This window comes from Mariniflexile sp. AS56 (assembly GCF_030552475.1).
Classification (GTDB): domain Bacteria; phylum Bacteroidota; class Bacteroidia; order Flavobacteriales; family Flavobacteriaceae; genus Mariniflexile.
On sequence record NZ_JAUPED010000003.1, the window covers coordinates 173,015 to 230,685 of the forward strand.

The window sequence follows — 57,671 nt, forward strand, 5'->3', positions numbered from 1 at the left end:
TCACACTGTTCGCATCAAATATCGATACCCTTGTGGTGTATAGTAACGCTATGCAAAAAGATATAAAGAATGTGGTTATAACTCCCAGTTCTTATAAAAAGAAAGGGGTTCCTTATTCTGTAGTATATCTGCTTCATGGGGCAGGAGGCGATCACAAAGCGTGGTTAGGGAAAGCGCCAGATATAAAAGCCTATGCAGACCAATACAATGTTATTGTAGTGTGTCCAGACGGCCATAAAACCAGTTGGTATTTTGATAGCCCTGTAGATGCAAACATGCAATATGAAACCTATGTTTCAAAAGAATTGGTCTCAGAAATAGATAAATCATTTAACACTAAAGCCGATAAAAAACACAGAGCCATTACAGGCTATAGCATGGGTGGTCATGGTGCTTTGTATTTGGCGTTTAGGCATACGGATATTTGGGGTGTTGCCGCAAGTATGAGCGGTGGACTAGATATTAGAGGCTTTCCTTTACAATGGGAAATAGCCAAAAGATTGGGTGTTTATGGTGAAAATCCTGAAACATGGGATCAGAATACCGTTATTAATTTAGTGCATTTACTTAATGGTAAAAATTTAAAATTTCTGTTTGATTGTGGTATCGATGATTTCTTTTACGATGCCAACGTGAGACTTCATAAAAAGCTTTTAGAGCAAAGAATTCCGCATGATTATATAGAACGTCCAGGGGCTCATACCAATACGTATTGGGCGAATTCTATAAAATATCACATGTTGTATTTTAATGATTTTTTTAATTCGGAAAATAAATAATTTATGAGTTTTAATATAATAAAAGGAATAGTACTTATCACCTGTTTATGTTGTTTTTCATGTAAAACTGAAATAAAAAAAACAACCGAAACGAATGCGAGTGTGCAAGCGTATCAACCTAATATTATCGTGCTTTTATGTGACGATTTAGGGTATGGCGATTTATCATCTTTTGGGCATCCTATTATAGAAACTCCACATCTAGATAAGCTAGCCTCAACTGGTATTAAATTAACTAACTTTTATTCAACAGCACCCGTATGTTCACCATCGCGTGTTGGTTTATTAACAGGAAGAAGTCCGAACAAAGCCGGTGTGTACGATTTTATTCCGGGGTATAAAAAAAGTCCTGACAATAGAGATTTAGTACATATGCAAGCACATGAAGTAACCATTCCAGCCTTGTTAAAAACGGTGGGGTATGAAACGTGTTTGGTAGGGAAATGGCATTGTAGTTCTAGATTTAATTCTAAGGAACAGCCACAGCCTAACGACTTTGGTTTCGACCATTGGTTTGCAACACATAATAATGCAGCTCCTAGTCATAAAAATCCAAAAAATTTTGTTAGAAATGGCGAAGATGTAGGTGAGATCGAAGGTTTCAGTAGTCAAATAATCGTTGATGAAGCCATTCAATGGTTGGATAAAAAAGAAGGAAATAAGCCCTTTTTCTTGGAAGTAGCTTTTCATGAACCGCATGAACCTATTGCATCACCAGAAGAGTTGGTGCAAAAATATTTACCAAAATCTGAAAATAGAGAACAGGCAGAGTATTTCGCCAATGTTGAAAATGTAGATTTGGCTGTGGGGCGGTTAATAGCGTATTTAGAATCTAAGAATATAGATAATACCTTAATAGTATTCACTTCTGATAATGGTCCAGAAACCTTTATGAGATATTCCAGGGCTAAGCATTCGTACGGCTCGCCAGGTGAATTAAAAGGGATGAAACTTTGGACCAACGAAGCAGGGTTTAGAGTACCATGTATCGTGAATTGGTTAGGGAAGGAAACCTTTACAGGTACCTCAGAACAAGTGGTTTCTGCACTCGACTTTTTACCAACATTTTCCGAATTAGCTGGTGTTAAATTACCAGAACGAACTTTGGATGGCGAATCGTTTGCTTCTTTTTTAAATTCAGGAGAATTTCAACGTAGTAAACCATTAATCTGGGCATTTTACGATGCTATTAATGACCGTCGTGTTGCAATGCGTGAGGGTGATTGGAAAATTATGGGACGCTTGGTTGCAGATAATGAAACCTTGCCAAACATTCATAACTTATATGATGGTAATGAGGATTTTGTGAAAAATGCAAAGCTTACCGATTTCGTGCTATTCAACTTGAAGCATGATATTAGTGAATCGGAAGACGTGTCTAAATCGAAACCGGAAGTTTTCAAAAAAATGAAAATAGAGTTTGAGGCACAGTATAAAAAACTATTGAACGAAAGCCATATTTGGGTTCGTAACGAATAATGATATTAAAAAAAATCTAATGCGATTTTTGAGCCATTTTAGTAGTATAAGTTTTATGAATATTTTGATTGTTTTCGTGCTATTTGCTTCGTGCAATTCAGCAGAAACGATTCAAGTAAAATCGCCTAACGGAAAAAATGTATTTAGTTTTTTACCAGAAAGTGGCATGGGGTTTTCAGTGGCTTATAATGGGCAAGAAGTTATTGCGCCTTCTTTAATAGAACTTATTTCAAACGATATCAGCTTTAATGGGAAGTTGTCCATATTAAAGGTTGAAAAGACCATGGTTGAAAACGAATGGAACTCTAATTTTAGCGAATTAAGTAACATCCCAGATCATTACAATCAACTAAAAGTGTATTTAAAAATAGACGATACTCAGGTTAGTGTAATTTGTAGAGCCTACGATGAAGGTGTTGCGTTTGCTTATGAAATTCCAAAGCAAAATAATATATCTAAGATTGGCTTGGATGAGAAAATACATTACAACTTCAAAGAAGATTATAACGTGTGGTCTACGCCAAAACGTGCCCCAAGAGTTTTAACGGCACAAGGGGAATACAGAAGAATCCCGATGACTCAGTTAGAAGCGGGGTGCGAACGCCCCTTGTTAATTGAAATTAATGATAGTGTAAAAATAGCCTTAGCGGAAGCGAAGTTAGTTGATTATGCTAGGTTGAGTTTTGATAAGGGTACATCATCCCAATACAGCATTTTATCCACATTAGATGGTAAAATGGGTGAACAAAAACAAGACACAGTGAGTGGAGCTATTATAGCAGAGCGAAAAGAATCAGGTGATAAGGTACACAAGAAACTACCGTTTCAATCACCATGGCGCGTGGTTATGATGGGAAAAAATGAAAGTGAATTATTAGCCAATAATTATATCATTCAAAACCTAAATGACCCCTCGGAAATAGACGATGAATCTTGGATTAAACCAGGGAAAGTATTGCGAGAAACCACATTAACAACACAAGGAGGTTTGGCAGCTATCGATTTTGTAGTAGACCATAACATGCAATATGTTTTGTTTGATGCCGGTTGGTATGGTAATGAAATGGATAACGCCTCAGACGCGACAACCATTACTCTAGATCCCAAACGCTCCAAAGGCCCTTTTGATATTGAAACCATTACCAAATACGCCAAAGAAAAAGGCATTGGGGTTATTTTATATGTAAACAGAAGAGCTTTAGAAAAGCAATTAGATGAAGTGTTGCCACTGTTTAAAAAATGGGGTGTTTCTGGAGTAAAATATGGTTTTGTAAGAGTGGGCGACCAAGATGCTACAGCTTGGATGCATGAAGCGGTTAAAAAAGCAGCCAAGTACGGCATGATAATAGATATTCATGATGAGTACAGACCTACTGGATTTTCAAGAACCTATCCAAATCTTTTAACTCAAGAAGGAATTCGTGGTGACGAAGAAACGGTGCCTAATGTTCATACATTAAAAACCATGTTTACACGTATGTTGGCTGGAGCAGCCGATAATACGGTGTGCTATTACAGTACACGAGTTAACCAAATGGGTTCGCATGCATCGCAATTAGCAAAAACAGTGTGCCTTTTCAGTCCGTTACAGTTTTTATACTGGTATGATAAACCTGCAGCTTCTCCTGAAAAATTGGATGGTTTATGGGGAGATACCAGACATATTGGTAACGAACCCGAGTTAGAGTTTTTTAACAAAGTACCTACTACCTGGGATGAAACGAAGGTGTTGCATGGAGAAATTGGCGAATTAGGTGTTATAGCACGTAGAAAAGGTGCTGATTGGTTTGTAGGTGGTATTATCGGAGATACCGAGCGTCAAGTTACTATCGATTTTTCATTTTTAAAAGAGAATGAGGTATACCAAGCAAAGGTTTATACCGATGATGACACAGTAAACACGCGTACCCATGTTCAAATTGAAGAAATAGAGTGTACTAAAAAATCAATATTAAAATTAAAAGTAAAAAGCAATAACGGATTTGCGATTCATATTGTGAAAATATAAGTATATAATAACACCAAAATAAAATCATGAATAAAAATTTAACTGTTTTAAAATTAGTGTCTGTATTTTTCTTAATGGGAATGATAGCTTGTAAATCAAGGGATGCTAAAGTTGTTAAAAAGGAGTTACCTAGTCAGCGACCTAATATTATTTTTATGATGTCCGATGATCATGCGTATCAAGCGATTAGTGCTTACAGCGATCATTTAATTCAAACACCTAATATTGACCGTATCGCAAATGAAGGTATCAAATTTACCAATGCCTGTGTTTCAAATTCTATTTGTGCACCATCAAGGGCTACTATTTTAACCGGTAAGCATTGTCATATACACGGAAAAGTGGATAACGTATTTCCTTTTGATGAATCGCAAGTAACGTTTCCGCAGTTAATGCAAGAAGCAGGATATCAAACAGCCATGTTTGGAAAGCTGCATTTTGGTAATAATCCGAAAGGCATAGACGAATTTAAAATTCTTCCAGGGCAAGGACAATATTACAATCCAGATTTCAATACGAATGAAGGAAAAATTACCGTTGAAGGTTATGTTACAGATATCATCATGGATATGACAATTGACTGGTTAGAAAATAGAAGACAAGAAGATAAGCCTTTTATGTTATTCTCGATGCAGAAAGCACCACACAGAGAATGGCTGCCAGCACCACGCCATTTTAAAGAATATACTAAGAAAACGTTCGTAGAACCTGAAACTTTGTTTGATGATTATGAAGGACGTGGTTCAGCTGCAAAAACAGCCGAAATGAATCTTTTAACACATATGAACTGGGCAGGAGATTCAAAACTGTATCCAGAAATGATGGCAGAATTAGGCATTGAAGATATGTCTGGTTGGGATTTGGAAGCTTTTGAGCGTGAAGTTGGTAGAATGAACCCAGAGCAACGTGCCGTTTGGGATTCTGTTTATAGACCTATGATGGAAGACTTTAAAGTGAAGTACCCAAAAATGAACGAAACAGAATTAATGAAATGGCGTTACCAACGTTACATGCAAGATTATTTGGGTTGTATCGCTTCTGTTGATGAAAATGTGGGGCGCTTGTTAGATTATTTAGAAGAAACGAAATTAGATGAAAACACCATCATTATTTACACTTCAGATCAAGGCTTTTATTTAGGGGAACATGGTTGGTTCGATAAACGTTTTGTTTACGATGAATCATTTAAAACACCTTTATTAATCAAATGGCCAAATGTTATTAAGCCAGGAACAACAAATACTGAAATGGTTCAAAATCTTGATTTTGCTCAAACCATTTTAGAAGCGGCGCATATAGTACCACCTTCAGATATGCAAGGTGAAAGTTTAATCCCGTTATTAATTGGTAATGATTCGGAATGGACGCGCGATGCTGTGTATTATCATTATTATGAATACCCAGGAATTCACATGGTTAAAAGGCATTATGCCATCATTACTCAAGATTATAAATTAGCTCATTTTTACTATGATGTAGATGAATGGGAACTTTACGATCGTAAAAATGACCCTCAAGAAATGAAGAACGTTGTTAATGATCCTGCGTATGCCGATGTGGTTGTAAAACTAAAAAAACAACTGGTAGAATTGCGAAAAGAATATGGAGACAGTTCACAGTTAGATCAAGAAATACTTAGAAAATATCTAGAGGCAAAAAATAATCCAGATATCGAAACGGTACCACTTCATTAATAAAAAATAAGTAAAAAATAACAGTGTAGAGTCCATGAGCTTTAAAAAAAGAATAACAGTATTAACCTTGATTTTAGTAGGCGTTTATAGTTATGCTCAAACCGCAGGACAGCATCCTCAGGTTTTTGCAGGTGCTAAAGATAGAGCTGAAATTTTAGCTAAAATTCAAACGGAAGATTGGGCAAATACCTCTTGGAATACGTTGTTAGAAAGCATCGATACCTATGTGAATCGTCATGTGGAAGATCCTGAGTGGATTGTGTCTCGATTAGCCATGTATTGGAAAGATGGAGCGCGTTTTACACAATGTTATATTAAAGATCAAAGATGGGATTATGGTAAAGGCAATGCGCCAGTACCAACAGTGCGTTTACCGGGTATGCGTACCTGGAACGATTACGTGAATGTCCCTTTAGAAGATAGGATTCCTTATAACGAATCTGGCGATTTGTTAGGAGTGAGCCGTTCAAGTGCCGATAAAACACCCGTTTTAATTCCCTATAAGGAAACGGGGCACATGATTCGTTCTAATAATACCGATATTTTAGCCTTGGCGGAAAAATCGGCTTTTGCCTATTACGTCACTCAAGATGAGAAATATGCGAAGTTTTCAGCGGATATTTTATGGACTTGGTTGTTGGGTACTTACTATATGCAACCACCTCTAGATCCAAAAGAATCTACAAAAGGTCCCGGAGGTTATGCTCCTGGTGGGATAATGGGATATTATGATTATGAAGTGATTCATGATGATAGACAAGATTACGCCGCAGCGACTTATGATTTTATTCATGATTATATGAATGAAAATCCACATAAGCATTTAAATACCATTGGTAAAAACACAACTGAAGTAGCAGGTGAAGTCTTTAAACGTTTTATTGAAATAGGTTTAGTACGTGGTAACAGTCGTGGTAATTGGAATGTAAACCGATACCGCCATATTATGAACAGTATTTTGGTATTAGAACCTAACACGTTTTATAAAGACGGAAAGGGGCGTGAATATTATATTCCGTTTTACACGGAAAAAACAACGAAATACCACGAGGCTTTACCAGATATCATGAAAAATTACAATTCGGAAACTGGTTTATGGCCAGAATCTCCAGGTTACGCATCTGGAATGATTCCGTTTGTTTTAAACATGGGCCTTAAATTATACAAAGCAGGTGTTAACACTTTAGGTGGAAACCCGATGATTTCAAAAGCGGCCATGGCCAATTTAGGTTGGTTGGATGCACGCGGAAACTTGGTGGTTTTTGGCGATATGCGTGGCGGCCCTTCAGATGTATCGTCGTTTGAGTCGTTGTTAACTTATGCGACTTGGGAAGGCGATATGGAAACTGCTAAAAAAATGGCCACAGTAGTTCGTAAAAACATAGCATCAGGGCATTATGATAGAAATGCTTCAGATTGGCAAGGTATTATTTTCAACCAACCATTACCAGGATCTGGAAGTGATTTACCGTTTCATATGGCAGCGTACTCGCCATTTCATAAACATCTGATTATGAAAAACGGAAATGATGAAAACAACGGATTAATGTTCACGCTATATGGTGGAAAAAGTAAATCACATTTATCTGAAAACGGATTGGCAATGCAGTTCTACGGAAAAGGCTGGGCTATGGCGCCAGATGCTTCTGCTTACGAATCGTATTGGTCTGCAGATGCACCTTACCACCGTGGCATTATGGGGTCGAATACCATTGTTCCAGGATATAGAGTTGGGGATATAACCGTTAATGCTATGGATCCATCAGTTGATACGAAGGCTGGATTATATAACAGCTTTGAAACGTCGAAGCATGTGTCATTTGCAGATGTTTCAGCAGATGAAAAACGGCGTTTAGTAGCGATGGTTCGCACCTCGGAAACTACGGGATATTATGTAGATGTTTTTAGATCAGACCAATCGAATAACGATTATATACATCACAATTTAGGAAATACTATGGTACTGAAAAGTGCTTCAAACACCCCATTAAGTTTAAATACGGTGAATGATTTGGGGGTAAAGTATGATAAAAATTATGCATTCTTCAAAAATAAAAGAAAAATAAACCATACAGAAGATTTTAATGCAACGTGGACCACAACTGCGGTAGCACCCGCATTAAACGTGAATATGTGGATGATGGGGCAAAACAACAGAGCGCTTTATGTGGTTGATGCACCGCCTACTACACTTCGTAATGATTTGACTCCTGGTGAAGTAAATAAAAGCCCAGAAACAACGCCTACCTTAATTGTTAGACAAAATGGAATTAACGGAGCAAAACACCCTTTTGTGTCTGTTTTTGAAACCTATGAAGACGGAAAAAAATCAATAAATGAAATATCTAATTTTGGAACTGGCCCAGAATTTGTATCCTTAAAGGTTATATCACAAAATAGTACGCAATACATATTTAATGCTACTAATGATTATGTATATCAAACTGTAAACAGATGGAAGTTTAATGGCAATTTTGCTGTTATTTCTGAAAAAAATAAGGCGTTTGAATACATGTATTTGGGCAAGGGAAAGCTCCTCCAAAAAGGAAACTATAAAATGGAAGCAGTTAATGGGACCATTTCAGCGGAGTTAAAATTTGAAGGAGGTAAATATTATTATTCCTCTGATAAACCCGTCTTAATTCAACTTGATAAAGGTCGTTCGAAGGAGTATCCTGCAGGTTACGGCATTGAAATTAAATAGTTAAAAAATAGAAATGAGATTGAAAATGACAATGAAATCTTTAGTTATATACATAATGGTTTTTATGTTTTTTGGTTCCACCTTAATGATGGCGCAAGAAACAGGGCATCCTAGAATTTACGCAACCAATGCGTCTAAAAGCGATTTTTTAGAAAGTATTAAAAAAGTAGCTTGGAAGCAGCGTTTGGTAGATGAAAAGGTTGAAAAGCTTGAAAAATATTTAAAGTATGTCGAAAATGACCCAACTTGGTTGGTGTCCAGATTACAAATGAACTGGAAAACGAAGCACGATAAAGTGTTTCTAAAAGGCGGAAACTTTCATCATTCTGAAGGAAACGCACCAGTGCCTACGGTTCGGTTTTCTGGAACTAGAGATTGGGCTACAGAATATTCAGCTCCTAAATTAGAAGATATTGAACCCTATTTTGACGACCCACGGGGTTATTATTTAGCAGATAAGAAAACGAAGGTTAAGGAATGGGTACACCCATCAAAAATCGGGCATGCTATTGAAGGTACCAATCGCCATATTATGAGTCTGGTTGAAGACGCCGCTTTTTTATATTGGGTAACCGGTGATAAAAAATATGCTGAGTTTGCAAAACCTGTGTATGATACCTATATAGAAGGTATGTATTATAGAGACGCACCTATCGATTTAGAAAATGGAAACCAACAACGTATTTCTGGACTGGCTACTTTTGAGGTGATTCATGAAAAAATCCTTATTAGTCTTATAACCACTTATGATTTTTTGCATGATTATTTTAAACAAGAAAAATTAAACCTAGATCATAGTGCTGCTGTATTTCAAAAATGGGGCGATCAAATAGTGAACAACGGGATACCAGATAATAACTGGAACTTGTTTCAAGCGCGATTTTTAACCTATGTTGCCTTGGTTTTAGAGCGTGATAACGCTTATAAAAACGGGAAAGGGCGTGAGTATTTTCTAGACCGTACGTTTGATACTTCAACAGAAAGACAATTATCCATCAACGAATCTTTATTGGTTTATGATCAAGAAACGGGTATGTGGCCCGAATGTGCATCGTATTCCGTGCATGTTATTACTACTTTACTTAATATTTTCACCTTATTAGATAACGCGACCAATAATAATGAACTTTCTAATTTTCCAATTATAGAAAAAGCTGCTCTGTCATCTTTTCAGTATTTGTTTCCTAGTGGGTACACCGTTGGTTTTGGTGATTCAAACCATAAACCGCTACCACCAGAAAACTTTGAATTGTTAATTTCAAATTACAGAAAGTATCAAAATGAAGAAAAAGAAGGCATCATTTCTGGGTTATTAGATCAAATGATTGCTAAAGGCGAGTATGAGCGAAAAGCAGACGATTTGTTTCAATTGTTTTTCTATGTGAATGAATTAAAAGCTTCAGAGAAAAATGAAAATGGTTTAGAAAAATTAACTTCACCCACATTTTATGCTTCTAACGTGAGTATGTTCAACCAAAGATTAGGTGCTGGAAACGATGCTATGATGGTATCTACAGCAGGTTCTTATGGAAATCATTCCCATGTAAATGGTATTTCTATGGAGTTATTTGCCAATAAGTATGTGTTAGGCCCAGATATGGGAAAAGGCTCTAGTTACTGGCATACAGACCACAGAGAGTATTATTCTAGATTCCCTGCGCACAATACAGTTGTGGTTGATGGTATTTCAGATTATAATGCCATGCGTGGTTACCACCCCTTTAAGCTAGAAAATTATTTCCCAGAAGTGAGTGTAACACCAACTTTTGATAAGTTAACCTATTCAAAAGTGTCTTTTTTCGAACCGAAAGCACAAGCAGACCAACAACGGTTTACTGCTATTATAAAAGGGAAAGCCTCTAAAGGGTATATTTTAGATGTGTTTAGATCTAAAAAGCAAGAAGCAGGAAAGCAGCGTCATGATTATTTTTACCATAATTTAGGACAGTCGCTTGACATTTTAGACTCCAATTCCAAAGCACTTCAGCTTACTGCTACCAACGATTTTGGTAGTAAACAAGGCGATTTAAAGGCATACGATTATTTAACTGATAAAAAGAAGGTTGAAACTTCTAAAGATGTTCAAGCACTTTTTAGACTAAGAAGTAAAGGTGAGCCAGATAATTTAATGAAAGTTTGGTTAAAAGGAAGTGAGAATCAAAGTATTTATACGGCTTTAGCTCCAAAAGCGAATGTACTTAAAAAGGGTGGCGGTACAGCACCTGCTGATGTAGTAGGTGACCCTATTCAAACTTTAATTGTAAAACGAAATGAATCAGCCTGGGAAAACCCTTTTGCTATGGTTTTTAATCCTTATTTTGTAGGAGAAGAAAACCCTATAAGCCATGTGGGATTTTCAAATTTTAAAGAAAACCCAAGTACTCAAGTTATTAATGTGACATTAAGTGATAACAGCATCGATCAAATTATTTTGAATACCACTGAAGAAGATGTGGTTGAAAAAGAAGGTTTATATCAAAAAGGATTGGTGTCCGTTACAAGAAAATCAAAAGGAATCGAGAATTTAGATTATTTCTTTATTTCTGGTATGTATAAATATATTCAAAATGGCTGGGAAGTATTTACATCTGGTGTGCCTGTAACATTATCTGTAGAACGCTTAGATAACACATTCGTTATAGAAAGTGATGGTGCTGTTGTAATACGTGCTCCTTTTTTAGACGGAAAAACATCGGCTGAATTAAGAGTCTATGAAAACAGTGAATTGGTAGCGACTAGACAAGGTCAAATAAATCGCTCGAACCCAGAACAGTTGGAATTCCGACTATCAAAAGCATACAGCAAAGTATTAATTGTATTTTAAATTGAATATAAAAATGATAAAGTATTTAACAATAACATGCCTCGCTTTTTTAACGATAACACAAGTATTTAGTCAGAATACAAGTGCTAAAAAAGAAACACCTCCAAAAGAAGTTGTTTATAAAGAGATTAATGGAACGAAATTAAAACTGAGTTTTTACTACCCAGAATCATTTAATAAAAATGAAAAGTATCCCACAATGATTTTCTTTTTTGGTGGTGGATGGAATGGAGGAACCACGGCCCAGTTTAACGATCAGGCAACCTATTTTGCGTCTCGTGGGCTTATTACCGTGTTAGCAGATTATAGGGTTAAAAATAAACATAAAACAACACCGTTTGATGCTGTAAGAGATGCCAAATCGGCCATGCGATTTTTAAGGATTCATGCGGATGAATTTTGTGTTGATTCCAATAAAATTATAGCATCAGGAGGTTCTGCAGGGGGGCATTTAGCAGCTGCAACCACGATGTTACCAGAATTAAATGAAGCTGGTGAAGACCTATCCATTAGTACAAAAGCTAATGCCTTGGTACTGTTCAATCCTGTTATTGATAATGGCGAAGGTGGTTATGGTTATGAACGCATTGGTGACCGTTATTTAGAAATTTCGCCTATGCACAACATAACAAAAGGGGCACCTCCAACTATTTTCTTTTTAGGAGATACTGATAAATACGTTCCTGCGGAAACAGGTCGTGTATTTAAAACCAAAATGGAGGCTGTTGGTAGCCGATGTGATTTGTTTATTTATAAAAATCAAGAACATGGTTTTTTTAATAAAGGAAAACAAAAAGGTAATACCTATTATTTAGAAACGCTATATGAAGCAGATGTATTTTTAGAATCTTTAGGATATTTAAAAGGAAAACCAACGATTAAATTAGACAAGAAATAGTATGAGAAAACTAAGCTTTTTATTAGTAATAGTGACTGTGTTTATGTCATGCGCTGCGATGACTAAAACCATCGATATTTATGTGTCGAAACAAGATGTAACAGACCCTGATGGGAGTAAAGAAAAACCTTTTTCAAGTGTAGAAGCGGCTATTAGTAAAGCAACCGAATTAAAAGTATTGGATGCAGACGCTCAAATTATAATAAATATTTTACCTGGCGACTACCATCTTTCAAAAGCCATTCAAATACCAAATTCTTTAAGTGGTCTCACTATAAAAGGAACTAGTGCATCTGAAGTTAGTATAAAAGGTTCAAAGTTATTAGTGACTGAATGGGAAAATTACAACGAGACTATTTTTGTTACCACAGTAGCTCAAGATTTAGATTTTGATCAATTACTCATAAACGGACAACCACAAATACTAGCGCGTTATCCTAATTATAATGAAGACGCTCAATATTGGCAGGGCTACGGAGCTGATGCTATTTCTAAAGAACGCATTGCGACATGGGAAAACCCGAAAGGTGCTTATTTTCATGCCTTGCACGGAGGGAAATGGGGTGGATTTCATTATGAAATCTCTGGAGTAAATGAAGATGGAACGGCTATTTTAATAGGTGGTCAGCAAAACAACCGAGGCTCAAAACCGCACGCGGAATATCGTATGGTAGAAAATGTGTTTGAAGAGTTAGACAGTCCGGGGGAATGGTTTTTAGATAAGAAGACTCATAAATTATATTATTGGCCAGCAAAAGGAATTACAGTTAGTGATGCTAAAGCAGAAGTATCTGTTCTTAAAGATTTAATTCAAGTGGTTGGTACTTTAGAGAATCCTGTAAAAAACATTAGCATAAGTAACATCAAGTTTGAGAATACCAAACGCACTTTTATGGACGATTTCGAACCTTTATTGCGAAGTGATTGGAATATATATCGTGGTAGTGTTGTCTTTTTTGAAGGTACAGAAAACTGTAAAGTAGAAGCTAATGAGTTTACCAATTTAGGAGGAAACGTGATCATGGCTAGTAAATACAATAAAGGTCTAGAAATTACGGGTAATTACATACATGATTGTGGTGCGAGCGCCATTTCTTTTGTGGGTGATGCATCAGCAGTGCGATCGCCTGCCTTTACCTATAAAGAATTTGTTCCTGTAGCAGAAATGGACACGGCTGCTGGACCTAAAAACGAATTGTACCCACGTGCATGTTTGGTTGATAATAACTTAATACACCGTATTGGGCGTGTTGAAAAGCAAACAGCAGGTGTGCAAATTTCGATGGCGATGGATATTACCGTAAGCCATAACAGTATTTATGATGTGCCAAGAGCAGGGATTAATATTGGCGATGGTACTTGGGGTGGCCATATTTTAGAGTTTAATGATGTTTTTAATACCGTACTAGAAACTAGCGACCATGGGTCGTTTAATTCTTGGGGTAGAGATCGCTTTTGGCATCCAAACCGTCGTATTATGGATAGCTTAACTACGGCAAACCCAGATATGCCTAAATGGGATGCTATAAAAACGACCATTATTAGAAACAATCGTTTTAGATGTGACCATGGTTGGGATATCGATTTAGATGATGGCTCATCAAACTACCATATTTATAATAATTTATTATTGAATAACGGACTGAAATTACGTGAAGGTTTTAATCGTGTGGCCGAAAATAATATTATGGTAAACAACTCCTTGCATCCACATGTTTGGTTTGAAAACAGTGAAGATGTTTTTAAACATAATATTGTACAAAAAGGCTATCAAGATGTAAGGTTGTTAGGTTGGGGTAAAGAGTTGGATTATAACTTATTTCCAAATGAAGTATCCATGATGCAATCTCAAATTTATGATAGAGATAATAATAGTGCGTATGGTGATCCATTATTCAAGGACCCTGCGCATTTAGATTTTTCTGTTGCTGAAAATTCACCTGCATTAAAAATAGGTTTCAAAAACTTCCCGATGGACCAATTTGGAGTGCAAAAGGAAAGTTTGAAAAAAATAGCCAAAACACCCGAGGTTCCTGTAATAAAAGAGGCTTCAGAAAATAAAAGCAGCCCCGAAGTAGCTTGGTTACGTAATAATATTAAAAGCATAGATTCAGAACAAGAACAATCGGCTTATGGTCTTAATACCCCAGAAGGCGTTATTGTATTAAAGGTTTGGGATGGAAGTCCAGCGGTTCAAAATAACGGTATTAAAAAAGGAGATGTTATTCTTCAAGCGGCAGGTAGAAAAGTTAAAAATGTTCAGGAGTTTTTCAAAGTAAATGTTGAAAATAAAACCGATAAATTAGACTTGGTTATCATGAGAAATCAATCAGAAAAGAAAATTACTATAAACACTAAATAAATGAAAATGAAATCTTTAAAAAAAATGCTATTATTTGCATTGGTAGTTATGCTTAATGCCAATCTTGGGTTTGCTCAAAGCAATCCTAAAGCAAAAAAACTGTCAGATAACGAGCGCATGGAGTGGTGGAGAGATTCCAAGTTTGGAATGTTTATTCACTGGGGAGCGTATTCCATAATTGGTGGTGAACGCGATACTAAAATTGCTGGAGGTGGTGCTGAATGGGCCATGGATAAATTAGATTATACCGTGGAGGACTATGAGAAGTTTCCTGAAATGTTTAATCCAACCATGTTTGATGCAGATGCATGGGTGACTATGGCTAAAAATGCAGGAATGAAGTATATTGTTATTACTTCTAAGCATCATGAAGGTTTTGGATTGTGGGATTCTAAAGTATCAGATTATGATGTGATGGATACGTCTCCATTCAAAAGAGACATTATTAAAGAATTATCGGAAGCTTGTAAAAAACAAGGTATTGTATTTTGTTTTTACTACTCTATCGTAGATTGGCATCATCCACAAGCACAAGGAAACTTGTATCCAAATTACAACATTGCTCAGCATGATGATCCATCAGTTGTAAATCCAGATTTCCCTAAGTATTATAAAAACTACATGAAGCCTCAAGTGAAGGAGTTATTAACAAACTATGGCGATGTAGGTGTGGTTTGGTTTGATGGCGATTGGATTTCAGATTATACAACTGAAATGGGTAAAGACCTTTATAAATTTATTCGTGAAATTCAACCAAATACAATTGTTAATAATAGAGTTGACAAAGGTAGAACAGGAATGGATGGAATGAACAATAAACCAGGACAGTTTGCTGGAGATTTTGGTACGCCAGAGCAAGAAATTCCAGATACAGGAATTGATTCTGATTGGGAAGCTTGTATGACTATGAACGGTTCTTGGGGATACAAACCATCTGATAACAACTGGAAAAGTAGTGAAGATTTAATTCAAAAATTAGTAGATATTGTTTCTAAAGGAGGTAACTTCTTGTTAAATATAGGACCTGATGGTTTTGGAAGATTTCCTTCAGAAAGTATTAGACGTTTAAATGCTATGGGCGAATGGACTAAGAAAAACGGAGAATCTATTTATGGTGCTTCTGCGAGTCCTTATGCAAAACCAAAATGGGGTCGTTATACTAAAAAAGATGGCGTATTGTACGCACATGTTTTTGAATGGCCAGAATCAGGAACTTTAAGTCTGCATAAAGATATTAAGGTTAAAAAAGCAACGGTATTAACAGATCCTAATACAGTATTGAACTCATTAGCAACATCAAGAGACGTGTTAATAGATGTGCCTATGTTGGCACCAGACGCTACTGTGTCTGTTATTAAAATTGAGTTAGCAAACTAACTCGAGTAAATTTAAATAGGAATGAGCAGGCAAACACCATTTGAGTTGTTTGCCTGTTTAAATCTAATACAGCTATAGTTACTCAATGGTATTGAATTAATGCGTAGTTGTTGTTAGATGAAATCATAATAATTAAAAGAAATAAACAGGATGGGTGTTTACAAGAAGCTAATAATAGCTGCAATTGCTATTTTTTTAAATATTGGTATTGGGTTTTCTCAAACAAGTCCTTATGAAAAACCAGAATGGGGTGGGTATACTGAAGAAGATGGGTTTTTATTCGCGCATGTTTTTAATTGGCCAGAAGATGGTAAGTTAGTAATAGATAGAGCTATTAAGCCGAGAGAAGCGCGGTTACTTTCTGAACCAGATAAGAAAATGAAAATAAAATTAATTGATGATAAATTAACAATTTTATTGCCTGAGGAAGCTCCTGAGGCTCAGGTTTCAGTAATAAAAATTCAATTAGTTCCTAATGATGATTGGGCAAATTTAAGGAGATATAGAAAAGCTAATAGTGAACTAAAAGCTCCAACTAAAAAAGAAAATAGAGTGGTGTTTATGGGGAATTCCATTACTGAAAGATGGGTGGATTTCGATCCAGATTTTTTCACTAAAAATAATTACGTAGGTCGTGGTATTAGTGGGCAAACATCATCACAAATGCTTTTAAGGTTTAAACAAGATGTTATTGAATTAAGACCTAAAGCAGTGGTTATCCATGCAGGAACGAATGATATTGCTGGAAACACCGGACCCATTTCTATAGAAGGCATTGCTGGGAATATTTTTTCAATGGCAGAACTAGCTAAAGCCAACAATATAAAAGTGGTGTTAGCCTCAGTACTTCCCGCAAGTAGTTATTCATGGAGCCCTTCAATCGAGCCTATCGCAAAAATTAGTGAGTTAAATGCGTTAATTAAAGCCTATGCTAAAGCACATCGCATTGTTTACCTTGACTATTATACACCGATGGTAAATGATGATAAAGGCTTGAAAAAAGAGTATGGTAGAGATACGGTACATCCAAGTTTAGTAGGTTACCATGTGATGGAGCCGTTGGTTATAAATGCTATAAAGAAAGCACTAAAATAAAGTTTAGCTTATTTTTAAGCTAAGTTACTTATTTGAAAAAGCGCTACGGTATTAATTTAATTTTTTTATATGAAATCAATCTCAATTACTATATCATTTTATACTGTTTTTTTACTTTCTAGTTTATCATGGTTACAGGCTCAAAATTCTGCTGATCATGGATTTATTGAAGGTGTTAATTTCAAAAAGAACGTGGTATACAAAACGGTTGATGGCACTCAGTTAGTGCTGGATATTCTATATCCAAATGCGGATAAAATGAAGGAAAGTAATCCATGGATGCTATTCACTCATGGAGGAGGATGGGCAGGTGGTAATAAAGATAATATATATAAACCAGCCTTTTTGGGCACTTTGCAAAACCTACTGGATAATGGGGTTGTGTGTGCTACTATTCAATATCGATTGGCAAAAGCTCCAGTAACATCTTATGAATCTGTTACAGATTGTAAAGATGCTGCTAGGTTTCTGCTAAAAAACGCAGAAAAATATAAATTACATGAAGAAAATTATGGAATTTGGGGTGGTTCAGCAGGCGGGCATCTAAGTTTAGTGACTGCCTTAGTGCCAGATAAACATTTTCCGGGTGATGAAAGTTTAGCTGACATTCATCCAAATTACAAATGTGTAGCGTCTTTTTTTCCTTTTACATCTTGTTTAAATGAAGAAATAAGACCTGGATCCATTTTTGCGGATGGTAAACTTTTTAATCGTCTTTTAGGCGGTTCATTAGAAGAAAAACCAGAATTGGCACATATATTAAGCCCAACGGAGTTTTTAGATGCAAACAGCCCTCCAATTTTATTGGTACATGGTGATAAAGACACCACGCTTCCTATTATTAATTCACAATACATGGTGAAAGTGGCTAAGGAAAAAAATGCGGATGTTGAATTATTGACCATTAAAAACGGGCCTCATAGTTTGTCTGGAAATATCTCGCCAACACACCAAGAAATGGGGCGTTATATTAGCAACTTTATTCTTTCACACTTAGAATAGCCTTTTGATGTCATGTGATTTTTCAGTTTCAATAAAACGATAAATAAGCAATAGATTGTTTTGTGGCTTATAACTCCATAAGCTTCAATGCAATAATCTCTAAATGTTTATAGCAAAATACTTATTGTAAATGAAAAAATTATATTTATCATTCTTTTTACTGACCTCTCTTTGTGTTTTCTCACAGAAATTATTTGATTATACGTCTTAAGTAGGTTATGATGTTAACTTGCCTAAAATACCATGGTACAAAACATGGACTCTACATTTTTAAGTTTTAAAGCCACTTTTACATTACGAAGAATTTCAGACAATAAAAAAGTCATTAAAAGAACCGTTCCAAACCAGATTGGGACGCAATGGTTGAAACAGTAACGAACGGTTTTGAAGCAGATGGTTAATTCAAACTTACAAGATCAAATAAGGTAACAAATTTACCTACTGTTTTCGGCGATGAAGGCTGTATTCATCACCCTGCTGGTTGGATTAGTGGACTAACACGTTTGTACTATTATCAGAAAAAATAATGAACGCTATTAAAACCGGAATACATCAAAAAATAGAATTTAGAATAACGGTTTTATTGGTTGAATGAAATAGTGTAAGGCTCATTTTAATTCGACAAATAAATAAATGAAACCCTTTGTTATAAAAGGTTATTAAAGGAGTTTTATTAAAAGAAAGATAACATAAAGTGTTGCGTTATTTGTAACCCTGAATGTTATCTTTTTTTTGTGAAATAAGCATGAAAGTTATACGCTGAAAGTATTCAAAAAATAGAGTTGTTAATTTTAATTGTAATGCTCTTGTTGGTTTTAAGTTTTTTGAGAAATATCGTTTATAATTAAAATATTATTTGCCTTTCAATAGTAGGAGAAAAAATAACATATTTTAAGTACGAAATGACTCATAATTTATAATATATGAACTATAATTTCTATCTGTAAAAAGTAATACTGACTAAGTTTAAACATCTACTTAATACAAAGTTTTAAATAGTATTCTTAAAAATTAATAACCTAATTAAGTAACCAATTACAAAAAACGAATCATTAACTAAATATTGAAAATTTATGGTAGAAAACAACTAAGAAAAAGCTAACTAAAAACAACTAAAAAACAGTATTAAACTAATTTTGTTAAACAAAAAATATGAATAAAATTTATTCTTTAATTCATCTTTTTCGAGCTTGTAAAAGCAATCGAATGAAGATTATTAAATCAATAGTAGTATGTTCTTTATTTATTTCAAAAGGCTACGCCCATTCAAACACTTCCTTAAGTCCTAATGTTTCATTAAATGAAACTGAAAAAGGACAACTAATTAAAGATGTGCAATCTCAAATAACAGGGAATGTGATAGACCAAACAGGTATGCCACTGCCTGGGGTTAATATTATTGTAAAAGGGACTAGTACAGGAATGTTAACCGATTTTGATGGGCAGTTTACCATTAAGGCAGTAAAAGGGAATGTTTTAGAGTTCTCTTATTTAGGTTACAAAACCCAAAGTGTAACGGTAGGCTCTGGTACCGTAATTAACGTAACTATGCAAGAAGACATAGAGAGTCTTGGCGAAGTTGTTGTTGTAGGTTATGGTCAACAAACTAAAGTAAGTTTAGTGGGGTCAATCACGCAGGTGAAACCAGCAGAATTAAAAATCCCGTCAAGCAATTTAACAACAGCTTTAGCGGGTCGTGTAGCGGGAGTTATTGCATTTCAAAACTCAGGAGAACCAGGACAAAATAACGCCGATTTCTTTATTCGTGGTGCCACAACATTCGGTATTCGTCAAAGTCCATTAATTTTAATTGATGGTGTTGAGTTGACAACGAATGATTTAGCACGTTTAAATACCGATGATATTGAGAGTTTTTCAGTGTTTAAAGATGCAACAGCAACAGCTATATATGGTGCTAGGGGTGCTAATGGTGTGATAGCTGTAACAACTAAAACGGGTGAAATAGGAAAAGTTCAAGTGAGTGTGAGATATGAATCAGCCTATTCGCAAGCCACTAAAAACATAGAATTGGCCGATCCAATAACATATTTGCAATTACATGGCGAAGCGGTAAGAACAAGGTTTGACCCTACAGCAACACCTCCTTATGCGCTAAATAAAATAGATAAAACTTTAGCAGGTAATGGAAATCCTTATGTATATCCTGTTACAGATTGGCAAGATGAATTATTAGAAGACTTTACAAACACGCAACGATTAAACTTTAATGTTGCAGGTGGTGGTAAAGTTGCAAGATATTTTGTTGCCGCGGGGATGTCTAAAGATAATGGAATTCTTAAAGTTGATAAACAAAGTAATTTTAATAGTAATATAGATTTAAAGCAATATTATGTGCGTTCTAACATAAATATTGATTTAACAGAAACTACCGAAGCTATAATTAGATTTAATGCTACGGTTGATGATTATACAGGACCGATACCTAGTGGTAGCCAAGTTTATAACATGATTAACCGTACCAATCCTGTTAGGTTTCCTGCTTATTACGCACCTGATGCTGCAAATGAATTTACTGAGCATCTTTTGTTTGGAAATCAAGACGATGGTAGTGGTTCTGCAAATTACCTTAACCCGTATGCAGAGCTAGTTCGTGGGTATCGTGATTATAGTAGGTCACTTAACGTGATTCAAATAGAATTAAAACAAGATTTAAAAGGTATTCTACCCGGACTAAGCTGGAGAGGTTTAGCAAATATGAATCGTACATCTTCATATGGGTTAAATAGAGCTTATGATCCATACTACTACGGTATGGGCTTGTATAATCCTGTAGATGATAGTTATACATTAACACCTTTAAACGAAGGGACTGAGACTTTAAATTTTAATGAGTCTAATGCAGATAGAAGTGTAAACTCTGTAATGTATTTAGAATCTGCTATTAACTATGCTCAGACATTTAAGGAAAAACATGCTGTGTCTGGTTTATTAGTAGGTATCATGAGAGAAGCTGTAGATGGTAATGCTTCGGAATTACAATTATCTTTACCAAGTAGAAATATAGGAGTGTCAGGTCGTTTCACATATGGTTACGATAAACGATATTTCACAGAATTTAACTTTGGTTATAACGGTTCAGAACGTTTTGCTAAAAGCAATAGATTTGGGTTTTTCCCATCTGTAGGTGCTGGATGGGTTATTTCGAATGAAGATTTTTGGAACTTTGATTTCATAAACAGGTTTAAATTAAGAGGTTCTTATGGTATTGTTGGTAATGATGCCATTGGTAGTTCAAGTGATAGATTCTTCTATTTATCGAATGTTAATTTGAGAGATGGCGGTAAAAGTGTTCGATTTGGAACAGATGGCGGTTTTTACAGTGAGGGTGTTTCGATAAGTCGTTATGCAAATCCTGATGTTACTTGGGAGAAATCTTATAAACAGAATTATGGGTTCGAAATGAATTTATTTAAAGATGCTATTCAATTTCAAGCAGAACTTTTTAAAGAAAACAGAACAGATATTTTACAATCTCGTGCTTACATACCTTCGTTGTTAGGGTTACAATCTGATATTAAAGCGAATATTGGAGAAGCTAAATCACATGGTTTTGAACTTACGCTAGATGTTAATCACCAATTCAATAAAGATCTTTGGGTACAATTCACAGGAAACTATGTAGATACTAAAAGTAAATTTGTTAATTATGAAGAGCCAGATTATTTAGCTTCAGGAGTGCCATGGAGATCGCGTGAGGGGCAAACTATAAATCAAGGATATGGCTTGATTGCTGAAAGACTTTTTGTTGATGAGGCTGATGTAGCAAATTCGCCACTTCAAGGTTTTGGAGAGGTTATGGCCGGAGATATAAAGTATAAGGATGTTAATGGAGATGGACAAGTAACAGAATTAGATATTGTTCCAATAGGAGAGTCTATGCAACCTGAAATTAGTTATGGGTTTGGTTTTTCTGTTGGTTATAAAGGGTTTGATGTATCTGCCTTCTTTCAAGGCTTAGATCGCTTTTCTTTCTATATAGATTCAAACAAATTAACCCCATTTGCTGATACAGATACAAGTGGTGATTATTTATCAGGAAAAACAGCAGAGAATCAAATTTTACAAGCATTTGCTGATGATCATTGGTCTGAGGATAATCAAAATAGCTATGCTTTATGGCCACGTTTATCAACTACAGCAATCTCAAATAATAACCAAACAAGTACTTGGTGGATGCGAGATGGTGCCTTTATGAGACTAAAATCATTAGAAATTGGTTATAATTTTGAGCCTAAAAAAGGAGGTCCTTTCGGTATGGCTACTGTAAGAATGTATCTTAGTGGTAATAACTTAGTGCATTGGAGTCAATTTAAACTTTGGGATCCGGAGTTAAGAGGTAACGGATTAAATTATCCTTTACAAAGGGTAGTGAATATAGGTCTTAAAGTTAATTTGTAATATTAAAACTATGAAAACAAAAAAAATAAAGTACTTTATATCTTCCATAATAATGGCATGCTTCTTTTCGTGCGATTCTTATATAGATGTGGTACCAGATAATATAGCAACTATAGATATTGCTTTTAATAATAGAGATAATGCAGAGCGCTTTTTCTATACTTTATATCATTACATGCCCAGTCATGGAAACGTTAACGCAAACCCAGGGCTTATTGGAGGTGATGAGGTATGGATAAACCCAATATCCGGTAACGGCCTAGGTGCCTTTAAAATGACTCAAGGCTTTCAAAATGTTGTGAGTCCAGAACTTAATTGGTGGAGCGGCTATAGCAACGACATGTTTGTTGGATTGAGAGATTGTAACATTTTTCTAGAAAATATTGATAGACCTAGAGATTTAATCGAAGAGGAAAAAACAAGATGGATAGCCGAAACAAAGTTTTTAAAAGCTTATTATCATTTTTGGTTACTTCGCATGTACGGTCCAATTCCTATTATAGATCAAAATACGCCGGTTGGTGCAAGTGTAGAGGAAGTGCGTTTAGAACGTGATAAAGTTGATGATGTTGTAAATTATATTGTATCTTTATTAGATGAGGCCATGGTAGATTTACCACCATTTATAGCAGTTCCTGCTTTAGAGTTAGGAAGAGCAACACAACCAATCGCAGCATCAATAAAAGCACAGGTTTTGGCCTTTGCAGCAAGTCCATTACTAAACGGGAATCCTGCTTATTCTAATTGGGTTAACAATGCTGGAGAACCATATGTAAATCAAACGTTTGATATTACAAAATGGGAAAAAGCAGCTGAAGCAAGTGCCGAAGCAATCATGTTATCAGAAGAAAACGGACATAGCTTGTATAAATCTAATGGGTCTGCTCAATTTACATTGTCGGATTCTACAATTACAAAATTAAGTATAAGAGAAGCCGTTTCAAAAAGATGGAATCCCGAGATTATTTGGGGAAACCAAAATTCAAATGCATCTGGTTTACAAAGTATGTCTTTCGTAAAAGCAGATCCAAGCCTAACACCTGAGGAATTAGGGCAGGCAGCAACGAATTGGTCTCCAACATTAACTATGGCAGAATTATTTTATTCTGATAATGGAGTTCCTATTGAAGAAGATTTAGCTTATGATTATGCAGGAAGGTATGGTGTGAAAACAGCAGGAAGCGATCATAGGTATTACATTGAAGAAGGATATCAAACAGCATCTTTACATTTTAATAGAGAACCTAGATTTCATGCCTCTTTAGGTTTTGACGGAAGTAAAATATATGGAATGGGACAGGTGAATGATAAAAGTATATTCACTATTAAATCTAAAAACGGACAACCAGCATCGGGATCTAATGATAGAAATTATAGTGTAACAGGATATTATGCTAAAAAATTAATAAATTTAGAAGATATAATATCTGGTGGATCTTGGAGAGTTAATGCATACCCATTTCCTGTTATCAGATTGTCTGATATGTATTTGCTATATGCAGAATGCTCAAATGAAGCATATGGGCCATCTGCCGAGGTTTATGATAATATAGATATTGTACGAGAAAGAGCCGGTTTAGATGGTGTTGTAGCTTCTTGGGCAGCACACTCTAATAATCCATCAAAACCTAACTCAAAGGAAGGATTAAGAGAAATTATTCATCAGGAGCGCTTAATAGAATTATCATTTGAAGGGCACCGATTCTGGGATTTAAGAAGATGGTTGAAGGCGCAAACTTATTTAGATGGTACAGAAATGAAGGGGTGGTCTATAAAAGCATCGACAGTAGTAGATTATTATAAGGTAACACTTGTAGGGAAAACTGCTTTTAGTCAAAAAAACTATTTCTGGCCTATTAAAGAGAGTGATTTATTAGTTAACCCTAATTTAGATCAAGCTCCAGGTTGGTAATTCTAATATTAACATTTAAATAAAATATTATGAAAAATTTAAAATTGTTTATTTTATCTTTTTGCATGGCAACGACCATATGGAGTTGTGATGAAGATACCGTAAGACCATTAATTATAGACGATGGTATGGCTCCTGGTAGTGTTATAAGCGTAACTGTTGAAAATTTCCCAGGGGGATCGAAACTATCATATAATTTACCTAACGATAGCGATCTGCTTTATGTGGCCGCAGAATTTAATAGAAGAGAAAATAGCGAAGTAAGTGTCGTGAAATCGTCTGTTTTTAGTAACAGTTTAATAGTTGAAGGTTTTGCAGAAGAGAAAGCTTATGAAGTGCGATTATATTCGGTAGACCAAAGCGAAAACAGATCAGAACCAGTTTTAGTAACCATAAATCCAGAGAAAGCACCTATAGATTATGTGTGTGAAAGTATGGAGGCTTTTCCAGATTTTGGAGGGATTCACTTGTTTTGGGAAAACCCATTTGAAGGTTTGGTGTCTATAGAAATATCGGCTATCGATGAGTATGGGTTACCTCAATTACAAGATGTATTTTATACAGAAAGCTTGGAAGGGGATTTTGCTGTTAGAGGTTTTGATACTTCAGAGCGTGACTTTATTGTTATTGTTAAAGACAGGTTCGGTAACGTGTCCAAAACAAAAACATATACATTGTCACCTCTATTCGAAGCGCTGCTTGAAAGAACGAATTACCAGGCAATTTATCAAAAACATGATACGCCAGATGCTTACGGTTGGGTTTTAAGTAGGGTTATTGATGGAAGTATTGGTAAGAATAATGGATTTCATTCAGGACCAGGTTGGACTGATGATTTAGGAGAGTTACCCGAATATTTAGGTCAAAATGTACATATGTTCACCATTGATTTGGGAGTTAATGTTAAACTTAGTAGAATCAAATGGTTTGATAGAACTGATTATGAATTCCGTCATGGTAATCCTAGGCTTTATGATATTTGGGGAACGGATACTTTAAATGAAGAAGGAACTCTTGAAGGATGGACCTTGTTAACAGAGAATGGAGAGGTTATCAAACCATCCGGTGATCCTGGTTATGGAGTGAAAACAGCTGCAGATATTGAAACATCGAAACAAGGTTGGGATGCCGTTGCAAATTCATCAGCTCCTCCTGTTCGCTTTATACGTTTTGTAAATAAGCAAAATTGGTTAGGCTCTACCTTTGTTCATATGTCAGAATTAGAGGCTTATGGTCAAATAATAAACTAAATAGGTCACTATTAAAAATATAATATGATAGAAAAAATGATTAAAAAAAATATAAGATTACTTAGCCATATTTTATTGTTGGCGGTAATAACCACATGCTGTTTTTCATGTGAAACAGATTTATATGAAACATATAGTGAATACGCGGGTGAGAATGTGGTGAGTGTAGGTTCTCCAGATTCCTTAAGTGTTGAGTCTGGTTTTGAGAAATTACTATTTAAAGTTTTTATTAATGCCGATCCAAAATTGAAAAAAGGAGTAATTGCCTGGAATCTAGGAGGGAGTGAGAAAACTTTTAATATAGATAGAACCATTTACCAGAATGAAATCGTAGAGGTAGAAGTTGACGTTACAGAAGGGTCTTATGAGTTTTCTGTTTATATGGAAGACGCACATGGCAACAAGTCAAATACAAAGTCTGTTTTCACACAAGTTTTAGGTGAAGAATACCGTGCTTCGTTGGGGAATAGAAGCTTGACGAATGTGAGGTTGTATTCGGAAACTGAAGCGATTGCTTATTGGGAACCAAACACAAACGAATTGTTAATTAAAACTGAATTGACTTATATAAGTGGTGTAGATGGTTTAGAGAAAGTTGTTGTAATTGACGAGTCTGAAGAGACAGTCATTATTCCAGATTTCCTGTCTGAAGGAAGCTTTAGCTATAAAACGTTTTACAAGCCGTCTGTTGATTCTCGTTTTGTTTTTGAAACAGATTCAACTGAAGAAACCTTTCCTGTAAAGCCTTAAAGCGGAAATAGGCGTTTATTAATCATAGTTTACATGAAATGAACCATGATTTAAATGAATTTCAAAAAAATTAAAATAACATTGTTGCAACATTGTATGTTGGCTTCAATGTTATTTTTTTTTTGCCAAAACAATTAGAGTTTATATGTTAGAATTTATGAAAAACAGATTATTACTTATTATTTGTTGCCTATCGGTATTTGGGTTGTTCGCTCAAAACAGAAATTATCTTTTGTATACTGATGACAATATCGTTCGGTTAAAAGATCAAATTAAGACTGATGAGTCTATAAAAAGTAGTTGGAATGAGCAATACAAAAAAGCCAAAGAATTGCTTAAAAAAGACAAATTAAAGTCTACCGACGGTCTTTTATTAGGTTTGGTTTATAGAATGACTGGCGAAGAAAAATTCGCAAGTAAATTAAAAACATTACTTCTAGATTACACGTCTAAAGACACCTGGGAAGGTAGCACCTTGTTAAAAAGAAATCCGCCATGGCAAGGAGGGTTGGGAACGTCTCATACAAGTTATGATATTGCTGTTGGTTTTGATTGTATTTATAATTATTTGACGGCATCTGAAAAACAACAAATTGCTGAAGACATTGTTCGGTTAGGCATCACGCCAGCAAGATATGATTGGTTAGATCCAGCCACCAATATGCATACTTACGATACTATGGGGCATAACTGGTGGAGCGCCTGTGTTTACATGTCTGGTCTGGCATCTCTTGCTGTTAGGAATGAAATACCTGAAGCAAGAAAATGGGCTCAAGATATTCAAGAAACATCCATTGATTGGCTAAATTATTCAGGAAGTGTTTTACAAAACAAACCACCTACGTTTGATAAGGATGGCGGTTTTTATGAAAGTGTAGGGTATGCCGCTTATGGCACATCTCAATATTTGTTATTTCTTTATGCATATACAAATGTGTTACCTGAAGAACCTAAAATAGAGTCATCTATAATCGATAAAATTGGTGACTTTTTTATAAATACCACTTATTTTGTTGAAGGGGGAAAAGATCTTGCTGTCAATTTTGGCGATTCTAAGATAACTGCTAATGGCGATAGAATAGTAAGGTTACTTTGGAATTTAGGATATCAAAACAAAGATTATGCATGGTACATAAATCATGTAACCAACGGTGAGCATAAGGATTCTAATATTGCCGAGGCTTTAATTTTGAATCCTGGTAAAGAAATAAATAATTCAAATTTTTCACCAAACCGACCTAAATCAACGCTATATCAAGATATGGGTTGGGCAACATTGCGAAATTCATGGGGTGATAATGCTACTATGCTAGCCGTAAAATCTGGATTTACATGGAATCACGCCCATGCAGATGCAGGTTCCTATATTTTATTTCATAATGGCAAAAATTTAATAATAGATTCAGGCACAGGGAGTTATTTGAATCCGTTATTTACAGAATATTATTGTCAAAGTGAAGCTCATAATGTGGTGATGTTCGATGGAGAGGGGCAAAATAGAAACGATCCGTACTTTGGAAGTGTCCATTCAGGCGGTCTTCATAATTTAGTTGAAGGGCAAGATTTTAAATATCTATTGGCCAATGCCACGGGGCCTTATTCACATATTTTAGCTCGTAATTATCGTAATTTTATTTGGGTAGGCGAAGTTATTTTGGTGATAGATGATTTGTTAGCTTATGAACCTGGGCAATTTGAATGGTTATTGCATTATAACGGGGAGTCTACTTTAAAAGGAGGTATCGATTTAACGATTAAGGATGAAGATGCCAAGGTATTGGTACGTCCGTTATTCCCAGAAACTTTTCCTCCGGGAGGCGAACGCCCTCATGACTTTCCAGAGCATATGCGATTAAAAGAAAAGATAGGGTATGAAGACCATCAACCAGATGTTAAAAAACCATATTGGTCCATCAGTCATTTTGAAAAAACAACGCGAACTAAATTTGTAACCGCCATTACTTTAGAAACGCCTGAAAATGAAAAGAAGCTTCCGGTAATTACTAAAGATGAAGGGAAGGGGTTTTTAAAAGTTTCAATTACTCAAAACGGAACAACCACTGTTGTATATTTTAATTTATTAGCAGATGGCCGATTGAAACACAGAAATAGTTTAATAAATATAGAAGGTTGGGAAACCGATGCTTATTTAACCGTGTTAAAATTTAAAGAAGGTGAAGACCAAACCAAAATTGAAAACCTTGAAGAATTATTTATTGGTCACGGTAGTTATCTGCGTCGCGATGGACAGGTTTTAGTCCATGCACTTTCAAAATATACGGCTTTGGTTGAAGATTTTAAATCAAAGCCAAGCGTTATTTTTCAGGGGCAACCACATGCAACATTTAGCTTATTCAGTTCAAAATATAAATCGGCTTTAGATGTAAATACAGTTAGTGTAAAAGGAAGTTATGATGCTGAAAATAAATTGACTAAAATTCGATTGTAATTAATCAACCAATATTCAATGGCTTAAAAGTAATTAAATAAAAACAATAAGAAAAAGCACCTTTTATAGTTAATAGGTGCTTTTTTTTTGGGGTTTAAACAAGGTGTAGGGTTTTATTGTCAAAAACACATGTTTTGTGTTAAAATTTTATTATTTTAATAAAAAAGACCGCTATTTTATAGGTTATGAATGATAATTAATAGGTTTTATTGTAGATGTTGAATAGTTTTAGAATTCAACTAAACTTTTTAAACCATGAAAAAAAATTACATTATTAATCAGACGAAGCTACTAATGGTCGTAGCATTATTTTTTGTGCAATTTGTACAATCTCAGGTTACCATTAATTCATTGGCCGAGTTAAAAACGTATATAGTTCAAGATAACATAAATGCAGTCATGACGCCTGGAACCTATTACATTGATTCGACGGTAACAGGTACAGGTAGTTTATTCCCAGATCCTGTTCTTTTCGAGTTTACGGGTTCTAACAGTACATACGATTTTACAGGAGTTACGTTTGAAATTAATACCCAGGTTTTGTCTGATTTTGGCAATGTAGATGTCAACGAGATGCAAATCTTAGGAAATGACCTTGTTCTAAAGAACTTAACCATTGAAGATATTGGGATGGCAGCTCCCACAAAACGTGCACAAAGCATTGTTATGGATGGGAGAGATAATAGAATAGAGGGCTTTCATTTAACCATTAGAGGTTCTTATCCGTATGGTTATGGAGATGCTTTTGGTAAAGGAGGAGGTTCTGTTATTGCTCATAAAAAGCATTCCGGAATTTTAATACGAGGTCTTCGTAATCATCTTAAAGACTGTAATATAATTTCGCGTTCTTATGGGCATATCGTTTTTATGCAAGCTGCAAGTTACCCTACTGTAGAAGGCTGTTATATAGAAGGTGAAATGCGTACAACTGATGATATGTTAAGTGAAACATCAGGTCCTGCATTCGATGTCGGTTTTATGACGGTTTGGGGTTACACGCTTCCAGCTGGTTATATGATGAGTTTACAAGAAGCCGGAATTAGAGCCTATAACGCGGGTACAACTTATATTGATGGTGTTGAAATACAACGAGCAACCGATAATCCAACCGTTTTAAATTGTACTATTAAAAATGCCAGAACAGGTGTAACTTTAGCGCATGCTAATGGAACAAAATATGTTGAAGGCTGTACCGTTTTAGGTAGCGAAAATGGATATTCAATTGGAGATGGTATTGTTGTGAATTGTGGAGCCGATGCTATTTATGGGCCAGTTTACAAAAATGCATACGCCAGCGATACGGGTTATAATGCCGATATAACAATTTTGCCTCCTAGTGCGCCGTATTACAATGGGCATAAAGCGGTGGCTTATGTTGGTGGTAAAGAACATAACTTAACATTTCGTTCTAATGAAGTAAGTTTTCCGAGTGACTTAAAAATAATGATGGCTGGAGATTTGCAGGGTTTAAGAGTTTTAAATGGGAGTAATGCATCACAAAACAACCATACAGTTAACGATGTTTTCTTAAAGAATATGACTAATTTCCCCGTTGTTTTACATGCTGATGCGACCAATAATGTTGTTCAAGAATGCGACACTTCTGATGTGATAAATAATGGAACAGGTAATACCATCTCTTCTATAAATTGTAATTCATTAAATCTAGCCTTAACTGGTGGAGCTGTTCAATCTACTACAGATTATGGAGGGTTAGCGAATAGAGCTATTGATGGAAACACTAATGGGAATTTCGGGTCGGGTTCTGTTACACATACCAATCCGGCTGATACCGATGCTTGGTGGCAAGTAAGTTTAGCTACAGAAGCAGCCATTGGTGATATTATAATTTATAACAGAACAGGACAGCAAAGTTATATCGACCGACTTTCAGATTTTGCAGTGTATGTTTACGATACCAATGGTACGGAAACCTTCTCGCAAACCTTTGCCAACGATCCTCCAAACCCTTCAAAAATTATAGATGCAGGAGGAGCTATGGGGAAAATAATTAAAATAGTTCAATTAGATAATACCGTGGCGCTTTCTATAGCTGAAGTAGAGGTTTATGAATATGTAGCTCCAACAATAGTGACGCTTACAATTCAAGAAAACGAAACCGGATTTTGTGGTGTTGAAGGTACAGTAGATAGTAATCATTCGGGGTATACAGGAACAGGATTTTCCAATACAACAAACAACTTGGCATCAGGTATCGATTGGACTATAGACGGAGATGCTGGAGATTACACCTTTCTTTGGCGTTATGCAAGTTCTTCAAATAGACCGGCAGATTTAATTGTTAATGGAGTTACTGTTTTAAGCGGTATAACATTCAACGCTACAGGAGGCTGGAGTTCATGGCTTACACAGTCGGTAACCGTAAACTTAGGGGCTGGTGTTAAAAATATTAGATTGGAAGGTGCTGGTAATTCAGGATTGGGAAATATAGACTATTTAGAAGTAACAGGCCCTAATGCAGCGGTGGCAACTTGCCCTTCGTCAGCGAAGTTGGTGAGTTCAAAAACATTATCAACTAATACTATTGAAAAATTAAAATTCGATGTATACCCGAACCCAGTGGTAAACGAGTTTACGGTTTCATTAAAGAATTCTAATTTAAATTTAGATAAATCTATAATTAGAATATATGCGATTAATGGACAAAAGGTTAAGGAGTTTAAAGTGTTAAATGCTTCGGAAATAAAATTAAATGTCTCTCAATTAAATAGTGGATTTTATCTTCTAAAAATTAGTGATGATGTAAATAGTGTGTCTAAAAAGTTAATTAAACTATAGGAATATTATTTGAATAATTTTTTTAAGGCTACCTAACTAATTGTTAGGTAGTTTTTTTTTTGTAAGTAAGCCTTCTTACAATTTCAGATCTAGGCTGTTCGTAATGACCCATAAATTATAGTTTTTACATCATAATTTATATGCTGTAAATTCATTAATAATTAGTTTTATGATGCAACTAAGCCATTCTGAAAATGAAAAAAAACGACATTATAAAGCAAACAAAATGGCTAATTATAGCCTTGTTTTGTGTGCAATTTGTACAATCTCAAGTAACCATTAGTTCTATTGCAGAATTAAATAACTTGCTAGCTCAAGATAATGTTAACGCAGTTATGACTCCGGGAACTTATAACATTGGGCCAGCAGACGTAACATCGGGTTTACTTCCAAACCCTACATTATTTGAATTCTCAGGATCTAATTGTACTTACGATTTTACAGGTGTAACCTTTGAATTCGATACGAATATTTTCCGATCTTTTGGTAACGTAGAAGTTATAGAAATGCGCGTTGCGGGCGCTAATAATGTGATCAAAAACCTAAAAATGGAAGACATTGGTAGTGTGACACCTTATAGAACTGCCTTAGGAATTCAGTTTGATGGCTTAGACAATAGAATAGAGGGTATTCACATGACGGTAAGAGGTTCATACCCTTATGGCTATGGCGATATTTTTGGTAAAGGTTCAGGGTATGTTATTAAACATTTTAAGCATTCTGCTATTTTAGTTCGCGGAGAACGAAATCATATTAAAAATTGTACCATTATTCATAGAGCTTATGGTCATGGTATTTTCTGCCAAGGTTCTATAGATGCTTTAATTGAAGGAACGTATTTAGAAGGTGAAGTACGTAGCACCGATGATGTTTTGGCAGAAGCAGGAAGCGGTTCCGCTGCCGATGAAAAAGATTTTATGACCGTTTGGGGGCATCGTCTTCAACCAGGTTGGATGTTTAGTTTACAAGAAGATGGTATTAGAGCCTATAATAATGGCTCCCACCATATTACAGGAGAATCAATAAGTACAAGAAACATGCGTGTTATTGATTGTACAATTAATAAAATGAGATCTGGTATCACAATTGGTTTTTGTGATAATGAAAAATACGTTGAAAATTGTGAAGCAATAGGAACAGAAGGTGCCTTTTGGGTAGGTAATGGTGGCGAAATTGTGAACTCTAGAGGTGATGGCGCTTACGGACCTTTATACGCCTCTGCTTATCAAACGGATAACACAAGTAAGGTTGATATAACCGTTATTGATAGTGAATATGATGTTTATGGTACCCATCCTCTTTTGTTTTTAGGTGGAAGCGGACATAATATTTCTTTAAAAAGTACGGAAACAACTAAAAAAGAGGCTTACAAAATATTTGTTGCGGGTGTTCGTGAAGGAATGCGTTATAGTGACACGGTTGATGCTACCTATTTCGATCAATCTGCAAGTAATGTTACCTTAAGCAATGCGAGTGGATATCCTATAGTGCTTGAAGAACGTTGTACAAATGCTACTATTCATACTTGTGGAACGGTAACCGATAATGGAACTGATAATTCGGTAACTTTATTTGCCGACTGTGCAGATGTGGATCCTAATAATTTATGCCCTAAAACAGCGGCCTTAATGGAAGGCGAATGCTATGATAGTATGCTTGGAGTGCAATCTGAAACCTGTGCAGAAGGTGGTTTAAATATTGGTTATTTAGATGAAAATGATTGGGTAAAGTTTAGTGCTATTGATTTATCAGGAATGGCATCAGTAAAAGCAAGAACCTCAAGTAAGTATTCCGGAGGGTTTATTGAAGTGCGTTTAGATGCTACAGATGGGGCATTAATTGGCAACATACCCGTTAATAACACTAGCGGATGGCAGAATTGGGTAACTAGTGCAGTAGGAATTCAAAGTTTTACAGGGAATATTCATGATGTGTATTTTGTTTTTAAAGGCACAAGAGCAGGTTCTATGTTTAATGTCAATTGGTTCAGTTTTTCAGCGGAATCTTTATCGGCCTCTTCTTTTGAATTAAATAACCAAATAAGCATGTATCCAAATCCAGTTTCAGATATACTGACACTTTCTTTAGCAAATGCAGATTTGAATATTAAACAAACCAAGATCACTTTGTTCAATATTAGTGGTCAAAAAGTGATGGAAATAGCTCCAAAAAGCTTGTCTGAAGTTCGTATTGATGTTTCAGAATTAAATAGCGGTATGTACTTTTTAAAGGTAGGAGACGTATCAAAAACCGGTACTAAAAAAATAATCAAACTATAAAATTAGTAAGCCATGCGATCTTCATTTTTCATATTAATACTTCTTATTTCAACCTTAAATCAAAGTATGTGGGGGCAAAATTTTGAAGATTACAAATGGCAAACCTTGAGTTGTAAAGGCGAACCAGAGGCACGTCATGAAGCAGCTTTTGTGGAGGCGAACAATGCATTTTATTTATTAGGAGGACGTCGAATTCAGGAAGTCTCTGTATTCAATCCAAAAAACAATACATGGACTTCTGGGGCAAAACCGCCTATGGAATTGCACCATTTTCAAGGGGTGTCCTACCAAGGAAATATTTATGTTGTTGGGGCGCATACAGGTAAATATCCTCACGAAACGCCTGTATCAGATGTTTATATCTATAATCCTAAAAAAGACACTTGGACTGCCAGTTTTAAAATGCCGGAGGGCAGACTTAGAGCTTCTACCACCGCAAGTATTTATAAAAACAAGCTCTATATTGCGGGAGGTATTATAGATGGGCATTGGGATGGCCACGTCACTTGGTTTGATTGTTATGATTTTAAAACAAAAACATGGGAACGTTTGCCTGATATTCCACGGTATCGCGATCATGCCACATCGGTGGTTTGTAATGATAAATTGTATCTTTTGGGAGGCAGAGTAACTTCGGGAAAAATAAAAAAGGTATTCGATTTAACCGTTGGAGAAGTAGATGTGTTCGATTTTAAAACAGGCACATGGAGTACGATGGAAACAAAAGTACCAACCGAACGTGCAGGTTGTACAGCGATCACTATTAAAAATAGCATTCTGTTTGCAGGAGGTGAAAGTGTAAAGCAAAAAGAAGCGCATCATGAAGTCGAGTGTTTAGATACCAACACAGGAATATGGAGTACCTTAGCAAATTTACCAGAAGGCCGCCATGGAACTCAACTTATTTGGCATAAAAAACAACTCTATATGGCTTCTGGATGTGGAAATAGAGGAGGTAATCCGGAGTTAAATACCATAATACGTTTTAGTGAAGAGGTTTCTAACTAAACCTAAAATGAATTATCAGATCAATAAAAAAATAGAAGTAAGTATATGAAAAAGACCTTAGTATTAGTGGCATTGATTTCTTTAGGGAGTTTGTCTCACTCACAAATTCCGCTTCCTAATAATTTGGAACAAGGATATCCGCGAATTTATATCACTCAAGATGAGAAAAAGGAGCTTCAAAAAACAATAAAGAAGGAAACTTGGGCTCAAGATGTGCTTAAAGGCATTCATAACAGGATAGATGCGTACGTAGAACAGCATGTGAAAGACCAAAAATGGATGGTCTCTCGTTTACAAATGCACTGGAAAACAAAAGCTGCTAACGTGTATGTGGATGGTATAAATTATTCGCATGCCGATGGGGAAGCACCCGTGCCAACCGTTCGGTTTGTAGGTTCGCGAGATTATACAACGCCTTATGGTACACCAAAACTTGAAGATATTTTACCATATATGGATGATCCTCGTGGTTTGTATTTACCAAACCGTAGTAAAGAAGGTAGCCCTTTTGAGTGGGTAGACCCTTCTAAAACGGGAAGAGTCATTTACTCCATTAATGCGCAAATAATTGAGTTAGCACGTGACGCTGCTTTTATTTATTGGTTAGAAAATGATGTGCGTTACGCAAAGTTTGCTTATGATATTATACATACGTACTTAGAAGGTATGTCCTACAGAAGTGAACCCATTGATTTGCTTAATGGACATATTCAAACGCTTGTTGGTTTTACAAATTTTCAAGTAATACATGAAAACGTCTTAATTGACGTAGCCGAACTTTATGATTATTTACATGAATATATAGAAGCATCTCATGCTGAAAATATCCCTATGTATGATAAAACCATTAAGCGATGGACAGACCAAATCATAAAAAATGGGGTACCACAAAATAACTGGAACCTGCACCAAGCTAAAATTATTTTAAAAGCAGCCATGGTGTTGCAGGATAATAAAAACTATGACGATAAAAAAGGGCGAGAGTATTATATCAATTATATTTTGAATGTGACTTCGGCACGCCAATGGTCCTTAAATAAGTTTATGGATTTTGGTTATGATTTTAATAATGGTGTTTGGGCAGAATGTCCTGGGTATTCACAAGGTGTAACTAAAGATTTAACTCATTTTATAAGTGATTTCGATAATACCTTTAATCACAATATTTTACCATATACTTCGGTAATTCCGAAGGCTGTAAAAATGTTACCACAGTATTTGTTTCCAAATGGGCAAACCGTTGCTTTTGGAGATTCGAATTACAGCGGATTGAGTACAGATGCGATTACAGATTTGATACGTATAGCTCAAAAAAATAAAGATGTAGCACTTGAAAAGGAATTTACAGGGATGTATCGCTTATTTGCAAAGAATTTTGAGGGTTCTGGTAAAGTTAAAGGAAAACCAAGAGCAGATATTTCTTCGTTTTTTCAGAGCAAGCCTTTAGGGTTTAATCCAAAATATGGTGCAGGCAATATAAACGATTACATAACTCAAACTTTTTATGCGCCCAATGTAAGTTGGCATGTGCAACGTATGGGAACTGGAAAAGATGGGATGATGGTTTCATTAAATGCATCCTTAGGAAACCACATGCACGCCAATGGTATCAATATGGAATTGTACGGAAAAGGGTTCGTTCAAGGCGCAGATCCAGGAAAAGGAGCGGGTTATTTACAACCTATTTACCTAGAGTTTTACTCACAGTTTCCAGCACATAATACGGTCATGGTCGATGGTGTTTCTTCTTATACCGAAATGTTTAGTAATCATGCGTTCGATTTAATGGGTGAATATCCAAAATCGGAACAAAAGGAAGGTTATTATTCAAACATCACCTATTCTGATGTGTACTTTTTAGAACCTGAAACTAGAAGTGATCAAAGCCGATTGGTAAGCACCATAAAAACAGGAGCAACCACAGGCTATTATATTGATGTATTCCGTTCTAAAAAACAACGAAAAGGCGATAAATTCCATGATTATTTCTATCATAATTTAGGTCAGAGTATGGAAGTTTTAGATGATTCTGGGAAACCATTAAACCTGTCTCCAACGGAAGGGATGGCATTTGCAGGAGGTTATTTATATGCGTTTGATTATCAATGGGACAAAAAATCCATTAAAACAAACAACGATTATCAAGCACAATGGAAAATTGATAGACCAGAAGGTGAAGAAGACGTATTTATGAATCTTTGGATGAAAGGCTCAGAAAACAGAGAAATATTTTCATTGAAATCACCACCAAACAAAGCATTTAAAGGAAACTCTGGTTTGCCTTATGATGTGGATAAAGCACCTTATTTAACCTTCAATGCAAGACAATTTGGTGAAGCATGGGAGCATCCTTTTGTGTCGGTTTACGAACCATTTACTTCAACAGAAGGCAAAAGTGTTGCGTCTATAAAAAGTTTTGAAGATGAAAACGGAAGTAAAGATTTTGTTGGTTTAAAAATTATAAGTAAATCAGGAAGAGAAGATTTTGTTTTTTCTTCAACCGAAAATAAAACAGCAGCTTATAAAGGCAGCTCTACAGATGCAACATATGCTTTGGTTGGGAACGAAAAAAATGGTGATTTCATCTTATTTATGGGGAATGGAACACAACTTAAAACAAAAGATTTTATCATTTCATCTAAAGAAAAAGGAAATGTGGTAGTTGAAAGAAAAGCCGGGAAACTATTTTTACATAATGAAGTGCCGGTAACGATAACTCATAATAAAAAGGAGCAGCAGTTTAATGTTGGCCCACTTCGGTCTATAGATTTAGATTAAATCAATCCGTTATCGAACTTAGTAAAGTTGTTTTAACTTAATAACATATTTAAATGAAGGGTGTATTTTATTTATCTGTAATATTCTTTATTTCTTTGGGTATCATTCCTGAGAATTTGGAGGGGCAGTCAAAAACCAAACAGCAAACAGCTATTAGTATTCAAGGTGAAAAATTCTTGATTAATGACGTTCCTACCTATAAAGGGCGCAAATGGAAGGGCTATCCTATTGAAGGTTTACTAATGAATTCCAGAATGGTTCAAGGCATATTTGATGACCTTAACCCTGAAACGGCAGGACGATGGACGTATGATGATACCCAAAAATGGGATGCCAATCGAAATACCGATGAATTTATTACAGCTATGGATTCTTGGTATGAAAAAGGCTTGTTGGCATTTACAATCAACATGCAAGGCGGTAGTCCATTAGGTTATGGCAATAAAGGTTGGATTAATTCCGCAATGGATGCTACAGGCGCATTACGACCAGAATACATGGCGCGTTTAGAAAAGATTCTTAACAAGGCTAATGATATGGGTATGGTTGCTATTTTGGGGCTTTACTATTTTGGACAGGACTTTGTGTTAGAAAACGAAACAGCCGTAATTAATGGGGTTGATAACACCATGGATTGGCTTTTTGAGAAAAACTTTAGGAATGTTATCATTGAAGTTAATAACGAATGTGATATCAAATACACACATGAAATTCTTCAACCAGAACGCGTGCACGAACTTATTGAAAGGGTGCAATCTAAAACACAAAACGGATACCGTTATTTAGCAGGAACCAGTTATAGTGGTGGTAAAATTCCTAAAGAGAATGTTGTTACAGTTTCTGATTTTATTTTACTTCATGGAAATGGTGTTCACGATCCGGCCGTAATAACTGAAATGGTTAGTAAAACGAAAGCAGTAGCAGGCTATACGCCCAAACCCATTCTTTTTAATGAGGACGATCATTTTAACTTTAAAGATGCATCAAACAATTTTGTAAATGCTGTAAAAGCATATGCATCTTGGGGATATTTCGATTATAGAATGAAAAATGAAGGTTTTGAAAATGGCTTTCAATCCATTCCTGTAAATTGGGAAATTAGTTCGCCTCGAAAAAAAGCATTTTTCGATAAATTAGAAGCCATTACTGGTGGATTGAAATAGTGTTTTTATGAAACATTTTTGTAATCTCATTCTTTAAAATTAAAATGATTTTTTCTGCGCCTCTTCCTTTCATAAATGAATAGTTTAGAGGCGTTTTATTTGACATGAATGTAATAAGATTCAAAATAGGCTATAATTTATAGAGCATGAGTACTGATTTATACAGAACGATCCTTAAAATAAATAAATTGCTTGATTAAATTATTAATTACAAATTATGAATATTAGGGGGAAGATTAAATCATTAATCTGTATAGGTGTTTTGTTATGTTTTACACTAGCTTTTAGTTGTAATAATCAAAAAGATGAGACACTAGATATTGCTGAATATCTAAAGCATGCCGATGGTGATAATATGTACCCATCCGCCAAACAGATAGAAATGCTAAAAAAGGTGATGCCTAAAAACGCATTTCAACCTGCACCAAAAATAAGCGATAGACCTTATTGGAATGCCGTTGCTGCAACCGCATCTGGTAAAGAATACTTGAAAAAAGCACTGTCTTTTCTTAATGAAAAACCTGAAGTGCCTATTTCAGATGAAATTTATAGAAGAGCCAATAAAGAAGGCAATCGTGGTATTTATAAACCAAGATATTACGATTCCATGGAGCGTTTAGAACACTTCATATTAGCGGAATGCTTAGAGAACAAAGGGCGTTTCCTTCCTCAAATTAACACCTATTTACAAGCTATTATAGAAATGAAGTCGTGGTTGCACCCCAATCATGATGATAATGATAACAGTGTACTTGAAGGGAAGCGGGTGACCATCGATTTGGGAGCACGACGATTTGCATCTGATTTGGCATTGGCTGAAGTGCTTTTAGAAGATAAACTGTCTAAATCTTTAAGAAATGAGATCGCTAAACAGCTTCAGTATCGTATTATCGATACATATTTACAAAGTTGTAAAACAGCCGATAGTAATAATAAATGGATTGATGGCACTAGTAATTGGAATGCCGTTTGTACCAGTGGTGCTGTTTTTACGTCCATAGCGATTGCTTCAGACGAAAACCAACGACTTGCGGCTATAGGTTCTGCCTTAAATAGTATGAAACATTATTTAAGCGGTTTTGGAGCCGATGGGTATTGTTCGGAAGGTGTAGGGTATTGGCGTTATGGCTTTGGTCATTATTTATATTTAGCCCAAATTTTATCTGATTATACTGGTGGGAAAATAAACTTGTTTGAAGCCCATGATGCTGAAAAATTAAAGAAAGTAGCAAACTTTCCTGAGAATTTTCATATTCAAAATAACAGATTTGCACCGTTTTCAGACGGTAGTTCCATTGTAAAAAACAATGAAGGGAATTTTGCTTATGTTTTGGCAGCACAACATTATGGATCAAGAAGGCCAACCGAAAACATTTTGGATCAGGCCATTGAGCAATTAATTGTTTGGAAGAATCCAGAGGCTTTTGGAACAAGAGCATCTGTTTCTTTAAAAGAATTTGAAGTGCCTGATTATTCTTATTTCGATGATTTTGGTATGGTGATATCCCGCGGGAAGCAGAAAGCACCATTTTCTATAGCCATCAAAGCAGGGCATAATTCTGAAAACCATAACCATAGTGATGTCGGTACTTATATTTTAGTTTTAGATGATGCGTTAATATCGGGAGATATTGGAGCGCCATCGTACACTGCAGGTGCATTTTCTAAAGATAATAAAGCGAGAAGTTCTTGGGGGCATCCCGTTCCTAGAATAAACAATACATTACAATCAAACGGAAGACGTTTCGAAGGGAAAATAACAGAAACTATATTTGAAGACCATCTTGATAAGGTGGTTATGGATATTAAAACGGCTTATGAATTACCTGTATTAAAATCCTTGACCAGAACCATGATGAACGATAAATCTGGTGCAGGAACTATTACTATTCAAGATGATTTTGTTGCTTCAGAACCTGTTTCATTTGGTACAGCCATCATGACTTTTTCGAAATATGAAATAATAGATAACCATACAGTTATATTAACTTCTGGAAATCAAAAAATAAAAGCAGAAGTTTCAGGCAAGGGAGCCACTATTAAAATGACACACGAGCAAGTTCCTGTTGAAAAGTTAAGAGAAGGCAGTACTGCTTATAGAATAGGTATTGATTTTGATAAATCCATAAAAACAGGAAACATAACCATAATATATACACCGTTAAATTAAATGATTTACACTTTATTGAACAACAAGAAAAAAATATTAATTAGCTCTATTCTATTCGTTTTTATAGGCTTTAGTGTTCATAGTCAACAAAAAAAAACAGATTTAAAACTTTGGTATGATGCTCCTGCAGCCGATTGGAACGAAGCGCTTCCTTTAGGAAATGGCCGTTTAGGTGCCATGGTTTTTGGAAACCCAACTAACGAAAATATTCAATTAAATGAGCTAACATTATGGGCTGGAGGTCCTCATAGAAATGATAACCCAGATGCCAAAGAGGCGCTTTCAGAAGTTAGACAACTATTGTTTCAAGAAAAGTATGACGAAGCCCATAATTTGGCGAATAAGGCGTTCATTTCAAAAACGTCACACGGTATGCCCTATGAAACCGTGGGGAATTTAAGATTGAATTTTGAAAATCAAGATAAGTTTTCAAATTACTACCGAGAATTGGATATTGAAAAAGCCATAAATACCACCTCCTATACCGTAGATGGTGTCGCGTACAAACGTGAAATTTTCACTTCCTTTTCTGATCAGGTTATTGTGATGAAGATAACAGCTGATAAAAAAGGAAAAATCAGTTTTACAGCTACAATGGATCGTCCTGAACCCTCAAAGGTGTCACTTTTCACTGAAAGCAATGATGTTTTAGTGATGACGGGGTTTGGTAGTGATAATAAAAATAAGAGGTTACCTGCGGAGACTCCAGCAATTAAGGGTGAAGTTGAGTTCGATTCTAGAGTGAAAATCGTTCCAGAAGGCGGTAAAGTAACAGCAACAAATAATCAATTAGCAGTTTCAAAAGCAAATAGTGTGACGCTTTATATTTCTGTAGCAACCAATTTTGTGAATTATCAAGATGTGAGTGCTGATGCGCATAAGAAAGCAGCAGATTATATAGCGCAAGCTGAAAAGAAAAATTATGAGCAGTTGGTAAACGATCATTCTTACTTTTATCAAAAGTATTTTAATAGAGTTTCTTTAGATTTAGGAACTTCCGAAGCTTCAAAAAATCCAACGGATGTAAGAATAAAAGAATTTAGCACCGGGTTCGATCCTTCACTAGCTGCTTTGTATTTTCAGTTTGGAAGGTATTTGCTGATTTCTTCATCACAACCGGGTGGGCAACCAGCCAATTTACAAGGTTTGTGGTGTAATGATTTAACACCACCTTGGAAAAGTGCCTATACCGTAAATATCAATACGCAAATGAATTATTGGCCAGCTGAGGTTACTAATTTACCCGAAATGCACGATCCATTAATTCAGATGGTAAGAGAATTATCTGAAGCAGGTAAAGAAACGGCCAAAGTTATGTATGGTGCAGAGGGTTGGGTAACGCATCACAATACCGATTTATGGCGAATCGCTGGTCCTGTAGATGGTGCAACCTGGGGTATGTGGCCAACTGGAGGTACCTGGTTAACGCAGCATGTATGGGAGAAATTTATGTTTAATGGCGATTTGGAGTATTTAAAATCGGTGTATCCTGCGATGAAAGGTGCTGCAGAATTCTGTTTGAGTGTTTTGATTCCAGAACCAAAAAATGGATGGTTGGTTATTTCACCTTCAATATCTCCTGAACATGGACCAAGTATACGTTCAAAAAGTGTCAATATAGAAGCCGGTACTACCATGGACAACCAATTGGTGTTCGATATGTTAACCAAAACCATAAGTGCCGCTAAATTGCTAAATATAGATGCAGACTTGGTAATAAAAATGCAGAATACATTACAAAAGTTGCCACCAATGAAAATTGGTCAACACAATCAATTGCAAGAATGGATGCAAGATTTAGACGATCCAGAAGATAAGCACCGCCATGTATCTCATTTATATGGTTTGTATCCGTCAAATTTAATATCGCCTTATAGAAACTCGGAGTTGTTCCAAGGTGCAAAAAACACACTAATCCAAAGAGGCGATCCATCAACAGGTTGGTCTATGAATTGGAAAATTAATTTGTGGGCACGTCTGCTTGATGGAAACCATGCTTATAAATTAATGGGCGATCAAATAAAATTAGTAGGCAGACCAGATTCACCTAAAGGAGGGGGTACTTATGCGAATATGTTAGATGCACATCCACCATTTCAAATTGATGGGAATTTTGGCTTTACTTCCGGTTTAACCGAAATGTTAATGCAAAGTCATGATGGCGCTATTCATTTAATTCCTGCCCTTCCAGATGTTTGGAAAGACGGAAATGTTACAGGTTTGCGTGCCCGTGGAGGTTTTGAAATAAGCGCTATGGAATGGGAAAATGGTGAAGTTGTCAAGGTTGTAATCAAATCCAATTTAGGAGGGAATTGTCGTTTGCGTTCTTATAATGAATTGATGTATTCTGATGAAAAGAGCATTGCTTCGGCTACAGGAATAAATGAAAATTCATTTTATCAAATCCCAGAAATAAAGAAACCATTGGTGTCTAAATCGGCTACATTAAATCCCGTTGAATTAAAGCATTCATATGTATATGATATTTCAACAAAAGTAGGACAAGAAATTATTTTAATCAAAAATTAATACATGAGTATTTTGAATTTTTACAAGAAATTAGCATTATCAATTTTAGTAGTTACAAGTGTTTTAAGTACAGAGCTAGTGGCGCAGAATCATTCTAAAAATCCTTTAATTTTAGATATGGTTCACCATAACCCTGGTGAAGCACCTTATGAATCGGCATACAACGACCCAGCAGTCATAAAGGAAATGGGCTATAACGGGAAGGTTTATTTTCTGTTCGAATCGCCTGCACTGGCTATTAATTGGGAATCGGTAGATAAAGATATTTTACCAAAAGGTTCAGAAGAACGTGAATGGGTGGATTCTAAGGCAGAACAAATTAAAGAGATGCACGCTGCGTGTAAAGCGGAAGATATGGCTATTTACGCTATGTCCGATTTGGTTTTATTTCCGAAGCGCTTAATTGCAAAATATGGTATTGAAGATACTTTTGGGGATCCCAATAATCCACTAACAGAAAAGTTTATTCGTGCTCAAATTAATGAGATGTTCGACCAGTTTCCAGATCTTGATGGTTTGGTGGTACGTATTGGGGAAACCTATTTGCACGATGCACCGTACCATCAAGGGGCTATCGAGAATAAATCGAGTGCAGAGAAAACCATCATCCCTTTAATGCAAATTTTGCGAGAAGAGATTTGTGTAAAACGAGATAAGCAACTTATTTTCCGTACATGGAATGCTTTCGATAGAAGTATGGGGCCTTATATGCAGGTAAGTAATGCTGTAGAACCACATCAAAATTTAATCATTAGCATTAAACAATGCGAAGGCGATTTTCACAGAGCGCGTCCATTTAGCAAATTAATTGGTCAAGGTCGCCATCCTCAAATTATAGAAGTTCAGTCTGCTCGTGAGTACGAAGGTAAAGGCGCGTATCCAAACTACATTGCCAATGGTGTTATTGAAGGTTTTGAAGAACATGCCAGAATGCCAGAAGAAGACATAAACAGCATACGAGAATTTGTTGAAAAAACGCCCGATTTATATGCTGGTATTTGGACGTGGTCTCGTGGTGGCGGATGGGAAGGTCCGTATGTGAAAAGCGAAATGTGGTGCGATTTAAACTCGTGGGTTATGGCGCAATGGGGTAAAGACACTTCTAAAAGTGAGGAATCTATTTTTAATAGATATGCCACAGAACGATTAAACCTGAAAGAAGATGATGTTGCTAAATTTAGAAAACTTTGTTTGCTTTCTGCGGAAGCGGTAGTTAGAGGTAGAAATACAACATATAATGATATTAGTGATGTCTGGTGGACGCGCGATCAAGGTATTGGTTGGCCTGCTCCTGCAAAAGAGGCTGTTGGTCAAAAGCGAAACTTGGAACAAAAAGACCAAGCTATAGCTAAATGGGAAGCCATTGTTAAGCTTGCGAAATCTATTGATTGGGGTAGTAAGGAGGCTGAGAATCATGCAGTAGGTTCTGCTGAATATGGATTAAGACTCTATAAAATATATAGAGCGCTCGTTTATATGTCCGATGCGGAGGCTAAAGGCAATAAAAAAGAAATTCAAAAATGGATAAAGGTTTATGATAAAGCTTGGAAAAGTTATAATAAATTGCCTGAGGAATATAACAAGGTTGCGACTTTATACACACAAGCGTATGACCGACATTTGGCAAACAATGCCGACCATAAAGTAAATGAATTAAGATAATTGCATGAAACAGAATAGTTTATATGTGTTAGTATTTGTAGCCTTTTTTTCTTTTTCAGGAACTAAAGCACAAACTAATACCAATGAAACATTTAAAACCACTTGGAAAAGTTTTGAACGCATCAATTTTAAGATTGAAGGTAAAGAGGCACACCTAACACGCCCTGAAAAACCACTTCCTGGCAATCCGTGGTTATGGCGTGGACGTTTCCCAGATTATCATGCAGAAATTGATAGCCTACTTTTAGTAAAAGGCTTTCATGTTGCCTATATAAATACAGATAATCAATTTGGCAGCCCCAAAGCTGTGGCCGTTTGGAATAAATTTTATACCCATCTTACAACCACCTATAAATTACAAGCTAAAGTGGCTTTGCACGGGCATAGTCGTGGGGGCCTATTCATTTACAATTGGGCAAAGGAAAATGCTGAAAAAGTAGCCTGTATTTATGCAGATGCTGTGGTATGCGATTTTAAAAGTTGGCCAGCAGGTTTCGGAATTAGTAAAGGAGGCAAAAAGGAATGGGACGTATTAAAAGCTGAATATGGGTTTAAAAATGATGCCGAAGCAAAAGCATACAAAAACAACCCTATTGATAATTTAGAAGCTCTTGCAAAAGCCAAAGTGCCTATTTTACACACCGTAGGTTTGCAGGATGAAGTGGTGCCTCCAGATGAGAATTCGTTGTTATTAGTAAATAATTACATCCGTTTGGGTGGAACAGCCACGGTTTCACCGTGTAGTTCGGGCATTCAAAAATCGAAAGGGCATCATTATGATATTGATGACCCAAACATGGTGGTCGATTTTATTCTGAAACACAGCACAAAAAACGGCCCATTGAATGCATCAAATTACCACAACATCCGAAGTGGATTGCAAAATAGCCAAATTCAATTTCAACGAAATAAAAAAGGACGTGTTGCTTTTCTTGGTGGTTCTATTACACATAATGGCGGTTGGCGCGATAGTATCTGTAACTATCTAAAAAACAAATTTCCAGAAACTGAATTTGAATTTATAGCAGCTGGAATCCCTTCCATGGGAACCACACCGGGAGCCTTTAGGTTAGATAGGGATGTATTATCAAAAGGAAAAATAGATTTACTATTTGAAGAAGCTGCAGTTAATGATGGCTCAAATGGTAGAACAGGAATAGAGCAATTACGAGGAATGGAAGGCATTGTTAGACATGTTCGGAATTCGAATCCTTCGGTAGATATTGTGATGATGCATTTTGTAGACCCGAGTAAAATGGAAAATTACCGAACAGGAAAAGAACCCGAAGTCATTAAAATTCATAATAAGGTTGCAGAGCATTATGGAATTCCAACTATTAATTTAGCACAAGAAGTTACTGAAAGAATTGATCATGGCGAATTTACATGGAAGGACGATTTTAAAAACTTACACCCTTCTCCTTTCGGACAAGGTGTTTACGCGCATTCCATGATTCAGTTTTTAGAGCATGCTTTTGTTGGTCATTTAGATCATGACGATAAAATTACGGCACATGTTTTACCAAACCCTATAGATGCTTTTAGTTATGAAAATGGTATGTTGATAGATATAAAGATGGTTAAATTAAGAAAAGGGTGGCATGTGGATTCTCGATGGAATCCTAAAGATGGTAAGGGATCTCGCCCTAATTATATAGATGTTCCTATGTTAATTAGTGAAACACCAGGAAGTACATTGAAATTAACGTTTGAAGGGAATACTGTAGGTATTGCAGTAGCTGCAGGTCAAGATGCGGGAACTATTGAATATCGAATAGATAAAGGGGAATGGCAAAAATTAAACCTTTTTACGAAATGGAGTAAATCGCTTCACTTGCCATGGTATTATACTTTGGCTAGCAGTTTAGAAAACAAAAAACATCAGTTAGAATTAAAAATAGCTAACGAAAAAGATAATCAAAGTAATGGACATGCGTGTAGAATACGCTATGTGTATGTAAATAAATAAAAATAATATCCATATGAAATCAATTTTAAGCACTCTTTTATTAGTTTTTATACTTTCAGCATCCGCTCAAAATGTAAAGAAAGTAACCATGGAATCTTTATTACATGAAATGGTGGATCGTGATGCAATTGCTCGTTTTCCAAAAACAAATTTTAGGTTAAAACAGGCGAGTAGTTACAATAGAGCTTCTGAAAAACCAGAAGATTCGGTTGGATGGTTCACAAATCACGATTATAATAAGGGCGATGGAGACCACAATTTTATTCGAACCGAAGAAACCAACGGTGAAAAAGAATGGGTGTTAATGGATCATGTTGGTCCAGGGGCCATTGTACGCGTTTGGTCGCCATGGCTTAATCAATTGGAACCAGGTAGTGATATCATAATTCGTATTTATTTAGACGGTAACCCTAAACCTGTGCTAGAAGGCAATATGATCAGTTTATTTGATGGTACGGGATTAATTCCTTATCCATTTGCGCATCAATCGTTACGCTCGGGCGTTTCGTTTTTCCCAATACCATATGCTAAAGGTTGTAAAATTACAGCATTGAAAGAACCTTACTTTTTTCAATATACATATAGAGCTTATGATGAAGGGACGCCTGTTGAAACGTTTTCTATGGAGGATTTTGAAAAAGCGAAGCCTCTTATAGCAAAAATAGGAAAGGAACTTTCAAATCCACAAAACACGAATGCAGGTGAAATGATTTCATTTAAAGCGAAGCTAAAGTCTAATAAAGAAGCATCCATCGCTTTACCTAAAAGAACCGCGGCAGTACGTTCGCTGGTTCTTAAATTGGGCGATTATAAAGATCCGGCGGTTATGCGTTCTGTAGTTCTAAAAATGGAATTTGATGGACAACAAACCGTATGGACGCCTATTGGTGATTTCTTCGGAACAGGTATTGGTTTAAACCCAGTGAAAGGGAGGTATCAAAACGTTGAAGAGGATGGTACGATGTCGTGCAGTTGGGTCATGCCTTACCAAGAATCTGGTAAGATTACCGTTTTAAATTTAGGAAAAAAACCAGTGGATGTTAAGTTAGAAGCAACTATAGGTGATTGGAAATGGGATAGTGAAAGTATGTATTTTAATGCGGCATGGCGCGGACAATACCCCGTACCAACGCGTCCGTTTTCCGATTGGAATTATGTAACATTAAAAGGACGTGGTGTTTATGTGGGTGATGCTTTAACAATTATGAACCCTGTTAAAAGATGGTGGGGTGAAGGTGACGAGAAAATTTGGGTTGATGGTGAAGATTTTCCATCCATTTTCGGAACAGGAACAGAAGATTATTACGCTTATTCTTGGGGAGGACGAAGTACCGAGTTTTATGAACATCCGTTTCATGCACAACCGCGTTCGTATGTGTATAATAAATTAAACCCTAAAACAAAAAACGAAAAAAATACGTCGGGTTATAGTACGGAAACACGAACACGTGCCTTAGATGGTATGCCTTTTGAAAGTTCGTTACAATTAGATATGGAAGTGTGGAGTGGTACCGATTGCGATATGGGCTACGGTGTTGGCGTTTACTGGTATGGCGATGCTAATACAACATCAAACAGAGTTCCAGATGAAAAAGAAGTTTTAAACGTACCGCCTTTACCAAAGGGGTTTCCTGAAAAATAATAATCAAACTTAAAAAAATAAATAATGAGAGTAATTAGAATAGCTGGTGTTTTTTCAATAATCCTGTTGCTGTTGGTAACTGTTGGTTGTGGTTCGAAATACAAATATAACATTGAAAAATCAGATCATTCTGTAACCATTCAACAAGATAGTTTGACTATTAAAATTGAAATTATAAATGAAGCCATTATTCACGTTAATAAAATGTTGAATAACAGTAGACCCTCTACAATTCCAGATTATGTTACGGTGTTGGAGCCACAAAAGATGGATTGGGAACTTAAAGAAACTGAAAATCAAATTACGATAAGTACCAATGTTTTAAAAGTTTTGGTTAATAGTGATGGAACTATTCAATATTTAACAAAAAAGGGTAATGGATTGGTGTCTGAAACCAACCAAAACACCTTTATTAAGTTAGATACAGAAGAGGAACATAGTGTGTCGCAAGCGTTTCATGCCGGTGATGAAGCCTTGTATGGTTTGGGGCAGTATCAAAGTGGGATTATGAATTGGAAAAATGTGCCAATTCGTTTACAGCAATACAATCAGGAGATTGCTATTCCATTTGTGGTGTCTACAAAAGGGTATGGAATTTACTGGCATAATTACAGTCTAACGGATTTTAATAATCCTGAAAACGAAATTCAGTTTGATTCTAAAGGTGAAGTTCAAAAGAAAAAAGAAGTAGACGTAGCACCTGTTGATGGAGAAAAAGAAAATGTAGCAGCGTATGCAACTGAGGAAGCTGCAAAAAAGAACATACGTGAAACCACTTTTACACCAACCAAAACTGGCGAATATACCTTTTTGGCATTGAGTGATGATGATGGTCGAATGCGAGGGAGTATCAATGTAAATATAGATGGTGATGATGTAATTAATTATTCAACCATATGGATGCCTAGGAGATATTCAGGTAAAAAACATTTGGAAGCAGGAAAAACCTATAAAGTTGTTTTTCAAAATACAGGCGCTAAAATTCCAGGAAAATTATTTTACAACGAACCAGATTATAACAAAACGGTATTTAGTAGCACCAAAGGAAATGCTATAGATTACTATTTAATACAAGGTGAAAATCCGGCGGAAGTTATTTCACAATATCAAAACCTAACGGGAACAGCTCCTATGTTCGCTAAAAGTGCTTATGGTTTTTGGCAATGTCGCGAGCGCTATCATGATCAAGAAGAATTATTAGTGAATGCTCGTGAGATGAGAGCGCGAAAAATTCCGTTTGATAATATTGTACAAGATTGGTTTTATTGGCCAAAAGGTACTAAAGGTCCAGAGTGGGACCCCGCTAAATATCCAGATCCAGATGCGATGGTTGAGGAATTAACAAAGTTAAACCTTAAACTAATGGTTTCTGTATGGCCAGAGGTTAAGAATAAACCTTTGGAAGATAAGTATGGGCTTAAAAAAATAGAGAGTAGCAATTATATTGATATTTATGATAAAAAAGTAGGTGAACAGTTTTATCGTATGTTAAGTGATTCTATGTTTCATAAAGGGGTGAGTTCTATTTGGTTAGATGGTACCGAGCCAGAAGGGGTAAAAGATACCAAAGTGACCACGGCAGTTGGACCTTATGAAGAAGTTCAAAACCCTTATTCATTGGAAGTAACAAAAGTGATGTATGAAGGTAGACGAAAAGAGTTCCCCATGGAAAGAGTTTTCAATTTAACCCGTTCTGCGTATGCAGGGCAACAACGTTATGGCGCCACCTCATGGTCTGGCGATGTGGCGGGAACCTGGGAGCAGTTTGCCGAACAAATTCCTGCAGGGCTTAATTTCACTATGGCAGGTGTTCCATATTGGACACACGATATTGGAGGCTTTTTTAGAGATTCAAAATCGCTTAACCCGGTTTATGATAGTCAATATACCAATCCAGAATATATTGAGTTGCTAACCCGTTGGTTTCAGTTTGGTGCCTTCAGTCCTATTTTTAGAATTCATGGTTATGTGTCTGAAACAGAGATTTGGCGTTATGGACAAGAGTTTGAAGATACAGCACGAAAATTCATCGATTTAAGATATCAATTAATGCCCTATATCTATTCTGAAGCCAGAAAAGTAAATACGGATGGGAAATTACTAATGGCGCCATTAGTGTATCAATATCCTAATGATAAAAACACATGGAATATTAAAGATCAACTTCTTTTTGGGGGATCTATGATGGCTGGTTTTGTAACTGAATATCAAAAACGTGAAAAAGACATGTATTTTCCAGAAGGGGATTGGTATGATTTCTGGACAAGTGCGAAGATTGAAGGAGGTAAAAAACGTTCAGTAAAAGCGGCACTTAATGAAACACCCTTGTATGTGAAAGCGGGAAGCATCATCCCCATGAGTCCTCCTGTACAATACGCTACAGAGAGAACAGAAGAACCTATGGAAATTAGAGTGTTCCCAGGTAAAAATGCCGAATATGTGATGTATGTTGATGATAATGAGTCTTATAATTATGAAAAAGGAACGTATTCTGAAGTTATTTTTACCTATTCTGAAAAATATAAAACCCTAAAAATTAAAAAAGGTGTTGACAAATACATGAGATTTCAAGATGTACCCATGCGATTTTTAGTAACCATGGTTGGAAATGATAAAATTGAAGAAGTCTTTTTTGAAGGAACCGATACACAAGTGAATTTTTTGGAATTAAGCGGTGAGGTCAATTAATTTAAAAAAAAAGCAATTCAATATTCTTAGTAAACTCGGTTGAGCTTATTAAGATTATTGAATTTAAATAACAAAAATCAGAAAATAAAAAAATGAAAAAACAAACACTTATTGTGCTTTCTGTTTTGGTATTGATTTTTTCATGCCGAGCGCAATCAACAGACAGTCAGAAAACAATTATAGAGGTAAATACACTCACTGAATTCAGAAATTATTTGAATCAGGATAACGTACATGTTAAGCTCCAAGAGGGGAATTATCAAATAGATTCTGCCGAAAAAATCAGGTTTATGGAAATCACTGGCAATAATTCTTATTATGATTTAAGAGGTGCGCGATTTATGGTAGATACAAAACTGTTTAGTCTTCCAGATTTAATTAAAAGTGATGACGGAAATGGTATGTATTGTGCTATAGAAATATCTGGAAATCATGTAACTCTAGAGGGGCTATATATTGAAACCTATGGAGATACACCGGGCAGACAAAGTAAAAACAAAATTTTTAATATCGTAGGAGAAGATGTGACTTTGAAGGATGTTGAGATACGTACAACGGGTTCAAGTCCGTGGGGTTATGGGTATTTATACGGATTAGGAGGTAATGATGTGAGGAAGATGAATGGCATTCGTGTAGGATATCCGGCAAAAAACGTAAAATTACTTGGTTGTAAAGTCCATATGAGAGCCATGGGACATGCTATCTTTTTACAAGGTTCAGAAAACACGTTAATTGAAGACTGTCATGTAGATGGTTTGCTTCGCACTACCGATGCGATGCTTGCAGAAACTTCAGGCTATGGTTTCGATAAAAATTTTTATGCAGGTAAAGGGAATTATATAGAAGGCACCATAGTTGCTGCAGATGGTAAAATTTTGCCGGGAGAAGTTATATCTCTAAGCGAGGATGGCATACGCATGTACCCAGATTACAATGGCCACGAAACTAAAAACACAATCGTAAAAAGTTGTACGGTAACCCAAATGCGTAGAGGTATATGTACAGGGTTGGCCACTTCAGGGGACAAGGTTATTGACTGTGTAGTCCGCGATTGTGTAACAACAGGCTACAACGTAGGAAATGAAGATGTTTTAATTAATTGTAGTGCCGATGCTAAATATGGTGAGGCTTTTTGTATTCCTTACACCAACGCCAAAAATGCGCAGGTAGAAATGACTATTTTAGATAGTAGAAATGGCATAGCTAATAATCTGCTTGCGAAAATAAATGGTACAGGTCACAAAGTGATTATTAAAACAGAGTCTTCGGAATTTATTCCAGAAAGCATGGCTATTAAATTATCTGTATGGGAAGGTTATGGTAATTTTAATGAAAATGCAACCTTGCATGCTACAAATATCACATTAGACAACCAAACCTCGACACAAGTGATAAAGTTTAAAGGTAGTGAGAATTTAAAAGTAAAGAGCGTTGGAAAAGTACGTGAAGCTACCAGTTCAGAAAATGTAGTCAATGAAAGTAATCGTACCAAGCGTTAAGCGATACGATGCAATTGAGCACTCTTTTAATAAGAAATTCAAAAGAAATAAAATTTAAAAAACCTTTAGAAATCAAAGCTGGTGAAACGGCCATTTTAAAGGTGAAATAAGGTAGCAAATGAAAACAATATTAAGAACATTATTAGTTGGTTTACTATTTGTTAGTCAAGCCATAAATGCTAAAGAAATAAAAATTAGCTCATTAAGCGAGTTGGCAAAATATGCTGCCGAAAGTGATAACACCATTATCATGGAACCTGGAATCTATCAAATGGAAGATTATTTGACCGCAGATGTGGTTCGCAATACAAAACCAGATGCGGTTCGTAGGTATGCCATGATTAAGTTTAGTGGAAATAATAATACTTTTGATTTTACAGGGGTAACTATAGAAGTGAACACCATACTTTTAAGCGTTTTTAAATCACGAGTGAGTGAATTTTACGTGTCGGGAAACAATGTTCATATCAAAGGCTTAACGGTTACAGATATAGGAAATCATCCAACATTCAGTGGAGGTCATTCGTTTACGGTTGCCGGAGATGATGTGAAAATTGAAAAAGTAACATTAAACATTAATGGGTCTTCGCCTTATGGTTATGGCGATTTACTAGGAAAAGGTGATGCGAATCTTGCCCCTTTAAAAAAACACAGCGGCATGTGTATTGAAGGGTTGAACAATACTATTGTTGATTGTGTAATTTATTCTAAAGCCTTCGGACATTTGTTTTTTGTACAAGGCGGACGAAATGTACTTTTCGAAAATTGTTATGCGGAAGGCGTCACAAGAACGACGGACGAGATGCTTGCTGAAACCTCTGGACTTGCTTATGATGTAGGTTTTGCAGCCGTGTATAAAAATTACAATGGAAAAAAAGTAATTACCCCTGGATATACCAAATCGTTAAATGAATGTGGGTTTCGTATGTACGGTAAAGGTGGCGTAAAAGGAATTAGAACAGGAGCTGTAACTGCCATAAACTGCAAAGCTAAAAATACGCGTATAGGTTTTGCTTTCGGAAAAATTACAGACGATGTTTTGATAAAAGATAGTGAAGCCATAGGCTGCGAAGTGGGTTACTATTTAACTGGTGTTAAGGTTGAAAACAGCCGAGGCGATATGGTAAATGGACCACTATTATATGTCACTAAGGGTGAAGTTGCTGATGTAGAATTAACTTTGATTTCTAATGACTCTGCAACCACGGTACATGCCCTTGCCGGTATTGCGGGTAACGATCATAAAGTGATTATTAAAAAAGAGGGAGACTTAACGAAAGGCAAAATGCTTCCCATAAAAATTGGAACCACTTCGCCACCAGCAAATAATGGTTTTTCTCCGTTGGGTACAACGCCTACTTCAGGGGTGAATTTAACAAACTTAACGGGGATGCCTGTGGAACTTAATTCGGTTTCAAGTGGGTGTAAAATCATTACAAATGGGAAGGTTATTGATAAAGGGATTAATAACGAAGTCGTTAAAAATTAAATGTTCATAATCTTTTTATAAGGTTGAAACTATAACAGTGCATATGAAACGAGAAACTTTAGATAAAGATCATATGTACAATTACTGAGAAAAAGGTGGAAACCAGAGCCACCAACACGTGGGCAAATTAAGCAACATACTGAAAACTTAAAAACAGAAATTATCACGGTTGGAAATGATGGTAAATTCACTGTCAATCGTGAAATGAATGTGTTGAGTTTGGTTCTTCTTGAACCAATTACCTAAACCAATATTCATGCTATTAAATTTCACGAAGTCTTGAAGATAATTATCTTTAAGACTTCGTTTTTTATAGAGTGACTATAACTTGACTTTAAAGTTATAATACTTGCATCATAGTTTATATTAAATTCTATTTTCGAAAAGTAATTTTATGCTTCTAAAATATAATTGAATTTTAACTAAAAAATATATGCTGCTTACTCAAAACACCTTCATCATTACCACAATGAAAAATCGTTTTCTTTTAATAATATTACTGGTATTTCTTGGTTTAAAAACTCAGGCGCAGATCGTGGTAAATTCTATGAAAGAATTAATGCCCTATCTAGATGATAGTAATGTAGATATTAAATTGAAACCAGGTATTTATGCCATTACAGCTAAAGACATTCAAAACGGTGATTTTTCAAGTGCAACAGAGATTAAAAACCGCTCGAACGTTCTTTTTCTTTTTTCGGGAAATAACAGTGTTTATGATTTTTCTGGCGTGACCATTAATGTTAGCACGGAGGTGTTGAGTGCTTTCCCTGGTAAAAATACCGAACTGTACGAAATACAAATAACAGGAAACAAGAATGTTTTGAAAAACCTTACGATTGCAGATGTCGGTTCCGTTCACGACGCCCCAACAAGAAGGGCAACTAATATAGTTATGGATGGATCACATAATAGAATTGAAGGTTTTCATGTAACCACAAAAGGCTCGTTTCCTTATGGATATGGCGATGCTTTTGGAAAGGGAGGTAAATCGGTTATCAACCATAGAAAGCACAGTGCGTGTTTAATTCGTGGGGAATCGAATCACCTTAAAAATTCAACCTTTATTCATAGAAGTTACGGACATTGTATTTTTATGCAAGCCGCTAACAACTCATTAATTGAAGGTTGTACAGTGGAAGGTGAAGTGCGCAAAACAGATGATATGCTTGCAGAAACTTCAGGCCCTGCGTTTGATGTCGATTTCATGACCGTTTGGGGTTACAAACTGCCTGCAGGTTATATGCTAAGTACTGGTGAAGCAGGTATTCGTGCTTATAATGGAGGTGAAACTGTGATAGATGGTAAGTTTTATAGTAGAGGGACATCTAACCCAACCGTGTTAAACTGTACTATTAAATATATGAGAACAGGGGTGACTTTAGCGCACGCTACAGGAAAAAAATATGTTGAGGGTTGTACTGTAATTGGTAGTGAAAATGGCTATTCTCTAGGCTCAGGAGATGTGGTGAATAGTAGTGCAGATTGTGCTTACGGTCCTGTATATTCAACAACTTATGAAAATGATAAAGACTTCCATGCAGATATTACGATCATTCCAGCCATCGATGCATATTACAACGGTTCTGGAAGTGTAGCCTATATTGGGGGCAGCGGTCACAAAATCACTTTACGAGGTGCAGAAGGTGTTGTTGAACAGGGATTAAAAATTAAAGTTGGTGGTGAGAAAAACAACATCCGACTTTTATATGGAAGTCTTCCGAATCAAAACGATTTCAAAGCATCCAGTTTTGAGCTAAATAACCTGACTAATTATCCTGTGTTCTTATCTGATAAAAGCTCAGGTGTTCAAGTGAAGACTGGCGGAACAGTATCAGATATGGGGAAAGGTAACCAAGTAAAAGAAGTTAAAATTTCAAAGAAAAAATAGCCAACCATGAAAAACCGAATAGGCATCCTTCAATGGGTTTTACTGATTTGTTGTAGCAACGCCATTTTCGCCCAAATAAAATTAAAAGAATTAAGTGATTTTAGTCAGCCTACAGGCACTTGGTTGAAGGCTGCACATGTTCAGTTAGATGCTTTAAACGAAAAAACGTTTACTTATGAAGAAGGGAATGAATGTTTTGTAAATGGCCCCACAGGTAAAACAGCGCATTTGGAATCTAAAGAAGCTTTTGGGGATATAGAACTTCATATTGAATTTATGCTTCCTAAAGGTTCTAATTCGGGAATCTATTTTCAGAGTAGATACGAGATTCAGCTTTTTGATAGTTTTGGAAAAGAGACACCAGAACATTTAGATTGTGGTGGTATTTATCAACGTTGGGATGAAAGTAAACCTAAGAATCAAAAAGGTTATGAAGGCATTGCTCCAAGAGTTAATGCTAGTAAAGCACCAGGTAAGTGGCAAAGTTTCGATATTATTTTTAGAGCACCACGATTTGACGCTAATGGTAAGAAAATAAAAAATGCCATATTTGAACGTGTGGTTTTAAATGGTACGGTAATTCATGAAAATAAAGAAATTACGGGAGCAACTCGTGAAGGACTGGATGGTGAAGAGACAAATTTTGCACCTTTAAGACTACAAGGAGACCACGGTAGTGTAGCGTATAAAAACATCAGAATAAGAAAATTAGAAAACACCAGACCATCAAAAACAAATGAATGGGTCGATTTGTTTGAAGACACAAAATCAGGCCCTAATTATGATTTTATTGTAAACGGTGAGGCATCACAGGAAGAGGCAAACAACATGTTTGAGTATTCAAATGGCGCGTTAAAAGCCATGTATAAATGGACAAAACCATCGGCGCCTTACGGCATTGCAGTCACTAAAAAAAGGTACGGTTCCTACGATTTGAAGTTTGATTTTAAATGGGGCGAACGTCGTTTTCAACCTCGTCTGGACAAAATACGCGATGCGGGTTTATTATATCATTGTCCTGTTGGGAACTATGCTTGGCCACCAAGTTTAGAATATCAAATACAAGAAGGAGATTGTGGCGATTTGTGGAATATTATGGGTGC

General features: G+C 35.9%; 31 protein-coding genes (2 of these 31 running past the window's edge). All 31 read left to right on the forward strand.

What is annotated here, in order from left to right; all coding sequences use genetic code 11:
• Nucleotides 1–779 carry the 3' portion of an alpha/beta hydrolase family protein gene (locus Q5N74_RS05205; protein WP_304387672.1) on the forward strand. It extends 43 nt beyond the left edge of the window, so the window shows 779 of its 822 coding nt (coding positions 44–822); its start codon lies beyond the left edge, outside the window; the stop codon is at nucleotides 777–779.
• 3 nt (nucleotides 780–782) lie between these two features.
• On the forward strand, nucleotides 783–2,258 hold the full coding sequence (locus tag Q5N74_RS05210; RefSeq protein ID WP_304387674.1) for a sulfatase-like hydrolase/transferase: 1,476 nt from the start codon (nucleotides 783–785) through the stop codon (nucleotides 2,256–2,258).
• 55 nt (nucleotides 2,259–2,313) lie between these two features.
• On the forward strand, nucleotides 2,314–4,266 hold the full coding sequence (locus Q5N74_RS05215; RefSeq protein ID WP_304387675.1) for a glycoside hydrolase family 97 protein: 1,953 nt from the start codon (nucleotides 2,314–2,316) through the stop codon (nucleotides 4,264–4,266).
• A gap of 26 nt (nucleotides 4,267–4,292) precedes the next feature.
• Complete coding sequence (locus Q5N74_RS05220) at nucleotides 4,293–5,960, forward strand: sulfatase (RefSeq protein WP_304387676.1); 1,668 nt, start codon at nucleotides 4,293–4,295, stop codon at nucleotides 5,958–5,960.
• 34 nt (nucleotides 5,961–5,994) lie between these two features.
• Nucleotides 5,995–8,664: a hypothetical protein gene (locus Q5N74_RS05225; protein WP_304387677.1), complete on the forward strand. Its 2,670-nt coding sequence runs from the start codon at nucleotides 5,995–5,997 to the stop codon at nucleotides 8,662–8,664.
• Between the two features lie 31 nt (nucleotides 8,665–8,695).
• Nucleotides 8,696–11,488 (forward strand): heparinase II/III family protein, encoded by a 2,793-nt coding sequence (locus tag Q5N74_RS05230; RefSeq protein ID WP_304387678.1) that lies wholly within the window; start codon nucleotides 8,696–8,698, stop codon nucleotides 11,486–11,488.
• A 13-nt stretch (nucleotides 11,489–11,501) separates the two neighbouring features.
• A complete protein-coding gene (locus tag Q5N74_RS05235; protein WP_304387679.1) occupies nucleotides 11,502–12,386 on the forward strand; it encodes an alpha/beta hydrolase in 885 nt (294 codons plus the stop codon).
• A gap of 1 nt (nucleotide 12,387) precedes the next feature.
• Complete coding sequence (locus tag Q5N74_RS05240; protein WP_304387680.1) at nucleotides 12,388–14,748, forward strand: PDZ domain-containing protein; 2,361 nt, start codon at nucleotides 12,388–12,390, stop codon at nucleotides 14,746–14,748.
• Nucleotides 14,749–14,754: 6 nt separating this feature from the next.
• Nucleotides 14,755–16,125: an alpha-L-fucosidase gene (locus tag Q5N74_RS05245; RefSeq protein WP_304387681.1), complete on the forward strand. Its 1,371-nt coding sequence runs from the start codon at nucleotides 14,755–14,757 to the stop codon at nucleotides 16,123–16,125.
• Between the two features lie 150 nt (nucleotides 16,126–16,275).
• Nucleotides 16,276–17,220 carry an SGNH/GDSL hydrolase family protein gene (locus tag Q5N74_RS05250; protein WP_304387682.1) on the forward strand — a complete coding sequence of 315 codons (945 nt, stop codon included), beginning with the start codon at nucleotides 16,276–16,278 and terminating at the stop codon, nucleotides 17,218–17,220.
• Nucleotides 17,221–17,289: 69 nt separating this feature from the next.
• The gene (locus Q5N74_RS05255; RefSeq protein WP_304387683.1) at nucleotides 17,290–18,222 is read left to right on the forward strand and encodes an alpha/beta hydrolase; all 933 of its coding nucleotides are present in this window, start codon (nucleotides 17,290–17,292) and stop codon (nucleotides 18,220–18,222) included.
• A 1,206-nt stretch (nucleotides 18,223–19,428) separates the two neighbouring features.
• Nucleotides 19,429–22,641: a TonB-dependent receptor gene (locus Q5N74_RS05260; protein WP_304387684.1), complete on the forward strand. Its 3,213-nt coding sequence runs from the start codon at nucleotides 19,429–19,431 to the stop codon at nucleotides 22,639–22,641.
• A 10-nt stretch (nucleotides 22,642–22,651) separates the two neighbouring features.
• Nucleotides 22,652–24,553, forward strand: coding sequence for a RagB/SusD family nutrient uptake outer membrane protein (locus Q5N74_RS05265; protein WP_304387685.1), 1,902 nt, complete (start codon nucleotides 22,652–22,654; stop codon nucleotides 24,551–24,553).
• Nucleotides 24,554–24,582: 29 nt separating this feature from the next.
• Nucleotides 24,583–25,803, forward strand: coding sequence for a DUF4959 domain-containing protein (locus Q5N74_RS05270; protein WP_304387686.1), 1,221 nt, complete (start codon nucleotides 24,583–24,585; stop codon nucleotides 25,801–25,803).
• A gap of 24 nt (nucleotides 25,804–25,827) precedes the next feature.
• Entirely contained in the window at nucleotides 25,828–26,553 is a 726-nt protein-coding gene (locus Q5N74_RS05275) for a DUF4998 domain-containing protein (RefSeq protein ID WP_304387687.1), read from the forward strand.
• Between the two features lie 157 nt (nucleotides 26,554–26,710).
• Nucleotides 26,711–29,002, forward strand: a complete 2,292-nt coding sequence (locus Q5N74_RS05280) for a heparinase II/III family protein (RefSeq protein WP_304387688.1) — start codon at nucleotides 26,711–26,713, stop codon at nucleotides 29,000–29,002.
• 255 nt (nucleotides 29,003–29,257) lie between these two features.
• Entirely contained in the window at nucleotides 29,258–31,801 is a 2,544-nt protein-coding gene (locus Q5N74_RS05285) for a T9SS type A sorting domain-containing protein (RefSeq protein WP_304387689.1), read from the forward strand.
• Between the two features lie 194 nt (nucleotides 31,802–31,995).
• A complete protein-coding gene (locus Q5N74_RS05290; protein ID WP_304387690.1) occupies nucleotides 31,996–34,080 on the forward strand; it encodes a carbohydrate-binding protein in 2,085 nt (694 codons plus the stop codon).
• A gap of 12 nt (nucleotides 34,081–34,092) precedes the next feature.
• Nucleotides 34,093–35,088, forward strand: a complete 996-nt coding sequence (locus Q5N74_RS05295; protein WP_304387691.1) for a kelch repeat-containing protein — start codon at nucleotides 34,093–34,095, stop codon at nucleotides 35,086–35,088.
• Between the two features lie 45 nt (nucleotides 35,089–35,133).
• On the forward strand, nucleotides 35,134–37,866 hold the full coding sequence (locus Q5N74_RS05300) for a six-hairpin glycosidase (protein WP_304387692.1): 2,733 nt from the start codon (nucleotides 35,134–35,136) through the stop codon (nucleotides 37,864–37,866).
• A 53-nt stretch (nucleotides 37,867–37,919) separates the two neighbouring features.
• Nucleotides 37,920–39,029, forward strand: a complete 1,110-nt coding sequence (locus Q5N74_RS05305) for a hypothetical protein (RefSeq protein ID WP_304387693.1) — start codon at nucleotides 37,920–37,922, stop codon at nucleotides 39,027–39,029.
• A gap of 217 nt (nucleotides 39,030–39,246) precedes the next feature.
• Nucleotides 39,247–41,199, forward strand: coding sequence for a hypothetical protein (locus tag Q5N74_RS05310; protein WP_304387694.1), 1,953 nt, complete (start codon nucleotides 39,247–39,249; stop codon nucleotides 41,197–41,199).
• Nucleotides 41,200–43,728 (forward strand): glycoside hydrolase family 95 protein, encoded by a 2,529-nt coding sequence (locus tag Q5N74_RS05315; RefSeq protein ID WP_304387695.1) that lies wholly within the window; start codon nucleotides 41,200–41,202, stop codon nucleotides 43,726–43,728.
• 3 nt (nucleotides 43,729–43,731) lie between these two features.
• Complete coding sequence (locus Q5N74_RS05320; protein WP_304387696.1) at nucleotides 43,732–45,390, forward strand: hypothetical protein; 1,659 nt, start codon at nucleotides 43,732–43,734, stop codon at nucleotides 45,388–45,390.
• 4 nt (nucleotides 45,391–45,394) lie between these two features.
• Entirely contained in the window at nucleotides 45,395–47,359 is a 1,965-nt protein-coding gene (locus Q5N74_RS05325) for an SGNH/GDSL hydrolase family protein (protein WP_304387697.1), read from the forward strand.
• A gap of 13 nt (nucleotides 47,360–47,372) precedes the next feature.
• On the forward strand, nucleotides 47,373–49,001 hold the full coding sequence (locus Q5N74_RS05330; protein WP_304387698.1) for a glycoside hydrolase family 172 protein: 1,629 nt from the start codon (nucleotides 47,373–47,375) through the stop codon (nucleotides 48,999–49,001).
• A gap of 24 nt (nucleotides 49,002–49,025) precedes the next feature.
• On the forward strand, nucleotides 49,026–51,689 hold the full coding sequence (locus Q5N74_RS05335) for a TIM-barrel domain-containing protein (protein ID WP_304387699.1): 2,664 nt from the start codon (nucleotides 49,026–49,028) through the stop codon (nucleotides 51,687–51,689).
• Between the two features lie 92 nt (nucleotides 51,690–51,781).
• Nucleotides 51,782–53,188 carry a hypothetical protein gene (locus Q5N74_RS05340; RefSeq protein ID WP_304387700.1) on the forward strand — a complete coding sequence of 469 codons (1,407 nt, stop codon included), beginning with the start codon at nucleotides 51,782–51,784 and terminating at the stop codon, nucleotides 53,186–53,188.
• 118 nt (nucleotides 53,189–53,306) lie between these two features.
• A complete protein-coding gene (locus Q5N74_RS05345; protein WP_304387701.1) occupies nucleotides 53,307–54,677 on the forward strand; it encodes a hypothetical protein in 1,371 nt (456 codons plus the stop codon).
• A gap of 547 nt (nucleotides 54,678–55,224) precedes the next feature.
• A complete protein-coding gene (locus tag Q5N74_RS05350) occupies nucleotides 55,225–56,568 on the forward strand; it encodes a hypothetical protein (RefSeq protein WP_304387702.1) in 1,344 nt (447 codons plus the stop codon).
• Nucleotides 56,569–56,574: 6 nt separating this feature from the next.
• On the forward strand, nucleotides 56,575–57,671 hold the 5' portion of the coding sequence (locus tag Q5N74_RS05355) for a DUF1080 domain-containing protein (protein WP_304387703.1). It continues 277 nt past the right edge of the window; the window shows 1,097 of its 1,374 coding nt (coding positions 1–1,097); it begins with the start codon at nucleotides 56,575–56,577; the stop codon falls past the right edge of the window.

Coding starts and splice junctions, on each gene's coding strand:
- Q5N74_RS05210 (WP_304387674.1), top strand. CDS start 783: ATGAGTTTTAATATAATAAAAGGAATAGTACTTATCACCTGTTTATGT.
- Q5N74_RS05215 (WP_304387675.1), top strand. CDS start 2,314: ATGAATATTTTGATTGTTTTCGTGCTATTTGCTTCGTGCAATTCAGCA.
- Q5N74_RS05220 (WP_304387676.1), top strand. CDS start 4,293: ATGAATAAAAATTTAACTGTTTTAAAATTAGTGTCTGTATTTTTCTTA.
- Q5N74_RS05225 (WP_304387677.1), top strand. CDS start 5,995: ATGAGCTTTAAAAAAAGAATAACAGTATTAACCTTGATTTTAGTAGGC.
- Q5N74_RS05230 (WP_304387678.1), top strand. CDS start 8,696: ATGAAATCTTTAGTTATATACATAATGGTTTTTATGTTTTTTGGTTCC.
- Q5N74_RS05235 (WP_304387679.1), top strand. CDS start 11,502: ATGATAAAGTATTTAACAATAACATGCCTCGCTTTTTTAACGATAACA.
- Q5N74_RS05240 (WP_304387680.1), top strand. CDS start 12,388: ATGAGAAAACTAAGCTTTTTATTAGTAATAGTGACTGTGTTTATGTCA.
- Q5N74_RS05245 (WP_304387681.1), top strand. CDS start 14,755: ATGAAATCTTTAAAAAAAATGCTATTATTTGCATTGGTAGTTATGCTT.
- Q5N74_RS05250 (WP_304387682.1), top strand. CDS start 16,276: ATGGGTGTTTACAAGAAGCTAATAATAGCTGCAATTGCTATTTTTTTA.
- Q5N74_RS05255 (WP_304387683.1), top strand. CDS start 17,290: ATGAAATCAATCTCAATTACTATATCATTTTATACTGTTTTTTTACTT.
- Q5N74_RS05260 (WP_304387684.1), top strand. CDS start 19,429: ATGAAGATTATTAAATCAATAGTAGTATGTTCTTTATTTATTTCAAAA.
- Q5N74_RS05265 (WP_304387685.1), top strand. CDS start 22,652: ATGAAAACAAAAAAAATAAAGTACTTTATATCTTCCATAATAATGGCA.
- Q5N74_RS05270 (WP_304387686.1), top strand. CDS start 24,583: ATGAAAAATTTAAAATTGTTTATTTTATCTTTTTGCATGGCAACGACC.
- Q5N74_RS05275 (WP_304387687.1), top strand. CDS start 25,828: ATGATAGAAAAAATGATTAAAAAAAATATAAGATTACTTAGCCATATT.
- Q5N74_RS05280 (WP_304387688.1), top strand. CDS start 26,711: ATGAAAAACAGATTATTACTTATTATTTGTTGCCTATCGGTATTTGGG.
- Q5N74_RS05285 (WP_304387689.1), top strand. CDS start 29,258: ATGAAAAAAAATTACATTATTAATCAGACGAAGCTACTAATGGTCGTA.
- Q5N74_RS05290 (WP_304387690.1), top strand. CDS start 31,996: ATGAAAAAAAACGACATTATAAAGCAAACAAAATGGCTAATTATAGCC.
- Q5N74_RS05295 (WP_304387691.1), top strand. CDS start 34,093: ATGCGATCTTCATTTTTCATATTAATACTTCTTATTTCAACCTTAAAT.
- Q5N74_RS05300 (WP_304387692.1), top strand. CDS start 35,134: ATGAAAAAGACCTTAGTATTAGTGGCATTGATTTCTTTAGGGAGTTTG.
- Q5N74_RS05305 (WP_304387693.1), top strand. CDS start 37,920: ATGAAGGGTGTATTTTATTTATCTGTAATATTCTTTATTTCTTTGGGT.
- Q5N74_RS05310 (WP_304387694.1), top strand. CDS start 39,247: ATGAATATTAGGGGGAAGATTAAATCATTAATCTGTATAGGTGTTTTG.
- Q5N74_RS05315 (WP_304387695.1), top strand. CDS start 41,200: ATGATTTACACTTTATTGAACAACAAGAAAAAAATATTAATTAGCTCT.
- Q5N74_RS05320 (WP_304387696.1), top strand. CDS start 43,732: ATGAGTATTTTGAATTTTTACAAGAAATTAGCATTATCAATTTTAGTA.
- Q5N74_RS05325 (WP_304387697.1), top strand. CDS start 45,395: ATGAAACAGAATAGTTTATATGTGTTAGTATTTGTAGCCTTTTTTTCT.
- Q5N74_RS05330 (WP_304387698.1), top strand. CDS start 47,373: ATGAAATCAATTTTAAGCACTCTTTTATTAGTTTTTATACTTTCAGCA.
- Q5N74_RS05335 (WP_304387699.1), top strand. CDS start 49,026: ATGAGAGTAATTAGAATAGCTGGTGTTTTTTCAATAATCCTGTTGCTG.
- Q5N74_RS05340 (WP_304387700.1), top strand. CDS start 51,782: ATGAAAAAACAAACACTTATTGTGCTTTCTGTTTTGGTATTGATTTTT.
- Q5N74_RS05345 (WP_304387701.1), top strand. CDS start 53,307: ATGAAAACAATATTAAGAACATTATTAGTTGGTTTACTATTTGTTAGT.
- Q5N74_RS05350 (WP_304387702.1), top strand. CDS start 55,225: ATGAAAGAATTAATGCCCTATCTAGATGATAGTAATGTAGATATTAAA.